Origin of the sequence: Luteimonas rhizosphaericola (genome assembly GCF_029888045.1) — a bacterium.
GTDB classification, from domain to species: Bacteria; Pseudomonadota; Gammaproteobacteria; order Xanthomonadales; family Xanthomonadaceae; genus Luteimonas; species Luteimonas rhizosphaericola.
The window spans coordinates 1-55,732 of sequence record NZ_JARXRN010000021.1; the positions used below are offsets into that span (position 1 = coordinate 1).

The window sequence follows — 55,732 nt, forward strand, 5'->3', positions numbered from 1 at the left end:
GAACGCCTGCCGCGCTGCGGCAGGCCGGACATCCTGGCGATCAGACGAGCTGCAGCTCGAACGCCTTGAGCACCGCACGTGTGCGGTCGCGCACGCCGAGCTTGCTGAGGATATTGGAGACGTGGTTCTTGATCGTGCCCTCGGCCACGCCGAGCGAGTTGGCGATCTCCTTGTTGGAGAAGCCGCCCGCCATCAGCCGCAGGATCTCGGTCTCGCGGTCGGTGAGGGGATCCGGGCGATCGAGGCTGACGAACTCGTTGCGCATGTGTTCCAGCCCCGAGAGCAGGCGCTGGGTCACCGCCGGCTGCACCAGCGAGCCGCCGCCGGCGACGGTGCGGATGGCGCCGACCAGCTGTTCGAGCGACACGTCTTTGAGCAGGTAGCCCTTGGCGCCGGCCTTCATCCCGGCCAGCACCAGCTGGTCGTCGTCGAACGTGGTCAGAATGATGGTAGGCGGCAGTTCGCCGCTGCGAGAGAGCGCCTGCAGCGCCTCCAGCCCGGACATCGCCGGCATGCGCATGTCCATCAGCACCACGTCGGGCTTGACCTGCGGGATCAGTTCCACCGCCTGCTTGCCGTCGCCGGCCTCGGCGATGACCTCGATCCCGCCATCGAGCGCGAGCAGCGAGCGGATGCCCTGCCTCACCAGGGTCTGGTCGTCGACCAGGCAGACACGGATCATGGAACCTCCAGCGGGTGGTGTCGGATCGCGCCGGCCCCGGGCGCGACGGGTGGCGGGGTCGGAGCGGATGCAGCCGGCGCGCCGTCGTCGAGCGCGACCACGGTGCCCTCCATCGGCAGCCGCAGGCGAACGGCGAAGCCGTGGCCCGGCGAAGTCTCCACCTGCAGCACGCCGCCGTGCGCGGCCAGGCGCTCGCGCATGCCGAGCAGGCCGTTGCCGGCGGTGGCGACCTCGGCACCGCGGCCGTCGTCGCGGGCATCGAGCACCACCGCGTCGCCGTCGAACCCGTAGCGCAGGCGCAGGAGGCTGGCCTCGGCATGGCGGACCGCATTGGTGATGATTTCCTGGGTGCAGCGCAGCAGCACGTGCGCGCGCTCGGGATCATCGACCAGGAAGGTCTGCGGCATGTCCATGTCGATGCGCAGGCCGGGCACGTTGTCGGCCAGCGGCAGCAGGGTCGCGCGCATGTCGATCGCGTCGTCGTCGCGCAGCCGGCTCACCGCTTCGCGCACGTCGCTCAGCAGCAGCTTGGCCAGCGTGTGCGCCTGGGTGACGTGCTCCTGCGCCTGGCCGCTCACCAGATGGTTGGCGACTTCCAGGTTGAGGCTCAGCGCGGTGAGGTGGTGGCCCAGCAGGTCGTGCAGTTCGCGCGAGATGCGGGTGCGCTCGTTGACCCGCACGCTCTCGGCCAGCAGTGCGCGGGTGGCGCGCAACTCCGCGTTCAGCCGGCGTTGCTCGTCGCGCGCCAGCACCTGCTGCCGGGCCACGTAGCCGGTGGCGAACACGAAACAGGTGAAACCGGCGTACAGCACCGACTGCATCACCGCCTCGAACCACATGAATCCCAGGGCGCGGGTGTAGACCGGGATCACCACCAGTTCGCTGAGCACCAGCACGCCGATGCTGGCCGGAAGCGGCAGCAGCCACGGCAGCACGCAGGCCGCCACCATCAGCAGCAGCACGCCCAGCCCGCTGTTGCTGTAGTAACTCAGCGCGACCGCGCTGCCGATCATCAGCGCCAGCAGCACGTAGTCGAGCAGGTTCACCCGGCGCGCATCCAGGGCGCGGCTGAGCCAGGCGAAGCTGGCCCCGAACACCGCCCAGGCCACCCAGGCCGGCCAGCCGGCGCCGACGGCCGCGGGATCGGCCTCGTCCACCGGCCTGGAGATCAGCCACAGCGGCATCACGATCACCACCCAGGTGAACAGTCCGGCGTAGCGCAGCAGGCGGGCATGGTCGAGACGCGACAGCATGGGCGCATGGTAGGCGCTTTCCGGCGGCCGGCGAGTCCCTCGGAAGTCATACGGGCCGCGTGCGCGCGTTCGCGGGTGGGCGGGCAGCGTGCGATAATCCGCACCGGCGCCGCGGCGGCCGCCATGCGGCGTTCGCGCCGTTGACCGGTCCGCGGGGCCGGTGAGCGTGCCGGCGCCTGAGGCATGCCACGCATCCGGTCGCCCGGCGGGCGATGCGGCGCGCCGGGTCGGCTCTGCCTCCCCGGCCGACGCGACCGGGCGCGGCCATGCCCCGGCGCGCGGATCGCCCACGCGCCCGAAGTCTTCTGGAGTCAGGAATGTCGATCGTCATCCGCGACGTGCGTGAGCACGAGCTGGATTCCATCCTCGCCCTCAACAACGCCGCTGGCCCGACGATCCTGCCGCTGGACGCGGCCCGCTTCCGCAAGTTCTACGACAGCGCCGAGTATTTCCGCATCGCCGAGCGCGACGGCACCCTGGCCGGGTTCCTGGTCGGCTTCGGCTCCGACGCCGACCACGACAGCAGCAACTTCCACTGGTTCCGCGCCCACTGCGACCGGTTCTTCTACATCGACCGGATCGTGGTCGCCAGCCGCCGCCGCGGCGGCGGCGTCGGTCGCGCGTTCTACGCCGATGCCCAGAGCTATGCCGAACTGCGCTATCCGCTGCTGACCTGCGAGGTGTTCCTCGAGCACGACGCCGACCCGGTGCGCCTGTTCCACGGCAGCTTCGGCTTCCACGAGATCGGACAGCACGTGATGCCGGAGAGCGGCATCCGCGCCTCGATGATGTCCAAGGACATGTGCAGCTACCCGTGGGTGCGCGACACCTACGGCGAGGACCTGCCCGACGAGCCCTGGCTGCAGCGCCCCCGCGCGCCCTCCGCGGTGGCGAACGCATGAGCGCGGCGATGGACTACGAACAGGCCGGGGAACTGAAGATCGGCCAGGTCGGCATCGCCAACCTGCGCGTGCGCACGCTGGATGTCGCGCGCCTGGCCGCGGAAATGCGCGACCGGGTCTCGCGCGCGCCGAAGCTGTTCGCGCGGGCCGCGGTGATCGTCGATTTCGGCGGGCTGGCCGCCACCCCCGACACCGCCACCGCGCGCGCCCTGATCGAGGCCCTGCGCGAGGCCGGGGTGCTGCCGGTGGCGCTGGCCTGGGGCAGCAGCGACAACGAAGCCCTGGCGGTGGCGCTCGGACTGCCGCTGCTGGCCAAGTTCCGGGCCCAGTACGAGCCCGTCGCAGGGCAGCCCGAGACGCCGGCCGCGGTCCCGCCGCCCGCGCCCGCCAGGGTGGTCGACGCCCCCGCCCCGGCCAAGGCCGCGCCGCCTCGCGGCGACGCCGCGCCCGGCCTGGTGCAGGCGCCGCCGGTGCGCTCGGGCCAGCAGGTCTACGCCGAGAACCGCGACCTGACCGTGCTGTCGCAGGTGGGCGCGGGCGCCGAGGTGATCGCCGACGGCTCGATCCACATCTACGGTCCGCTGCGCGGCCGGGCGCTGGCCGGCGCCCAGGGCAACGAGAAGGCGCGCATCTTCTGCCGCGCCTTCCACGCCGAACTGGTCGCCGTGGCCGGCCATTACAAAGTGCTGGAAGATATCCCCAGCGAACTGCACGGCAAGCCGGTGCAGGTCTGGCTCGAAAACGAAGAACTCAAGATCGCCGCACTCGATTGACGGCGACACTCACAGGAGACGTGTTTTGGCAGAAATCATCGTGGTCACCTCGGGCAAGGGCGGCGTCGGCAAGACGACCAGCAGCGCGAGCATCGCCAACGGACTGGCGCGCCGCGGCAAGAAGGTCGCCGTCATCGACTTCGACGTCGGCCTGCGCAACCTCGACCTGATCATGGGCTGCGAGCGCCGGGTGGTGTATGACTTCGTCAACGTCGTCCAGGGCGAAGCCTCGCTGCGCCAGGCGCTGATCAAGGACAAGCGGTTCGAGAACCTCTACGTGCTGGCCGCCTCGCAGACCCGCGACAAGGACGCGCTGACCACCGAAGGCGTGGAGAAGGTGCTGAAGGACCTGTCCGACGACGGCTTCGAGTACATCGTCTGCGACTCGCCCGCGGGCATCGAGAAGGGCGCGTTCCTGGCGATGTACTTCGCCGACCGCGCCATCGTGGTGGTCAACCCCGAGGTGTCCTCAGTGCGCGACTCCGACCGCATCCTCGGCCTGCTGTCGTCCAAGACCCGCAAGGCCGAGGCCGGCGAGCGGGTGCAGGAGCACCTGCTGCTCACCCGCTACAACCCCGATCGCGTCGGCAAGGGCGAGATGCTCTCGATCACCGACGTCGAGGAGGTGCTTGGCATCAAGACGCTCGGCGTGATCCCCGAATCGCCCGACGTGCTGGACGCCTCCAACAAGGGCGAGCCGGTGATCCTGGCCGGCGAGTCCAACGCGGGCCAGGCCTACGACGACGCCGTCGCCCGCCTGCTCGGCGAAGACCGGCCGATGCGCTTCACCCAGGCGGACAAGAAGGGCTTCTTCAGCAAGCTCTTCGGGGGTTGATGATGGGACTGTTCGATTTCCTCAAGCCCAAGCAGAACACCGCCGCGATCGCCAAGGACCGCCTGCGCATCATCGTCGCGCAGGAACGCACCAGCCGCGGCGCGCCCGACTACCTGCCGCTGCTGCAGCGCGAACTGCTGGAAGTGATCCGCAAGTACGTCAGCGTCGATGTCGACGCGGTCAAGGTGGACCTGGTCAAGGACGGCGAACACGACGTGCTCGACATCTCGGTTGCCCTGCCCGACGGGCGGACAGCGACCGCCTGAGCCCCGCGGTGGCGCCGAGCCCGGTGGCCGACGGCGGATGCCGGCGCGGCCGCACGGCACGCCCGGCGGCTGCGGCTGCGGCGCGCATCCGACCGCGCCGGTCCACGGCTCACCGCTCCGCCGCCGTTCCACCATGACCCTGCAAGACGCCGCTCCATCCCCCGCGCTCCTGCTGCTGCGCGAGATCGCGTTCGACGACTGCGCCCACCTGCTGTCGCGCTACGGGCTGCGGCTGTGCCGGGTCGCGGACGGCGCGGCGATTCCCGGCAGCTACTGGGGCGAGCCGGAGGCCGGCATCGTCGGCAGCGACGTGTTCGTGCGCGCCGACACGCCGGTGCATTCGCTGCTGCACGAGGCCTCGCACCTGATCGTGCTGCCGCCGGCGCGGCGCCAGTCGGTGCATACCGATGCGACCGACTCGGTCGAGGAAGAAGACGCGGTCTGCCTGCTGCAGGCGCTCCTCGGCGATGCCCTGCACGGCGTGGGGCGCGCGCGCGTGCTGGCCGACATGGATGCCTGGGGCTATACCTTCCGCCTGGGCAGCGCGCGCGCCTATTTCGAGCGCGACGCCGACGCTGCATGGGCCTGGCTGCAGGCGCGCGGGCTGGTGGATGCGCAACGCCGCCTGGCTGTCGCACCGGACATCGGACATCGCGGGCCGGCCTGAGGCCGCGCGTCCAGCCCCACTTGCGGACGCCCGGGGCGCGCTCTAGCCTGCGCGCATCGCTCCGAGCGCAACTCCGGGAAACGCCGTGATCCTCCGCAACCGCCTGCTCGCCCTGGCCATCGGCGCCAGCCTTGCCCTCTCCGCCTGCCAGCGCGAACCCTCCCCGTCTGGCGAGACCGGCGACGCGCCCGCGTCCTCGCAGGCCGCGCCGCAGGACGAGACCGCTGACCAGTTCATCGCCCGCGTCAACGCCGAACTCAAGGCGATGTACCCCGAGCTGACCGCGGCGCAGTGGCTGTCGAGCACCTACATCACCGACGACAGCCAGCTGCTGGCGGCCAAGGCCAACGAGAAGTTCCTGACCTCGCTCAACGACTGGATCGAGCAGTCGAAGAAGTTCGAGGGCCAGGAGATGTCGCCGCAGACCGCGCGCGCGATCACCCTGCTCAAGCTCGGCACCGCGATGCCGGCGCCGAAGGATCCGGCCAAGCTCGCCGAGCTGACCCGCATCGCCACCCGCATGGAAGGCATGTACGGAAGCGGCAGCTACTGCACGACCGCGGGCGATTCGAAGAGCTGCCGCCAGCTGGGCGAACTCGAGGACGTGCTGCGCAACGACCGCGACTACGACGCCCAGCTGGAAGCGTGGCAGGGCTGGCACACCATCTCCCAGCCCATGCGCGAGGATTACCAGCGCTTCGTTGCGCTGGTGAACGAAGGCGCGAAGGAACTCGGCTATGCCGACGCCGGCGAGATGTGGCGCTCGGGCTACGACATGTCACCCGCCGAGCTCGCCGCCGAGACCGACCGCCTGTGGGGCCAGGTCAAGCCGCTGTACGAGCAGCTGCACTGCTACACCCGCACCCGGCTCGAGGCGCAGTACCCGGGCCGCGGCGCGGTGAACGGGCTGCTGCCCGCGCACCTGCTCGGCAACATGTGGCAGCAGGACTGGGGCAACCTCTGGGACGTGCTCGCGCCCTACAGCGAGCAGGAAGCCGGCGCCGACCTGGACGTGACTGCCGCGCTCGAGCGTCGCTACCAGTCCGACCTCAACGCGCGCCTGGCGAAGGAGAACGCGCTGATCGACACCGACCGCCGGGTGGAAGTGGTGCGCGAGGCACAGCTGGAGGATGCCAGGCGCATGACCCGCCAGGCCGAGGAGTTCTACACCTCGCTCGGCATGCCGAAGCTGCCCGAGAGCTACTGGCAGAAGACCCAGTTCATCAAGCCGCGCGACCGCGACGTGGTCTGCCACGCCAGCGCTTGGGACATGAACATGGGTGGCGAGGACGGCAAGTCGCCGGACGTGCGTACCAAGATGTGCATCAAGCCCAACGAGGAAGACTTCACCACGATCTACCACGAGCTCGGGCACGTCTATTACTACCTGGCCTACAACGACCAGCCGCCGCTGTTCCAGGGCGGCGCGCACGACGGCTTCCACGAGGCGATCGGCGACACCATCGTGCTGGCGATGACGCCGGGCTACCTGCAGTCGATCGGCCTGGTCGGCGCGCAGCAGCCCAGCCGCGAGGCGCTGATCAACTCGCAGATGCGGATGGCGCTGGCCAAGGTGTCGTTCCTGCCGTTCGGGCTGATGATCGACCGCTGGCGCTGGGGCGTGTTCGACGGCTCGATCACGCCGGAGAACTACAACGCCGCGTGGTGGGAACTGAAGGCGAAGTACCAGGGCGTGGCGCCGGTGACGGCGCGCGGCGAGGAATTCTTCGACCCGGGCGCGAAGTACCACGTGCCGGGCAACACGCCGTACACGCGCTACTTCCTCTCGCACGTGCTGCAGTTCCAGTTCTACAAGTCGCTGTGCGAGGCGGCCGGCTTCAAGGGCCCGCTGTACGAATGCACCTTCGCCGGCAACCAGGCCGCGGGCGAGAAGTTCTGGTCGATGCTGTCCAAGGGCAACAGCCAGCCCTGGCAGCAGACCATGACCGAGCTCACCGGCGGCGAGCAGATGGACGCCTCGGCGGTGCTGGAATACTTCGCACCGCTGCAGGAGTGGCTGAAGACCCAGAACGAGGGCAAGACCTGCGGCTGGCAGGCGTCAGTCGCACCTGCCGCACCCGCCGCACCGACGCCCCCGGCGGCACCCGGGCCCGAACGGGACGCGACCGCCACCCGGAGCTGACGTTCGGCTGCGAGCGCGGGATGTTCGCCTCGGCGCCGCCCGCCAGGCGGGCGGCTGCCCTATGATGGCAGGGTCACTCCAGGGGGAAAACTCGATGCCGTCCGTCCGCTGCCGGGGCCTGTCCGGCCTGCTTGCGCTGTCCGCCTTCACCACGGCCCTCGCGGGCCAGCCGCCGCGCATGCATGCGGAACCAAGCCGCACGCCCGCGCAGAAGCAACAGCTCGCATGGCGCGCCGCGGACACCATTGCGGTGCCCGCCACGCGCCTGCACTACGGCGAAATGAGCCCCAGGCGCATCCTTGCGCTTCACCACGCCAATACCGTCCGCACCGGCAAGCCGCTTCAGATCGGCATCGCACGCGAGGCCGCGGGGGAAGCGCGTAGCGCCGATCTGCCGCCGCTGCGCTGGACGACGCGCGCCGACGGCAGCTCGGTGGCCAGGATCGAACTGCTGTCGCCCCTCGCATACGGCATCCGCGCCGGCCTGGACGTGTCGCGACTGGACCCGCGCGCCGAGTTGCGCTTCGCCGGTTCGGCCCGTCCCGACGTGGTGCTGGCCACGCTCACCGGTGCACAGGCGCGCGCCCGTCGCGGCGACGACGGCCTGTACTGGACCCCCGCGACGGATGGCGAGACGCAGCTGATCGAGCTCTGGCTTCCGGCGGATGCCTCCCCTGCCGATGTGCAGCTGCGGGCACCGCGCCTGAGCCACCTGATGACCAACGCGCTGGACGACTTCAAGATCCTCAAAAACGTCGGCGCCTCCGACACGTGCAACATCGACACCGTGTGCCGGGTGGGCCAGCTCGGGCAGACGTTCGTCAACGCGAAGGCGGCCGTGGCGCGAATGATCTTCGTGCTCGACGGCGGCAGCTACTACTGCACAGGTACGCTGCTCAACGATACCGACGCCGCGACCCAGGTGCCCCTGTTCCATACGGCGCACCACTGCATCCCGACCCAGTCGGTCGCGATCACCCTGAACACCTACTGGAATTTCGAGTCCACGGCGTGTGGTGTCGATGCCCCCGCGAGCTACACCATGTTGACCGGTGGCGCGGACTACCTGTATTCCAGCGAATCCACCGACGGTGCCCTGCTGCGCCTGCGCGACAACGCGCCTGCAGGCGCAACCTTCGCGGGCTGGGATGCGAATGTCCTGCCGGCTTCGAGCGCCGTGACCGCGATCCACCACCCAGCGGGCGATCTGAAGAAGGTGTCGTTCGGCCAGCACCTACCCGGCGACAGCACGGGCGTGCGGCACGCGGCCGGCTGGCTGCAGGGCACCACCGAAGGCGGCAGCAGCGGCTCGGGATTGTTCACGGTCGGCAGCGGCGGCTACTACCTGCGCGGGGGGCTCTACGGCGGCAGCGCCTCGTGCAACAACAGCGGCGCGCTCGGCAATGCCGGTAACGTGGACTGGTATTCCCGCTTCGACGTCGACTTTCCGAGCATCCGCCAGTACCTCATGCCCGCGCCCGCGGTTCCGCGGCGTCGCAACGGATCGCAGCCGCTCAGGGCACCGTAGCGTCGCGGCGCATCGGCGCTGGCGTCGCTTGCCAGCGCTGCACACCGGATCGGCGGCGGCCCGCGTTTCTCAGCCGCGTTAGAGCTGCTCCGTCGGCTCCAGCCCCGCCGGCGCCGGCGGGCACGCGGGCGGCGTGCGGCCTCGGCGCTGTTCCCAGCGCCAGAACAGCCAGCCGGCCAGCACGAACGCGGCCGCGGTGAGCGCCAGGTGCAGCGGGTCGTGGCTGACCAGCGGCGAGAGCACGCCCGCCAGCAGCGCGTTGAGCACCAGCCCCGTGAACGCCTGCAGCGACGAGGCCGAGCCGCGCTGGCGCGGGTACATGTCGAGGATCGCCAGGGTCAGGATCGGGAACACCAGCGCGATGCCGAAGGCGTTCAGCGTCATCGGCAGCACCGCCCATGGCACCGCCGGCTGCGCCGCCAGCGCGCTGTAGGCGATGTTGCCGGCCACCGCCACCCCGCTGCAGGCGAAGCCGATGTTGACCAGCCGGGTACCGCTGATCCGGCCCGCCGCGCGCCCGGATACGAAGGCGCCGAGCATCATCCCGCTGATCATGGGGATGAAGAACCAGCCGAACTGGCGTTCGTCCAGGCGCAGCAGGTCGAGCACGAACGCCGGCGCCGAGGCGATGTAGAGGAACAGCGCGGCGAAGTTGAACGCGCCCGCCGCGGCCAGGCGCTGGAAGCGCGGATTGAGCGCGATCCAAGCGTAGTCGCGCGCCAGCTTGCGCGGCGCCACCGGCAGGCGGGACTCCGCCGGCAGGGTCTCGGGCAGCCAGCGCCAGGTGGCGAGCATCAGCAGCGCCGAGAAGGCGACCAGGAACCAGAAGATCAGCGGCCAGCGGCCCCAGCCGAGCAGCCACCCGCCGATGATCGGCGCGATCGCCGGCGCGGCGCCGAAGATCATCGACACCTGGCTCATCAGCCGCTGCGCATCGTCGCCCTGCAGCACGTCGCGAATCACCGCGCGGCCCACGATCAGCCCCACGCCCGCCGACAGCCCCTGCAGCGCGCGGAACGCCAGCAGCGTGGACAGATCCTCGGCGATGGCGCAGCCGACCGAGGCCACGATGAACACCGCAAGACCCGCCAGGATCACCCGCCTACGCCCGAGGATGTCCGACAGCGGCCCGTGCACCAGGCTCATGAGCGCATAGGCGATCAGGTAGACGCTGATCGTCTGCTGCATCGCCAGCTTGTCCGCCCCCAGGTCCGCGCCCATCGCCGGGAAGGCCGGGAAGATGGTGTCGATCGAGAACGGCCCGAACATCGCCAGGCCGGCGAGCAGCAGGGCCAGGCGGCGCAGCGGTACGGCGGGCGACGTCATCGCGGTCCTTCGCCTGACGGCGACGCCGGTGGCGCGGCTCCGGGTGCGGCCGCCACGATGCCGGAGGCGAGTGGCCGGATGCCGGCGATCGATTCGACCGGCAGCACCAGTGCACGCTGCTCCGCCGGATCCCAGAGGAAGACGTAGGCGCTGCTGGTTCCGAGCATGCGCCAGTCGCCGGCGATGCGGCCCCGCCCGTCCTCCACCTGGACCGCATTGCCGCCACCGGCACGGATCGCATCGGCACGCGAATCGCTCTGGTGGAAGAGCATCATCGCCATCACCACCAGCGCGGTCAGCGTCGCCGTCGTTTCAGGATGAAGGCCGAAGTACGCCCACCAGTCGCCCCGCCGCGGGAAGAAGGCGCGGAACCACCAGCGGCGATCCAAGCGCGCGGCGCGCTCGGGATGGCGCATGCGCCAGCGCTGCGGCCAGATCGAGAGCGCCGCCACCAGCAGCGTCCACGCCAGCAACCCGGCGTAGGCCGGCCGGCGCAGGCCGGCGACGAAGTAGTCGCTGCTCTGCAGGAATTCGAGGATCGGAATGTCGAAGCCGCGGTAGAACCAGTACAGGTCCCACAGCCCGACGATCGAGACGAACAGGTAGCTGCAGGTCACCAGCAGCATCGGCTCGCGTCGGAACACGTCCCACAGGCGGCGCACGATCGAGCGGTCGGCGTCCGGATCGGCGTCGGCACCTGGAACCGGGCCGCTCAGTGGCGGCACGGGAATCGGGGCAGGCGCGGGTTCGGGCTTCACGCGTGGGCTCGCGGCGTCGGGCGTTCAGGGTAGCAAGTCGACGACGCGCCCGGCCGCCGTTCCGTGACCACGCGGGCGCGCCCGGCCGCGGGCTATAATCGGCCGGCAATCCGGTGGGAGAAGCGCGGGCCCCGGCCCGCGCTGCCGAAGGCGCAAAACGCCCGTAATCGCTCAGGCCCGATACCACCGGACGCGGCAGACACTCTGGAGAGACCGCCCGGCCCGGCCGGACACGGCGCCGAAGGGGCACGAGGCAGCGGATCCGTCCGCCCCTCCAAACTCTCAGGCAAAAGGACAGAGGGGCGCATCGCCGAAGCCGGCGAGTCCGTGCGTTGTTCCGTCCCTGCGGAACCGCCTGCGGAGGCACCGGCGCGGCACCCGCCCTCTTCCGGATCCCGCCATGTCCAAGCCTGCCGCGCCCTCCCTTCGCGAACTCGAGCACCACGACGCGTTCGTCGAACGCCACATCGGCCCCAACGACGCCGAGATCGCGCACATGCTCGGCGTGGTCGGCCACGACTCGCTGGAATCGATGACCGATGCGATCGTGCCCGGCAGCATCAAGCCCACCGGCGGCCTGGCGCTGGAAGGCTCGCTCACCGAGATCGAGGCGCTGGCGCGGATCCGCGCGATCGCGGCGAAGAACGACGTGTTCCGCAGCTTCATCGGCCAGGGGTATTACGGCACCCACACGCCCAACGTCATCCTGCGCAACATCCTCGAGAACCCGGCCTGGTACACCGCCTACACGCCCTACCAGGCGGAGATCTCGCAGGGGCGGATGGAAGCGCTGGTGAACTTCCAGCAGATGTGCGCCGACCTCACCGGCATGGACATCGCCAACGCCTCGCTGCTGGACGAGGCCACCGCCGCGGCCGAGGCGATGACGCTCGCGCGGCGCTCGGCGAAGTCGAAGTCGAACGTGTTCTTCGTCGCCGACCACGTGCATCCGCAGACGCTGGAAGTGGTGCGCACGCGCGCCGACGGCCTCGGTATCGAGCTGGTGGTCGGCCCCGCCGCCGACGCCGCGACCGTCGACAGCTTCGGCGTGCTGCTGCAGTATCCCGACACCTTCGGCCGCGTCGCCGACCACACCGCCATCGCCGAGGCCGTGCACGCGCGCAACGGCCTGCTGGCGGTGGCCACCGACCTTCTCGCGCTCACCCTGCTCAGGGCGCCCGGCGAATGGGGCGCGGACATCGTGGTCGGCAACTCGCAGCGTTTCGGCGTGCCGTTCGGCTTCGGTGGCCCGCACGCGGCGTTCATGGCCTGCCGCGACGCGTTCAAGCGCTCGATGCCCGGCCGCCTGATCGGCGTGTCGGTCGATGCCGAGGGCAAGCCGGCCTACCGCCTGACCCTGCAGACGCGCGAACAGCACATCCGCCGCGAGAAGGCGACCAGCAACATCTGCACCGCGCAGGTGCTGCTGGCGGTGATGGCGTCGATGTACGCGGTCTACCACGGCCCCGATGGCCTGACCCGCATCGCCCGCCGCGTGCATCGCCAAGCGGCGATCCTGGCCGCGGCGCTGCGCGGCGCCGGGGTGCAGGTGGGCGAGGCGTTCTTCGACACCCTGCACGTGAGCGGCGTCGATGCCGAGCAGGTGCACCTGTACGCCAGCCACCAGCGCATCAACCTGCGCAAGATCGATGCGCACAGCGTCGGTATCAGCCTCGACGAGACGGTCACCCGCGCCGACCTTGCGGCGCTGGCGAAGATCTTCGGCGCCGACCTGGACGGCAGCGCGGTCGACGCGCTCGATGCGGACGCCGGCGACGCCCTGCCCGCGGCGCTGCGGCGCGAGTCGGCGTTCCTGCAGCACCCGGTGTTCAACACCCACCACAGCGAGCACGAACTGCTGCGCTACATGCGCAGCCTCGCCGACAAGGACCTGGCGATGGACCGCACGATGATCCCCCTGGGCTCGTGCACCATGAAGCTCAACGCGACCGCGGAGATGATCCCGGTGACGTGGCCCGAGTTCGCCGACATCCATCCGCTGGCGCCGCCGTCGCAGACCCGCGGCTACCAGGAGCTGGTGGACTCGCTGGAGGCGATGCTGGTGGAGATCACCGGCTACGACGCGGTCAGCTTCCAGCCGAACTCGGGCGCCCAGGGCGAGTACGCCGGGCTGCTGGCGATCCGCGCCTGGCACGCCTCGCGCGGCGAGGGCCATCGCGACATCTGCCTGATCCCCGAGTCCGCGCACGGCACCAATCCCGCCTCGGCGCAGATGGTCGGGATGAAGGTGGTGGTGACGCGCTGCGACGCGGCCGGCAACGTCGACATCGACGACATCCGCGCCCAGGCCGAGAAGCATTCGGCCAACCTCGCCGCGATCATGATGACCTACCCCTCCACCCACGGCGTGTTCGAGGAGGACGTGGTGGAGATCTGCCGCATCGTCCATGAACACGGCGGCCAGGTGTACACGGACGGCGCCAACCTCAACGCGCTGGTGGGCCTGGCCAAGCCGGGCGAGTGGGGATCGGACGTCTCCCACCTGAACCTGCACAAGACCTTCTGCATTCCGCACGGCGGCGGCGGCCCGGGCGTGGGGCCGTGCGCGGTGAAGGCGCACCTGGCGCCGTTCCTGCCGCGCGGCTACGCCCCGCCCGCGATCGGCGCCGCCCCGCGCACTGCCGACGACGCGCAGCGCCACGGCGGCATGGTCAGCGCCGCCACCCACGGCAGCGCCAGCATCCTGCCGATCAGCTGGATGTACATCGCGATGATGGGTCAGGCCGGACTGCGCAAGGCCACCCAGGTCGCGCTGCTCAACGCGAACTACATCGCACGGCGCCTCGCGCCGCACTACCGCACGCTGTACAGCGGCCGCAACGGCCTGGTGGCGCACGAGTGCATCCTCGACCTGCGGCCGCTGGAGAAGTCCGCAGGCGTCACCGCCGAGGACGTCGCCAAGCGCCTGATCGACTTCGGCTTCCACGCGCCCACGCTGAGCTTCCCGGTCGCCGGCACGCTGATGGTGGAACCGACCGAGAGCGAATCGCTGCACGAACTCGACCGCTTCATCGACGCGATGATCCAGATCCGCGACGAGATCCGGGCGATCGAGGACGGCCGCCTGGATCGCGATGACAACCCGCTCAAGCACGCCCCGCACACCGCGACGATGGCGGCCGCCAGCGAATGGACCCACGCGTATCCGCGCGAGCTGGCGGTGTTCCCGCTGCCGGTGCTGCGCCGGCACAAGTACTGGCCGCCGGTGGCGCGCGTGGACAACGTGCACGGCGACAAGAACGTGTTCTGCGCCTGCATCCCGGTGGATGCGTTCCGCGAGGACGCCGTCGCGGGCTGACACCATGCCCGGGCGCGTGCCGGTTCGCCGGCGCGCGCCTGCCCGGACGGACGACGAAAATCCGTCGCGCCCGCAGCGCGCGAATCGCGTGGGCGGCGTGCACGCAGCGGGCTTCGCCTGTCCGTCGCGCCCGCGCAAGCCAGCCCTGCGACACGGCCTGCCGCATCGTTGCCGCGATGCGTCAGTTGCAGCCGTGCAGGGCTGCGCGCAGGCGTAGCGTGCGTGCGCGACTCACCGAGAAACGCGGCTTGCGCGAAGGGCCCGCTGGCACGGCAATTGCTTGATCCGGGCACCCCCTTGTCCGGCCCCGCCATGCTGATCGGTTCCTACCAGCCCGCCCTGGTCGCGACGTCGTACATCGTCGCGGCACTGGCCGCCTACGTCGCACTCGACATGGCCGGCCGCATCGACGCCAGCCGCGGCTGGGCCGCGCGCGGCTGGCTGCTGGGCGGCGCGATCGCGATGGGCGTCGGCATCTGGTCGATGCACTTCATCGGCATGCTGGCCTTCCGGCTGCCGATCCCGCTGGGCTACGACCTGGCGATCACCCTGTACTCGCTGCTGATCGCGATCGCCAGCGCCGGCTACGCGCTGTGGGTGGTCTCCGGCCCCAGCCTGCCGCCACGCCGGCTGATCGTCGCGGCGATCGTGCTCGGCGCGGGGATCGCGGCGATGCATTACGTCGGCATGGCCGCGATGCGGATGCTGCCCGGCATCGACTACCACCCCGGCTGGTTCGCCGCCTCGATCCTGATCGCCATGGCGTCCGCGGGCGCGGCGCTGTGGATCGCATTCCGGTTGCGCAGCGACGGCAAGGGCGTGTTCCGCCGGCGCGTGGGCGCCGCGCTGGTGATGGGCTTCGCGATCGTCGGCATGCACTACACCGGCATGGCCGCGGCGCGCTTTCCGCTCGACAGCATCTGTGGCGCGGCGCTGGCCGACGGCATCCCGCAGCACTGGCTGGCCAGCCTGGTCGGCACCACCACCTTCGCGATCCTGGCGATGGCCCTGCTGGTCGCGATCCTCGATCGCCGCCTGCAGGAGCGCACGTCGCTGCTGACCAGCTCGCTGCAGAAGGCCAACCAGGAGCTGACCTACCTCGCCCTGCACGACAACCTCACCAAACTGCCGAACCGGCTGCTGCTGGAGGACCGGCTGGAGCACGCGGTCCGGCGCGCCGGCCGCGGCGGCGGTCGCTTCGCCCTGCTGTTCGTGGACCTCGACGGCTTCAAGGCGGTCAACGACGCCTACGGCCATCCGATCGGCGACAAACTGCTGCTGCAGGTGGCGACGCGGCTGGCCGACCACCTGCGCGCCGGCGACACGCTCGCGCGGCTGGGTGGCGACGAGTTCGTGGTGCTGGCCGACATCGAGAGCGCTTCCGATGCCGCCGCGCTGGCCGAGAAGCTGCTGCAGCAGGTCGCGCGTCCGGTCGAGGTCGGACCCGGCGAGATCGACATCACCGCCAGCATCGGCGTGGCGCTGTTCGGCACCGACGGCACCACCGCCCGCGAACTGCTCGCGAATGCCGACGCGGCGATGTACTCGGCCAAGGACCAGGGCCGCAACGCCTACTGCCTGTTCGAGCCCTCGATGAACCGCGGCGCGCACGAGGAACTTGCGCTCACCCAGGACCTGCGCCGCGCGCTCGCGAACCAGGAATTCTCGCTGCACTACCAGCCCAAGTTGCGCGCGCCCGCTGGCCCGCTGATGGGGGTCGAGGCGCTGCTGCGCTGGCACCATCCCGAACAGGGCATGGTGATGCCGGACCGCTTCATCCCGCTGGCGGAGAAGACCGGGCTGATCCTGGAGATCGGCCGCTGGGTGATCAACGAAGCCTGCCGCCAGCTGGCGCAGTGGCGCGCACAGGGCATGGAGGTGCCGTCGGTCTCGGTGAACCTGTCGGCCACCCAGTTCCGGTCGCCCGGCCTGTTCGGCAAGATCCGCGATGCGCTCGAGGCCAACGGCGTGCCGGCCTCGTCGCTGGTCCTCGAGATCACCGAGTCGACCGCCATGCACGACCCCGACGCGAGCCTGGCCATCCTGCAGCGCCTCTCGGAACTGGGCGTGGGCATCTCGATCGACGACTTCGGCACCGGCTACTCCAGCCTGCTCTACCTCAAGCGGCTGCCGGCCAGCGAGCTGAAGATCGACCGCGGCTTCGTGCGCGACCTGGTGGCGGGCGGCGAGGATGCGGCGATCGTGTCGGCGATCATCGCCCTGGGCCGCACGCTCAACCTGGCGGTGATCGCCGAAGGGGTCGAGACCGCCGCGCAGCAGGACCTGCTGACCGAACTCGGCTGCACCAGCCTGCAGGGCTTCCATCTCGGCCGGCCCTGCCCCGCCACGGAGTTCGCGGCGCGCCTGGCCTGAGGCGCCGCGGGTGGGTCCGGCGGCATCGGACTAGGCGGCCATCACCATCGATTCGATCACCCGGTCCAGCGGCGCGGGACGGCCGAGGTAGTAGCCCTGGGCCTGGTCGCAGCCGTTGCGGCGGAGCCACTCGAGTTCCTCGGCCGACTCCACGCCCTCGGCCACCGTGCCCAGGCCAAGGCCGTGCGCGAGCGCGATCAGCGCCCGGCAGATCGAGGCATTGCGCTCGTCGGCATGCACGCGATGCACGAAGCCGCGGTCGATCTTGATCGTGTCCAATGGCAGGTTGCGCAGGTAGGCCATGCTCGAGAAGCCGGTGCCGAAGTCGTCGATCGCGATGCCCACGCCCGCGCCCCGCAGTTCCAGCATGCGCATGCGCGCGGCCTGCGGGCGGCGCAGCAGCACGCTCTCGGTCAACTCCACGTGCAGCGCGCCGCGCGGCAGGTCGTGGCGGCGCTGCACCTCGCGGATCACCTCGGGCACGTTGTCGGCCAGCAGCTGCACCGCCGAGACATTGACCGCGATCGCCACGTCGCGATGGCCCTGGGCGGCGACGCGCACGTGCGCCTGCGCCGCCTGTTCCAGGATCCAGTGGCCGATCGGCACGATCAGGCCCGACGCCTCGGCCAGCGGAATGAACACGTCGGGCGGCACGAAACCGCCGTCGCGCTGGCGCCAGCGCAGCAGCGCCTCCAGCGCCACGGTGCGCCCGTCGGAGATGCGCTGGATCGGCTGGAAATGCAGTTCGAACTCCTGCCGGTCGAGCGCCTCGCGGATCCGCCGCGCCAGCATCAGACGCTCGCCCGCCTGCACCGCCATGATCCGGTCGTACGCCATGACCGGCACCTGCTCCTGCCAGGCCTGCAGCGCCGCCAGCGCCGCGTGGCCTGCCACCTGCTCGGCAGTCTCGTCGGGCCCGGGGCCCTCGGCGATGCCGATCGAAGCCTCGACCGGGTGCGCGCCGCCTTCGAGTTCGACCGGCGCATCGATCGCCTGTTCCAGTTCCGACAGCAGTTCCGCGCGCCGCGAGGGGTCCAGCGCCACCACCACGAACGACTGCCCCGGCCAGTGGCAGGCCAGCCCGAACCGTTCGCCGATCAGCTCGATCCGCCCGGCCACCTCGCGCAGCAGGGCGTCGCCGATGCGCTGGCCAAGCGTGGGCGCCAGCCGTTCGAGTTCGCGCAGGCGCACATAGGCCACCACGTAGCGCTCGGCGTGCCCCTGCTTCACCAGCGCATCGAGCTGGGCGGTGAGCGAGGCGAGCGTCGGCAGACCGGTGGTCGGGTCGTGGCTGGCGCGCCAGGCGAGGTCGCGCTCGTAGGCGACCCGGTCGCTGACGTCCTCCGCCAGGACCAGCCGCGCGGGCCGTCCGGAGAACTCGATGCCGCTGCTGAATACGCGTGCCTCCAGCAGGCTGCCATCGCGGCGGCGATGGGTCCACACGCCGTCCACGTCCGCGCCGTGCGAACGTTGCAGCATCGATTCGCGCACCAGGCGCTCGTCGTCCGGCGGCCGGATGTCGAGGATCGTCATCGTCAGGAACTCGTCCACGCTGTAACCGTAGGCCGACACCGCCGCACGGTTGACGGCGAGAAAACGCAGCGACTGTGCGTCGAACACCCAGAACGGAAGCGGATTGCGCTCGAACAGCGCCCGGAACTGCGCCTCGGCGCGTTCGATTCGCGCATGCGCTTCGTGCCGGTCGGTGACGTCGACCACGGTGCCGGCGAACTGCCCGCCGCCGCCCCGGGCGTCCCCGACGACGCCACCGCGGGCGCTGATCCAGCGCAGCCGCCCATCGTCCAGCAGGACGCGGTACTCGGCGACGAAGGGCTGCCTGCTGGCCTGCGCGCGGGCGAACTCCAGCTGTACCCGCTCGCGATCCTCCGGGTGCATGCGGCTGAAGAATCGCGCCACCGGCCAGGCCGCCTCCACCGCCTCGAAGCCGAACATCGCGGCGGTGTGGGCGGACACCTGGGCGTGTTCGCCGTCGGCTTCCATCCGCCATACCCCGGTGTTGGCAGCACGCTGCGCCTGGTCGAGCCAGTCGGCCTGGGCGCTGAGTTCGTCCACCAGCAGCGCATGCGAGCGTTCGGCGACGGTGAGCCGGCGCACCAGGAAGGCCAGGCCGGACCAGTAGAGCAGCGACACGCCCAGCGACACCGCCGCCAGGCGGTACCATGTGGCCAACGCTTCGTGGATGCCCACCCCGACCGACACCACCAGCGGATAGCCGCTGGCGGCGCTGAAGCCGCGGGCGCGGTCGATCCCGTCCAGCGGGCTCGTGCTGCGCCGCGTGACCGCCTCGGCGCCGCCGCGGATCGCCTCCGGCAGGTCGAGGTGCCGGCCGGTGAAGCCCTCGCCGTCGCCGTCCGGCACGCGCGCCAGCAGGGTGCCGTCGCGGTCCAGGATCACCACGTTGCCCACGCGGCCCACATCCAGGTCGCGCATCATGCCCGCCAGCTCGCCGGTGTGCAGCCGCGCCAGCAGCCAGCGTGACTCGTCGTAGGGCAACGCCAGCCGCAGCCACCATCCGCCGGTATCGCCGGCCTGCAGCGGACCGATCGCAAGCCCCCCGCGCGACGCGCTGCGCGCGTGCCATTGCGGGAACTCCGGATCGCCCTGGCCCTCGGACAGCGCATCGCCCTGCGCGTCCACCAGCACGATCGAATGCAGTTCCTGCTGGCGCGCGACCACGCCGCTGATCGACTCGTCGAGCAGCAGGTCGCGCTGGTCGGGCGACAGGGCAGCCCAGGCCGCGGCGTCAGCGGCGATGCCGGACAGGGCGCGCTCGAGATTTCGCAGCCCGTAATGCAGCAGGCGGTCGACGCCCGTCGCCACCGCCAGACTCTGGCGGTGGGCGGCATCGATCCGTGCCTGGCGGTCGTGCCACAGCAGCACCGCCAGCCCCCCCATCAGCAGCAGCCCCAGCCCGATGCCCACGCGTCGCACCGTGGATGCCGAACCGGGCCTCCGCGCCTGCAGTTGTCCTGCCATCGCGGTCCAGTCCATGAGACTACGGCCCCACCATGCCAAGCGGGCCGCCGACACGCAAGCCGCGTCGCAGCGTGCCGCAGGGCGGTCGCCCCCGGCGACGCGCCCCGGCCGTCGGCGTCCGCATCACGCCTGTCGCGTCGCGCGCGGGCGGCGGGCGGCAGGCAGCGGCTCGCCGGCGTCGTCGTAGGCCGGCGGTGCGTACATATTGAGCGTGCGCAGCGGGGTGCGGCCGGTATTGCGGATCTCGTGCCGCTCGCCGCGTTCGATCACCAGCAGGCTGCCCGCGCGCAGGCGCCGCCGCACGCCGTCGACGATCGCCAGGCCCGTGCCCGAGACCACGAACAGCCACTGGTCGGTGCCGCGGTGGGCATTGTCGGGCCCGCCCTCCCGGTCGCCGGGCGCCAGCACCATTTCGGCCGCCTGCACCTTGCGCACCGTGAGCGCAGGCCGGAAGCCCTGTCCGAAGCGTAGATGTTTCGACTGCATCGCGATGCCCCTCCTGCGCCGACTGTCCGAGCCGGCGCGTCAACGCGCCGCGAACACGTACCCGCCGACGCGCCGTTCACGGCGCTGCCGGCATGGTGCGCGGATCGGCCGCGGCGCGCGTCGCCCGCCCACCCGCCGGTCCCATCAGGAAGCTTCCCATGTCCAAGACCATCGCCGTCGTCGTCGGCAGCCTGCGCAAGGATTCGTTCAATGCCCGGCTCGCGGACGCGCTCGCCACGCTCGCCCCCGACGGCGTGCGGTTCAATCGCGTCCGCATCGACGACCTGCCGCTGTACAACCAGGACGACGAGCACTCCCCGCCTGCGCCGGTGAAGCGGCTCAAGCAGGAGATCCGCGAGGCCGACGGACTGCTGTTCGTCACCCCGGAGTACAACCGTTCGATTCCGGGCGTTCTGAAGAACGCGCTCGACCACGCCTCGCGTCCCTACGGCGAGAGCGTGTTCCCAGACAAACCGGCCGGCATCCTCGGCGTGTCGATCGGCACGATCGGCACCGCCTGCGCGCAGCAGCACCTGCGCACCATCCTGGCCTATCTGGACATGCCCACCCTGGGACAGCCCGAAGCCTTCCTCAAGGCCGACGACGTGCTCGACGACGCTGGCGGCATCGCCGACGGCAGCCGCAAGTTCCTGCAGGAGTGGATGGACGCGTACCTGGCCTGGGTGGACCAGCACGCCTAGCGGCCGGGCCCCCGGGCCGCCCGTTCCGCCTCGCCCTGCGCGCGCGACCGGCGCGCGCCCGATGCGCGCACGGCCTGCGACAGCCGCGCGGACAGCGCCTGCAGGTGTTTCTCCAGGGCGACTGGCTCGATCACCACGAACGGGACGCAGAGCATCGCCAGGTGGTAGGCGAGCATCTCCGGGCGCTGCGCGCCGGTGTGAAGTTCGCAGCGCTGCGCATCCAGGCGCGTCAGCCGGCCCGCCGACGCCGGAATCCGCTCGCGCATGAGTGCCAGCGGCGCGTGCAGCTCGATGCGGGCCTTGAGCGCGTAGGGCTCGAACGAGATCGCACGCGACACGAACGCGACCGCGTCGCCCCCGGGCACCTTGCGGGGCAGGAAGCGTTCGCCCTGGCCGCGCGGCATGCCGGCGATGCGGTCGACGCGGAAGGTGCGCCAGTCGTCGCGGGCGACGTCCCAGGCCAGCAGGTACCAGCGCGCCTCGGTGGACACCAGCGCGTGCGGCTCGATGTTGCGCATGCTGGTGCGTCCCTGCTGGTCCTCGTAGGCGAACTGCACGCGTTCGAAAGCGCGGCAGGCATTGGCTAGCGCGACCAGCCGGTCGTGCGGCACGCCGGGGCCGGCCGGCCCCAGCGGCAGCACCGCGGCGTGCAGGTTGCGCACGCGCGTGCGCAGGCGAGCCGGCATCACCTGCTGCAGCTTGGCCAGTGCGCGCAATGCCGATTCCTCCATGCCGACCACCGTGCCGCCCGTCGCCATCCGCAGGCCGAGCGACACCGCGAGCGCTTCATCGTCCTCCAGCAGCAGCGGCGGCAGGTTGCTGCCGGCGGCGAGCTGGTAGCCGCCGGCGGTGCCGGCACTCGAGTCGACCGGATAGCCGAGGCTGCGCAGGCGGTCGATGTCGCGGCGCACGGTGCGTTCGGTGACCTGCATGCGCGCGGCGAGCTCGCGGCCGCGCCAGAACGGGCGCGACTGCAGCAGCGACAGCAGGCGCAGCAGGCGGGCGGAGGTGTCGATCATGCGGCGCAGGATGCCATGGCTCGAGGACCGGAACTGTCCGCAATGGGGGCTAGCCTGTTCCGGACCTGCCGCGGCCCCTCCGCGGCGCCCCGTCCCATCCAACGCAGGAGCAATGCCATGTCCCTGAAACTCTTCGCCGCGCCGATGTCCAGTGCGCTTCCCGTGGTGCAGGCCATCGCCGAACTGGGGCTGGACTGCGAGACGGTGATGTTCGACCTGTCGTCGGGCGAGCAGAAATCGCCCGCCTATCTCGCCATCAACCCCCACGGCGTGGTGCCGACACTGGTGGTGGACGGCACGCCCCTGTTCGAGGCGCTGGCGATCATGCAGTGGCTCGGCGAGCGGCACGGCGTCGAGCGCGGCCTTTGGCCGGCGCCGGGCACTCCGCAGCACCTGGTCGCGCTGTCATGGAGCACCTGGGCCTATGTGAGCTACGGCGCGCTGGTGAGCGTGCTCAACTACGCCCAGGCCCCGCACGGAAAGGACCACCTGCATCATCCCCCGCTCGCCGCCGAAGTGCTGTCGCAACTGCATGCCGCACTCGACCGGCTGGATGCGCGGCTGGCGCAATCGCCCTGGCTGCTGGGCGAAGCGTTCTCGCTCGCCGACCTGATCGTGGCGAGCGTGGTCACCTACAGCGCGTATTGCGGCGTGAACACCGAAGGCCGCGCGCACCTGGAACGCTGGCTGCAGGCCTTCCAGTCGCGGGAGTCGTTCCGGACGGCGTGGGGTGGTGGCGAGGGAAAGTAGCGCACCTGTGCTGCGGCTGTGAGGAGATCCCCGGATGCGGCCTGCGGCCTTGTCCGGGCTACGCGGGAAACAGGTCGAAACCGATCGATCGGCTTCGACCAGTGCCCGGGCTGGCACGAAGGCCCCGGGCCGCAGGCGGGCCAGGCGACATCAAATGGCCCGCACCGCACCATCACCCCGCGGCCGCTCACGCCCCAGGCCGCGCCCGCAGCACCACGCTGATCCTCGGTCCCGCCTCGCGCACTTTGGGGATGCCGTGTTCGTGCGTGGTCTGCATCGCATGGCTCATCACGAACAGGCTGCCTGGCATCAGGTCGATCGCGATGCGGTCGGCATTGTCGGCCACGGCGCGGAGCAGCATGCGCCGCGGGGCGCCCAGCGACACCAGCGCGATGGGATGGCCGTCGCGCAGCGTGTGCAGCTTGTCGCCGTGCATGGCCACGCTGTCGCGGCCGTCGCGGTAGAAGTTCATGCCGATCGACGAGAACGGTGCCGGCACGCGTGCGCGCACCCGCGCCAGCAGGTCCGCGAGCGGCAGGTCGCCGGGCAGCGCGTCGACGGCGTAGTTCGCCAGCAGCCGCGGCACGTCCACCACCCGGTCGTACATCGGGCGGCGCAGGTGACGCCAGTCGGCGCGCGCCCGCAGCAGCTCGAACCAGGTCCGTGCGGTCGCGGGATCGATGAAGTCCGGCCAGTAGCGCGCCCCGCCCTGCGCGTCGTCGACCAGCTGCAGCATGGCCGGGGCGAACAGGTCGTCGCGGGACACGGTGGCGGTGCGCATGGCGCGTGCGTTCAGTGGAAATCGCGCGAGGGCGTGCGCAGCTCGCCCAGCAGGTGGCTGAAATCCTGCAGGTCGCGGGCGATCAGGTGCTGCACGCCGTCGACTTCCTCCCAGCGACCGCGCACCGCCATCAGCCGCGCGCCGAGCAGCGCCTTGCGCCGGCGCAGCGCGATGTGCGACCACACCACCACGTTGACCATGCCGTGCTCGTCCTCGAGGGTGACGAAGATCGTGCCCTTGGCCGTGGCCGGGCGCTGGCGCTGGGTGACGATGCCGGCGACGAACGCGCCGCGGCCGTGCGGCAGCGCCTGCAGCTGGCGGGTGTCGAGCACGCGCTGTGCGCGCAGGCGCTCGCGCAGCAGCGACAGCGGATGCGCGCCGAGGGTCAGCCCGGTGGCGCGATAGTCCGACAGCACGTCCTCGCCCGCGGTGGGCGCGGGCAGCGCCACGGCGTCCTCGTCCGGACTGCCGGGCAGCAGCGGCCGCTGGCGTTCGATCCCGGCCACCGCCCAGCGCGCCGCATGCCGGTGCCCGGCCAGCGCGGCCAGCGCCCCGGATTCGGCCAGCGCCTGGCGCGCCTTTTCGTCCAGGCCCGCACGCAGGCACAGGTCGCGCACGTCGGCGAACGGCCGCTGCGCGCGCGCGACGACGATCGCCTCGGCCGCCGCCTTCGACAGTCCCGCCACCTGGCGCAGCCCGAGCCGTAGCGCCGCCTGGCCGCCGTCGTCCACGCCGCTGCGCGGGTGCCCGCCCTCGAGCGTGCAGTCGTGGTCGCTGCACGTGACATCCACCGGCCGCACCTCGATCGCCCCGCGTCCGCCACGCACGCTGCCGCGGCGCGCGTCCTGCACGATCTGGCTGGGCGAATAGAACCCCATCGGCTGCGCGTTGAGCAGCGCGCAGGCGAAGGCCGCCGGCTCGTGCCGCTTGAGCCAGCAGCTGATGTAGACCAGCTTGGCGAACGAGGCGGCGTGGCTCTGCGGGAATCCGTAGGAGCCGAAGCCCTTGATCTGCTCGAAGATCTGGTCGATGAACTCGGGCGCGTAATTCTTCTCCAGCATCAGCTCGCGGATGCGCAGCCGGTGCGGCTCCATGTCGCCGCCCTGGCGCCAGGCCGCCATCGAACGGCGCAGGTTGTCGGCCTCGCTCGGGCTGTAGCCGGCGTGGATCACCAGCTCCATCACCTGCTCCTGGAACAGCGGGATGCCGAGCGTGGGTTCGAGGATCCTGCGCACGCCTTCGGACGGATAGGTCACCGCTTCCCTGCCCTGCCGGCGGCGCAGGTAGGGATGCACCATGTCGCCCTGGATCGGGCCCGGGCGCACGATCGCCACTTCCACCACCAGATCGTAGTACTTGGCCGGTTTCAGGCGCGGCAGCATGCTCATCTGCGCGCGCGATTCGATCTGGAACACGCCCAGGGTGTCGGCCGCCTGGATCATCGCGAAGGTGGCGGCATCGTCGGTGGGCAGCCGCGCCAGGTCGGGCATGTAGCCGCGGTGGCGCGTCACCAGGTCCACCGCCTTGCGGATGCAGGTCAGCATGCCCAGCGCCAGGCAGTCGACCTTGAGCAGCTTCATGGTCTCCAGGTCGTCCTTGTCCCACTGGATGATGGTGCGCTCGGGCATGGAGGCGTTCTCCACCGGCACCACGGTGGACAGCGGCGCATCGCCGATCACGAAACCGCCGACATGCTGCGACAGATGCCGCGGGTGGTCGCACAGGGCTTCGGTCACCGCCAGCACGCGCCGGATCAGCACGTTGTCCGGGTCGAACCCCGACTCGCGCAGGCGCTGTTCCATCGGCGAGCCGCCGTTGCCCCAGCCGTAGCACTCGGCCAGCAGCGCGATCTGGTCCGGCGGCAGGCCGAAGGCCTTGGCCACGTCGCGAACCGCGCTCTTGCCGCGGTAGCGGATCACGGTGGCGGCCAGGGCCGCGCGGTCGCGGCCGTACTTGGCGTAGACGTACTGCAGCACCTCCTCGCGCCGCTCGTGCTCGAAGTCGACGTCGATGTCGGGCGGCTCGTTACGCTCTTCCGACAGGAAGCGCGCCATCAGCAGCCGGCTCTCGACCGGGTTGACCACGGTGATGCCGAGCGCGAAACACACCGCCGAGTTGGCCGACGATCCGCGTCCCTGGCACAGGATGCCCTGGGAGGTCGCGAAGCGGACGATGTCCTCCACGGTGAGGAAGAACGCCTCGTACCTCAGCTTCGCGATCAGGGCGAGTTCGTCCTCGATCTGGCGCACGACATCCGGCGGGGCGCCCTCGGGCCAGCGGTTGCGCATGCCGCGGCGGGTGAGTTCGCGCAGCCAGGTGGTGGGCGTGTGGCCGTCGGGCACGAGTTCGACCGGATAGGCGTAGCGCAGGTCCTTGCCGAGATCGAAACGGCAGCGGCGCGCCAGCTGCGCGGCGGCCTCGAGCAGCGCCGGGCCGCCTTCGACCACGGCGTAGATGTTGCCCAGCGCGCGCCGCGTGCGCAGGTGGCGCTCGCCGTTGCGGAACAGGTGTCCACCGCATTCCGACAGCGGCGTGTTGTGGCGGATCGCGGTCATGGTGTCCTGCAGCGCGCGGCGGCGGCGCACGTCCATGTGCACGTCGCCGGCGGCCAGCGCGGGCATGTCGAGCCGGGCAGCAAGATCCACCAGCTGCGCCAGACGTGCGCCGTCGTCGCCTTCGCGGTGCAGTTCCACCGCGACGAAGGCGCGCGCGCCGAACACCGTGCGCAGCCAGCGGGCCTGCGCGGGATCCGGTTCGGACGCCGGGATCCACAGCGCGAACAGGCCGCACACCGACGGGTCGACATCCGACAGCAGCCGTTCGACGTCCGCGCGCGCGAGCCGGTAGCCCTTGCCCGCCACCGCACGCCGCGCGGTGGTGATCAACTCGCACAGGCGGGTGTAGCCGGCGGCCGTTTCCACCAGCAGCACGCACTCGAGTCCGCAGTCGAGCGTGAATTCGCTGCCGACGATGAGCTTCACGCCGGTGGCACGCGACGCCTCCAGCCCGCGCACGATGCCGGCCAGCGAACATTCGTCGGTGATCGCCAGCGCCTCGTAACCGCACTCGCGCGCGCGCTCGAACAGCTCCGTCGCGCTGGCCGCGCCGCGCAGGAACGAGAAGTCCGACAGGCAGTGCAGTTCGGCGTACGCGGGCAGCCCGGCCTCGCGCGGCGCATCGTCGTTCGCCGCGGAGGCCAGGCGCAGGCGGCGCGCGGTCTCCCATGCGCGCGGCGGCCGCCCGCCGGGCGTCTCGCGGTCGACCCCGTCGACGGCATCGTCCCAGCTCATGGCGGCAGCCCGGCGTCGCCATGACGCCGGGGGTGTTGCCGTTGTTGTGGCGGCCATGTCCGCGACCGCGGCCCCAGCAGCCCAGGCGCCGTCGCCTGCGGGGCCCTCACGCGAACCACCCCTGCAGCATCCAGCCGTCCTGCTCGGCCGGCGGCGCGAACGCCCAGGCGCGCTGGCCCTGGGAGGTCTCGAGCACGTAGTAGTCGCGGCGCGCGTCGGCACCGTCCCACCAGCCGCTTTCCAGGCGTTCCGGGCCCGAGACGATGCGCAGCTGCGGGTCGCGCAGCGGCACCGGGCGCGGCAGCAGCCAGGCGGGACGCGGCGGCCGCGGCGGTGCCGGCGGGATGGATGCCTCGTCGCCGTCGACCCGGCGCCACGCGCGTTCGGGACGCGGGTCGCCCGCGGGCGCGATCCGGTACACCGCCTCGTCGCCCAGGCGGGCGCGCAGGCGTTCGCGCAGCTGCGGCCACGGCAGTTGCTGCTGGCTGCGGGCATCGAACAGGTCGCGCGAGGCCGGGGCGAAGGGCGGCAGTTCGCGCGCCAGCAGGCGCACGCCGACCACCGGCCGTTCGATCCGCACCCGCTCCAGCCGGCTGCGCGTGACCTCGAACAGCATCGCCGGCTCGCGCTCTGGCGCCAGCAGGCCGACCTCGACATCGGTGTGCCCGCTGTCGTGTTCGAGCCGCAGCACGAACCGCTGCACGCCGCCGTCGCGGATCGACAGGTAGGTGCACAGGTCGCCGACCAGGCGCCGCAGCGGGAACAGCAGCGCCATGTGGCTCTCGACTTCGTAGCCCAGCTCCAGCCGCGCATCGAAGTGATCCGGCGGCGCATAGAAGCCCAGCGGATCGTCGGCCTCGCCGTACAGGCGGTCGAGGTGTTCGAGCAGCGGCAGGCCGAAGCGCCGGCGCAGCGCGTCGCGCGGCAGCGCGCGCAGCGTGCGCAGGTCGCGCAGGCCCATGCGCTGCAGGCGTTGGCCGAGGTCGCCCGGCAGGCGCGCCCGGCGCACCGGCACCCGGTCGAGGGTGTCCGCCATGACCCCGGGATGCATGATCGACAGGCCATCGCGCAGGCCGGCGAAGACGTGCGCGGCGCGCGGCGTCGGCGCCAGGGCGATGCGGTGGCCGAAGCCCAGCGCGGCCAGTTCCTCGCGCAGCCGGGCCTCGATCCGCGGCCACGGCCCGAGCAGGCGGAAGCTCGCGCGCACTTCCAGCACGATGCAGCCGGGCCACTGCGCGCTGACCAGCGAACTGTGCCGGTACGCCCACGCGGCGAGGAACCGCTGCCAGCGCGCTTCGGCCTGCGGGTCGTGCTCGACCATCGCGAACTCGCGCAGCAGCGCGTGCGCGGCGGTGAGCCGCATGCCCGCGCGCAGCCCGGCCTGGGCCGCGGACGCGTTCACCGCATGCAGGCTGCGCAGCTGCGCCGGGCCTTCCACCAGCGCCAGCGGCGCCTCGGGATCAGGCAGGCGCCGGAGGACGGCATCCAGCGCCAGCTGCGGCAGCAGTACGCAGGCCCAGAGCATCGGCGTCAGGCACGCGGACCCGGCACCGGGGCGGGCACGAGGCGCATTTCCTGCTGCGCGGGCGCTGCGGCGGTGCGATGCCGGGACGCGGCGGCTGCAAACGGGGCCTTGCCGGCCTTCGGCAGACAGGAGATCGCAGGCTCCTGCGTCAGGGAAAATCCCTGAGCGACCCCGGCGTCGTGCTTCCCACCGCGTGCCCATCCCCCGTCGGCACCTTCCACCCGTGAAGGGTGCAATGCGCCGCCAGGCGGGGAAAGGAAGACCGGAGACTGCAGAACCAGGCAAGGCTCGGCCGGGATGTGCGGCATGCGCGCAGCCACGGGGTCCTGCGCACGCGGGACAGGCGGAGATGCTTGCAGATCACGGGGCTGCGACCGCGGTACGAACGTCGCCGCCGGCACCGGGCCGCCACGGCACTTGCGCACCCGCCAGGCGATGCCCGCGTCCGTCGGATCGCGCACCGCTTCCAACCGCAGCGCCGCGGGCGAGGGATTGGCCGCGTGCCGGCGGTCGCGCAGGGCGAAGCCGAGGCAGTCGCCGCTGTCGGCCGCCACCTGGAGCCGACGCAGCGCCTGGGCATCGGCGGTCGCCGGCCAGCCCAGCACCGCCTCGCAGGCGCCGCTGCGCAGGCATTGCTCGAACGCCCACAGCGCATCGCGCGGCGACGCCTGCACCAGCTGCAGCTGCGCCAGGTCCACGCCCGCCGCCTGCCATGCCGGCGCGTACGGCAGGTACGGCGGCGAGACCAGCGCCACCAGGCCGCCGCCCTGGGTGATCCGCGCCAGTGTCGGCAGCAGCAGCGACAGTTCGCCCACGCCATCGCCCGGCAGCAGCAGTTCGGTCAGCGCGCGCCGCGGCCAGCCGCCCTGCGGCAGCAGGGCGTCGAGCGCCTCCAGGCCGGTGGATGCGCCGTCGGGCACGATCCGCGCGCTGCGCCCGGCATGCCACAGCGTGCGCGCGGCCAGCATCTGCTCGAGCGACTGCACGGCGGCCACCGGTCAGCCCTTGCGCACCAGGCCGCAGTACACGCCCTCGATCGCGAACTCCTGGCCGGCACGCACCTCGATCGGCGCGTGGTCGGGATTGCGCGGCAGCAGGCGGATGCGCGCCTTCGAGCGTTCCAGTCGCTTGATCGTGATCTCGCTGTCGATGCGCGCCACCACCACCTGGCCATTGCGCGCCTCGCTGGCGCGCTTCACCGCCACCAGGTCGCCGTCGAGGATGCCGTCGTCGCGCATCGAATCGCCCTTCACCTGCAGCAGGTAGTCGGGCCGCTCGGAAAACAGCGCGCGGTCGAGCAGCAGCAGCGCGTCGCTGCCGATGTCGGCGCCGATCGGCTGGCCCGCCGCCACCTGGCCCAGCACCGGCAGCGGCAGCTGGTCCGGGCGGCCGGGCAGGCGCAGCCCGCGCTTGCGGCCGGCGTCGAGCTCCAGCAGGCCGTCGGCCACCAGCGCCTGCACGTGCTTCTGCGCGGCGTTGCGCGAGGCGAAGCCGAAGGCGTGGGCGATCTCGGCCAGGCTCGGCGCGCGCCCGGCCGCCAGTTCCCGGCGCAGGAACTCCAGCACGGCGGCACGTTGCGGGGACAGGGAATCGGTCGGGCTCATGGGTGTACATTTGTACACCTTCCCGGCGCAGGAGGCGAGACCGGATCCAGCCTGCGGACGGGTTGCCGCCCGCGGGCCGGATGCGGCAATATAACGTTCGTTATAACACCGGACCGCTCGCCATGAAGCTCAGGATCACCACCATCGGCAATTCCGCGGGCGTCATCCTGCCCAAGGAACTGCTCGCCCGCCTGCGCGTGGGCAAGGGCGACGAGCTGTACGCGCTGGAGACCCCCGACGGCATCCGCCTGACCGCCTTCGACCCGGAACTGGCGATACAGATGGAGGTGGCGGAAGACGTGATGCGCAAGCGCCGGACCCTGCTCAACAAGCTCGCGCAGTAGGTGGTTCGATGATCGTCTGGATCAGCAAGGCGCTGGCCCTGGCCATCCACGACCGGCAACTGGCCGAGCATGGCGGCGGCGGCGGCGTGCGCGACGACGGCCTGCTCGATTCCGCCCTCGCCCGCCCGCAGCAGTTGCACGCCTACGGCGATCCACCGCCGGATCTCGCCGACCTGGCGGCCAGCCTCGCCTTCGGCCTGGCGCGCAACCACCCGTTCGTGGACGGCAACAAACGCACCGCCGCCGTTGCCTGCGAAGTCTTCATCCGCCTCAACGATGGACTGATCGAGGCGGAAGACCACGAGCTGTATCCGCTGTACATCGGCCTGGCCGAAGGCTCCACCAGCGAACCGGAATTCGCGGAGTGGTTGCGGCCCCGCATCGTCATGCAGGCGCGCAAGGTGCAGGAGCCGGCTGCCGGCTACGGGCGCTGAGGCGGGCGGTCCGGCGCCGGCGCCATCGCCCCGTCCGCCGGCGCGACGGGATCGAGCCAGCCGCGCGCGACCGCTGCTTCCACGTCGGCCGGGCTGTCGATGTCCTGCGCCGCGTCGGCCGCGTCCAGCACCCACAGCGTGCCGGGCGCCAGCGCGCGCAGGCGTGGCCCGAAGCCGCGGTCGGCGCCCGCGTCCGCGTCCGCGTCCGCGAACGCATCGAACCACGACGACGGCACCAGCGCGGGCACGCCCACCGTGCCCCCCACCTGCGTCGCCGCGCAGCCGGAGGCCGCCGTCGCCGCGCCCTGCACCAGCGCGCGCAGGTGCGACGCCTCCAGTCCCGGCAGGTCGCACGGCAGCACCAGCACCGGCCGCCCGCCGGAGGCGCGCACGCGTGGCGCGGCCGCCTGCAGGCTGCTACCCAGTCCGCGCGTCCAGTCGGGATTGGCGACCAGGTCGCAGTCCAGGTCCGCGACCGTGGCCTGCACCCGTTCGTGCTCCGCCCCGACCACCAGCAGCACGCGGGACGCCCCGCTTTCGAGTGCGAGACGCACGGTGCGATGCACCAGCGGCTCGCCGTCGCGGGTGAGCAGTTGTTTGGGCCGGCCGAGCCGGCGACTGCCGCCGGCCGCCAGCACCAGCGCGACGTGGCCGGCGCTCATGCGCGAACGCGGCTCATGCGTCGCCCGCCGCGGCGCGCCACTGCTGCAGCTGCGCGGCGATGCTCAGCGCGATCGCCTCCGGTCCCTGCCCGCCCAGGTCCAGGCCCACGGGCGCGCGCAGGCGCCCGGCGAGCGCATCGCGCCGCGCCGGCGGCAGCAGCACGAGCAGGTCGTCGCGCCGGCGCGGCGGGCCGAGCAGCCCGATGAAGCCGAGCGACGCGCCGGCAAGCGCGTCGAGCGCGTCGCGGTCGCGCTCGAAGTCGTGGTGCATCACCAGCGCGGCGGCAGGCTGTCCCGCCGCATCATTCAGCGGCACCGGAAACGCGGTGAGGTGCGCGTCGGCCATGGCGCCATGCTTGCGCCAGCGCGCGCGATCCTCCACCAGGACCGTGCGCCAGCCCAGCTCGCGCAGCAGCCGCAACAGCGCCGGCGATTCGGGTCCCGCGCCGAGCAGCAGCAGTTCGGGCAGGGGCGGCAGCGGCAGCGACCAGCCAGCGGCCGCGTCGTCCCATCCGGGCGCATCCGTCGGCAGGGTCCACCGCCCGCTGCGGTCGCCCGCGCGCAGCGCCACTTCGCCGGAGGCCGACAGCGTGCGCTCCAGCGTCGCGCTGCCGTCGATCCACGCGCGCAGCACCGCCTCCACGCCGTCCATCGCCGCCAGCGGCAGCAATGCGATGCGCAGCCGGCCACGGCAGCCCAGGGCGGCGCCGGAGAACAGCGCCTCGTCGTCGCGCGTGTCGATCTCGATCCAGCCGATGCGGCCGTCCGCTGCCGCGGCCGCCGCGCGCCGCGCGAGCTCCGGCTCCAGGCAGCCGCCGCTGAGCCATCCGGCCTCGCGCTCGCCTGCGAACAGCGCCATCGCGCCGGCGCGCGCGTAGGTCGAGCCTTCCGTCTCCAGTACCAGCGCCAGCGCCGCGTCGCGCTGCCGCGCGCACGCCAGCGCCGCCTCGAGCACCGGGCGCGGATTGCCGCGGGCGAGGAACCGCCCCGCCCCACCGGCTGGCGTCATGCGGCGCCCGGCAGCTTCCCGATCAGCTTGTCGAGCGTGATCGGATACTCGCGCACGCGCACCCCGGTGGCGTTGTAGATCGCGTTCGCCACCGCCGCGCCGACGCCGCAGATGCCGAGTTCGCCCACGCCCTTGGCCTTCATCGGCGAGGAGATCGGATCGGTCTCGTCCAGGAACACCACCTCCTGGTGCGGAATGTCGGCATGCACCGGCACCTCGTAGCCGGCCAGGTCGTGGTTGACGAAGAACCCCAGGCGCTTGTCGATCGCCAGTTCCTCCATCAGCGCCGCGCCCGTGCCCATCACCATCGCGCCGATCACCTGGCTGCGCGCGGACTTGGGGTTGAGGATGCGACCGGCGGCGCACACCGCGAGCATGCGCCGCACCCGGATCTCCGCCGTGTGCGCGTCCACGCCCACCTCAACGAAGTGCGCGCCGAAGGTGGACTGCTGGAACTTCTTGTCGAGGTCGCCGAACTCGATCGCATCCTCGGCCACCAGTTCGCCGTCCTTCGCCGCGTCGGCCAGGGCGACGCTGCGCCCGCCCGCGGCGACGTTGCCGTCGGCGAAATCGGCGGCGGCGGGGTCGAGCCCGAGTCTGGTCGCCACCGCCTCGCGCAGCTTCATGCAGGCCGCGTACACGCCCGCGGTCGAGCTGTTCGCGCCCCACTGCCCGCCCGAACCGGCGGACGCCGGGAAGTTCGAGTCGCCCAGGCGCACGTCCACGCGCTCCAGCGGCACGCCCATCATCTCCGCCGCGGTCTGGGCGATGATCGTGTAGCTGCCGGTGCCGATGTCGGTCATGTCGGTCTCGACCACCACGCGGCCGTCGGTCCCCAGGCGCACGCGCGCGGCGGACTTCATCACCAGGTTGTTGCGATAGGCGGCGGCCACGCCCATGCCGACCAGCCAGCGGCCCTCGCGCACCTGCGCGGGGGTCGCGTTGCGGCGGGCCCAGCCGAAGCGGTCGGCGCCGGTGCGCAGGCACTGCACCAGCTGCCGCTGCGAGAACGGACGCCCGGGCTTCTCCGGATCCACCTGGGTGTCGTTGAGGATGCGGAATTCGACCGGATCGATGCCGAGCTTCTCCGCCATCTCGTCGACCGCCGCTTCCAGCGCCATCATTCCCGGCGCCTCGCCGGGCGCGCGCATGGCGTTGCCCTCGGGCAGGTCGAGCTCGGCCAGGCGCAGCGCGCAGCGGCGGTTGGCGCCCGCGTACAGCCAGCGGGTCTGCTGGGTGGCGACTTCCGGGCTGCCGCCGGGCAGGTCGCCCGACCAGCTCTCGTGCGCGATCGCGCTGATCTTGCCGTCCTCGCCGCAGCCGATGCGGATGCGCTGGATGGTGGCCGGGCGATGGGTCGTGTTGTTGAACATCAGCGGCCGCTGCAGCGCGACCTTCACCGGACGCCCCGCGGCCTTCGCGCCCAGCGCGGCCAGCAGCACGTCGGCGCGCAGGAACAGCTTGCCGCCGAAGCCGCCGCCGATGTACGGCGAATCGAGCCGCACCTTCTCGGCCGGGATGCCCAGCGTGCGGGCGAGGTCCTTGCGGCCCCAGTCGATCATCTGGTTCGAGGTCCACACCGTCAGCGCGTCGCCATCCCAGGCGGCGATGGTCGCGTGCGGCTCCATCATCGCGTGGGCCTGGTCGGGCGTGGTGTAGGTGACGTCCAGCTGCACCGGCGCCTTCGGGAAGGCGGCGTCGAAATCGCCGGCGCCGGTGTCGGGTTCGTTCTCCGGCATCGTGGCCGAATCGCGTCGCGCGGCGAGGTCGAAACGCCCCTGCTCGCGCGCGTACTCCACCCGGACCAGCTGCGCCGCGGCGCGCGCCTGTTCGAAGGTCTCGGCCACCACCAGCGCGATCGCCTGGTGGTAGTGCTGCACCTGCGGGCCGCCCAGGAGATGGGCGGTGTTGAACCGGCCCTTGGCCAGCTTGCCGGCGTTGCCGGCGGTGACCACGGCCAGCACGCCGGGCGCGCGCTCCGCGGCTTCGGTATCGAGGCTGCGGATGCGGCCCTTGGCGATGGTCGCGCCGACGACGTGGCCGTAGGCCTGGTTGGCGACCACGTCGTGGCGCTCGTAGGCGTACGGCGCGGTGCCGGAGACTTTCAGCGGACCTTCGATGCGGTCGACCGGCTTGCCGACCACCTTCAGCCGGTCGATCGGGTTGGTGGTGGCGGGGGTGTCGAATTTCATGCGCGGGCTCCCGCGTCCACCAGCACCGCGGCGATGGTGCGCTCGGCCAGCGGCAGCTTGAAGGCGTTGTGGTCGGTGGGACGGGCGTCGGCGAACAGCCGGTCGGCGACGGCGCGGCTGCCGCGCGGCAGTTCCGCATCGGCCGCCGCATCGCGCCAGGGTCGCGGCGCGACGCCGCCGAGCGCGACGCGCCCGCTGCCGTCGCGCTGCACGACCGCCGCGACCGACACCAGCGCGAACGCGTACGAGGCGCGGTCGCGCACCTTGCGGTAGACGTGCGTGCCGGCAACCGGTTCGGGCAGGGTCACCGAGGTGATCAGCTCGCCCTTCTCCAGCACCGTCTCGATGTGCGGGGTGGACCCGGGCGGCCGGTAGAACCGGTCCAGCGCGATGCTGCGCGTGGTGCCGTCGGCCTTGACCGTCTCGACGCTGGCGTCGAGCACCCGCATCGCCACGGCCATGTCGCTGGGATGGGTGGCGATGCAGGCCTCGCTGGTGCCGACCACGCCCAGCTGCCGGCTGTAGCCCTCCAGCGCGGCGCAGCCGCTGCCCGGCAGGCGCTTGTTGCAGGGCTGCGCGGTGTCGTAGAAGTACGGGCAGCGGGTGCGCTGCAGCAGGTTGCCCGCGGTGGTCGCCTTGTTGCGCAGCTGGCCCGAGGCGCCCGCCAGCAGCGCGCGCGACAGCACCGCGTAGTCGCGGCGCACGCGCCGGTCGGCGGCCAGGTCGGTGTTGCGCACCAGCGCGCCGATGCGCAGGCCGCCGGCGTCGGTGGGTTCGATGCGGTCGAGCCCGAGCACGTTGACGTCCACCAGGTGCGCGGGTGTCTCGATCTCCAGCTTCATCAGGTCCAGCAGGTTGGTGCCGCCGGCGATGAACCGGGCGCCCGGCGTGCGCGCGGCCGCGGCCGCGGCCTCGGCGGGCGTGCGTGCGCGCTCGTAGGAGAAGGCCTTCATGCGCGGCTCCCGGCGACATCGGCGATCGCATCGAGGATGTTCGAATACGCGCCGCAGCGGCAGAGGTTGCCGCTCATGCGCTCGCGGATCTCCTCGGCGCTCGCGCGCGGGCGCGCCTCCAGGTCCTCGCTCACGTGGCTGGGGATGCCCGCCTCGATCTCGTCGAGCACCGCCACCGCCGAGCAGACCTGGCCCGGCGTGCAGTAGCCGCACTGGTAACCGTCGTGCTCGACGAAGGCGCGCTGCATCGGGTGCAGGTCGCCCGGCGTGCCGAGCCCTTCGATGGTGGTGATCTCGTCCCCGGCATGCATCACCGCCAGGCTCAGGCAGGCGTTGATCCGGCGCCCGCCGGCGATCACCGTGCAGGCGCCGCACTGGCCGTGGTCGCAGCCCTTCTTGCTGCCGGTGAGCCTGAGGTGCTCGCGCAGGGCGTCGAGCAGCGTGGTGCGGGTGTCGACCCGCAGCGTGTGCGTGGTGCCGTTGACCTTGAATTCGAGGTCGGCGAGCACCGGCGGCCGCGGCGGCTCGGGCGCGGCCGCCTGGGCCAGGGCCGAGGTGGCGGGCATCGCGCCGGCCACCACCGTGGTGGCGCCGGTGCGCAGCACGTCGCGCCGGGACATGGTGAGGACGTCTTCCGGAAGTGGCATGCGCAGGTTCCCTTGGCTGGTCGCGGGCGGCGCGAACGCGCCGCGGGACGATGGCTGCCGCCGAGTAGACAACGCCGCGCGTAGCACGGCGTGAAAAACTCCCGCCGGTTGCGGACGCCGCGGCCGTCGATGCCAGGCACACGCTTGCCGCTCGCCCCCGCGCTCGATGCCGCCGCCCGCGTGCCCCCCGCTATCCCCGCGCCGGCAGCACCCGCGGGTTGCGCAGCACCAGCGCGGACACCAGCGACACCAGCACGCCCACCGGGAAGATCTCCACGAACGTCATCGGCATGCGCAGCAGCGGATTGCGGTACATCGCCTCGAATTCGCGCGCCTGCTGCACCGCGGCCGCCAAGGCCTCGCCGCTGAGGCCCTTCTCCTTCGCGCGCTCGACCATCTGCCCTGCGAACATCGCGGCGAAATCGCTGTCGATCAGGACCAGCGTCAACTCCCAGGCCGCCACGTAGATCACGCTGGCCACCAGGCTGATGCCGAGCCCCAGCCCGAATGCCGGCCAGAACCGGATCACGCCCCCGCCGGCGTCGTCGCGGTGGCGCTTGATGCCGACGAACACCGCCGACAGCGCCACCAGCATCGAGGCGAACCCGGCCGCCATGCCCCAGTCGGGCGGCGGCTGGCCCTGGTAGGCCAGGCTGACGCCCAGCAGCGCCGCGCCGACCACGACGCCGGCGACCAGGCCGTACTTGAACACGATGCGCAACACGGGGACCTCCGGGGATCGAGTCGAGGAGCCGCCATTGCGCGGCCATCGGCGCCGCGGGGCAATCGCCCGGAAGGGTGATTCTGCGCCGATCGCCCCTCCGAACGGTGGTTCGAAGCGGCTTCGGCCGCCAGGCGACCTGTAGCCCGGACAAGGCCAAAGGCCGCATCCGGGGGCCGATTGCCACGTCAGGCGGCCGACTCCCACGCCAATGCGCCAGCCCCGGGTGCGCTTCGCTTACCCGGGCTACGCGATCCGGGCGTCGCGCTCACGTGGCGATCCGGCCGCCAGGCGACCCGTAGCCCGGATAAGGCCAAAGGCCGCATCCGGGGACCGATTGCCGTAGGGCGGCCGACTCCCACGCCGATGCGCCATCCCCGGGTGCGCTTCGCTTACCCGGGCGACGCGATCCGGGCGTCGCGCTCACGTGGCGATCCGGCCGCCAGGCGACCCGTAGCCCGGATAAGGCCAGAGGCCGCATCCGGGGGCCGATTGCCGCGTAAGGCGCCGACTCCCATGCCAATGCGCCATCCCGGGTGCGCTTCGCTTACCCGGGCGACGCGATCCGGGCGCCGCGCAAGCGCCTCGCCAGGCGATTGGAACGCCATGGGGCGAGGTCAGGCGTCGAGCCGCTGCGCCTCCACCAGCGCCACCAGCCAGTCGATGAACACCCGCAGCCGCGCGCTGACATGCCGGTTCGGCCGCCAGGCGACCGACATCGGCAGCGGATCGATCCGCCAGTCCGCCAGCACCTGCACCAGCTCGCCGGCCGCCACGTGCGCGCGGGCGATGTAGGTCGGCAGGGTCAGCACGCCCAGCCCGGCCACGCCCGCGGCCACGTAGGCATTGCCGTCGTCGACCGCCAGCACGTGCCGCGCCCGCACCTGCACCCGCTCGCCGCCGCGCTGCATGCCCAGCGGCAGCACCGGCACGCCGCGACGCATTGACTGGAACCCGACCACGCGGTGCGGGCCGCCGGCGGACAGCTGCGCGGGATGCCCGGGCACCCCGGCGCGCGCCAGGTAGGCCGGTGCGGCGAAGGCGCCCATCCCCAGGTCGACCAGCCGGCGCGCCACCAGCGACCCGTCGGCCAGCGCACCGCCACGGACCACGCAGTCGACGTTGTCGTCGACCAGGTCCACCACGCGGTCGCTCACGCCAAGCTCCAGCACCACGTCGGGATAGCGCGCGTGGAAGTCCGGCAGTGCCGGCACCAGCACCAGGCGCGCGAACGGGCTGGGCACGTCCACCCGAAGCCGCCCGCCGGGAGTCGCCGCCGCGCCGGTCACGCTGGCCTCGGCCTCGGCCAGGTCGGCCAGCAGGCGCACGGCATGGTCGAAGAACGCGGCGCCGTCGGAGGTCAGCGCCACCCGGCGCGTGGTGCGGTTGAGCAGGCGCACGCGCAGCCGCTGCTCGAGCTGCTGCACCAGCTGGGTCGCGGAGGTGCGGCTGATGCGCAGCGATTCCGCGGCGCGGGTGAAGCTGCCGGTCTCGACGACGCGGACGAAGGCCTGCAGCGCGTCGAAACGGTCCATGTGGCGGGCCTCGCAGTCGGCTTGATTGTTTGGATTCTACAAACACTGGTGTCCTTAAGGGCCCGTTTATCCGCGAGACGCAAACCAACACAGTCAGGACTCATCCCCGGGCCGCGTCTCGGCCCGCCCCACCAGGAGCCCCCCATGAGCACCCGCGACGTCGTCTTCCCGCCCGTTCCCCACGCGCTCTACCAGCGCCACAGCTATTCGCCCGCCGTACGCGCCAATGGCCTGCTGTTCGTGTCCGGCCAGGTCGGCGCGCGCGAGGACGGCACGCCCGAGCCCGACCTGCTCGACGAAGTGCGTCTTGCCTTCGCCAACCTCGACGCGATCCTCGCCGCCACCGGCTGCAGCTTCGACGACGTGGTCGACACGACCTACTTCATGGTCGACCCCGACCACACCCTCGAGACCATCTGGCCGGTGGTGCAGGAATACCTCGGCCCCGGCCCGCATCCGGCGCTGACCGCGACCGGCGTCACCTGGCTGTCGGGCTTCCGCTTCGAGATCAAGGTGGTGGCGAAGTTGCCGGCCGGCGCCGGCGGCTGATCACGGGCGCGCAGCGCGGCGACCCGCTCAGGGCACCAGTCCGAGTTCGCGCGCGCGCCGCAGCGCATCGGTGCGGCGGCGCGCGCCGAGCTTGGCCAGCAGGCGCGCCACATGGGTCTTCACCGTATTGGGCGAGACGTGCAGGCGCGCCGCGATCTCCTTGTTGGAATGGCCCGCAGCGATCTCGGCCAGCACCGCCAGCTCGCGCTCGCTGATGCCCAGCGCCTGGCGCGCGGCCGGGTTGCCGTCGAACACGGGCGGCGGCGCGCGCCTCGCCAGCAGCCGGGCGCCGAGCCATGCACCGAGCGCGAGGAAACCCGCCGCAAGCAGGCCCTCGGCCAGCAGCGACGCGTGGCTGCGCACCAGCCGCTGGTAGTCCAGCCACTGCAGCGCCAGCGTGCCGAGCGCGAGCAGGCCGCCGTAGAGCAGCGCGGGTTTCCAGGGCAGGCGCGATACGGCGCGGGGCATGCGTGCATCGTAGCCGCGCCACCGGCCGCGCGGTTGCCGCTCCCGCCCGCGCGGCGTTATACAGGCCGGCACCCCCACACACGAGACCACCCCGATGCCCGTCCATGGACAGCTCGACTACGCCGAATATCCCGCGCGCGACCTCGACGCCACGCGCCGCTTCTTCACCGACGCCTTCGGCTGGGCCTTCACCGACTACGGCCCCGACTACATCGCATTCGCGCGCGACGGGGCCGGGCTCGACGGCGGCTTCTACCGCGCCGACCTGGCCGCGCGCGCCGATCGCGGCAGCGCGCTGCTGGTGTTCTACAGCGCGCGGCTGGAAGACACGCAGGCGAAGGTGGAAGCCGCCGGCGGCACGGTGGTCAAGCCGGTGTTCGATTTCCCCGGCGGCCGCCGCTTCCACTTCACCGAACCCAGCGGCAACGAGTTCGCGGTCTGGTCGGAGGCCTGAGCCGGCGCATGGACGAGGACCTGCCCCCGATTCCCGACCACGACACGCCCACCATCGCCGAACGCGAGCTTGTCCTGCGCGAGGGCGAGCGCGAGCAAGCGGTGCGGGTGGCCTTCGGCACGCCGCGGCGCGATGTTCCGGTCGCCGATGGCGGCCACGACTGGCGCTGCCCGCTGCGCATCGTGATCGGCGGGGACGAGATCCGCCGCCAGGGCCTGGGCATCGATTCCTGGCAGGCGCTGCAGGTGGCCTTCGCCATCGCCCGCGAGGAACTGGCCACGCTCGCGGCGCGGCCAGGCGCGGAACTGCGGGTGCTCGGCGTCGTGCTCGATCCGGCGCACCCTGAATTGCCCCACCGTCCCGGCCCGCCTTGGATTCCCTGATCGCCTCCGCCGCGCGCGCGCTCGCGGCCGGCGACACGCTGGCCGCGCTCCAGCGCGTGGCGCTGCGCGACGATGCACCGGCTTTGGCGCTGCGTGGCATCGCCATGGCGCAGCTGGGCGAGCATCCCCGCGCACGCGGACTGCTGCGGCGTGCCGCGCGCGCATTCGGCCCGCGCGAGGCGCTGGCGCGTGCGCGCTGCGCGGTGGCCGATGCCGAGATCGCGCTGGCGATGCGCGAACTCTCCGCGTCCACGCGCGCGCTCGATGCCGCGACCGCGACCCTCGACGCGCGCGGCGACGCGGCCAACGCCGCGCATGCGCGCCTGATCGCGGTGCGCCGCGCCCTGCTGCTGGGCCGGCTCGCCGCCGCGCGCGAGGCGCTGCAGCGTCTCGAAGGCGCGGCCCTGCCGCCTGCGCACGCGGCGATCGCCGGGCTCGCCGCGGCCGAGCTGTCGCTGCGGATGATGCGCAGCGGGCCCGCACGCGCCGCGCTCGCGCAGGCTGCAGGCGCAGCGGCGCGCGCGCGCAATCCGCTGCTGCTGGCGGAAATCGAGGCCGCGCAGGCGCGCCTCGCGCAACCGGCGGCGCGACGCCTGACCGCCAGCGGCAGCCGCCCGCTGCCGCTGGCCGAAGTGGAGGCGCTGTTCGCCACCGATGCGCTGGTGGTGGACGGCTGCCGCCGCGGCCTGCGCATGGCCGGCGCCTGGGTGCCGCTGGCGCGACGACCGGTGCTGTTCACGCTGCTGCACGCGCTCGCCGCGGCGTGGCCCGGCGACATCGCCCGCGACGCGCTGATCGCTGCCGCGTTCCGCATGCGCCATCCGGACGAGACGCACCGCGCGCGGCTGCGGGTGGAACTCGGCCGCCTGCGTGCGCTGGCAAGGCCCTGGGCCGCGATCGAAGCCACGCCGGGCGGGTATCGACTGTTGCCGCACGACGCACGCGAGGTCGCGGTGCTGGTGCCGCCGATCGACGGCCACCAGGCGGCGCTGCTCGCACTGCTGTCCGATGGCGCGGCGTGGTCCACCGCCGCGCTCGCGCTGGCGCTCGACACCAGCCAGCGCAGCGTGCAGCGCGCGCTCGCGGAACTGGAAGCCGACGGGCGCGCGCAGTCGCGCAGCCATGGTCGCACGCGGCGCTGGATCGCCGCGCCGCCGCCCGGATTCGCGACGACATTGTTACTCCCGGCCGTGCCGGCGCCGGCGTAGTGTGCGCTCCACCCCGCCACACCCCAACGGAGACGCACATGAACGCACACCACACCGAGAACACGATCGCCATCGGCGACACCGAAATCGTCCACGACTACGGCCCGTTCGACGCCGGCGCGCCGGTGAACGGCGTCAGCCACGACGGCCGCCACGTCTGGGCCGCACTCGGCGCGCGCCTGGTGGCGATCGACCCGGCCAGCGGCCGCACGGTGCATGCGCTCGAGCGCCCCTGCGACGCCGGTACCGCGTTCGACGGCACCCACCTGTACCAGATCGCCGAGGCGCGGATCGACCGCATCGATCCGGCCACCGGCCACGTGCTGCACTCCATTCCGGCGCCGTCGGAGGGCCGCGATTCCGGCCTGGCCTGGGCGGAAGGCTCGCTGTGGGTCGGCGAATACCGCGAGCGCCGCATCCACCAGGTCGATCCGGACACGGGCGCGGTGCTGCGCACCCTCAACAGCGACCGCTTCGTGACCGGCGTGACCTGGGTCGACGATGCGCTGTGGCACGCCACCTGGGAAGACGACGAGAGCGAGCTGCGCCGGGTCAGTCCCGACGACGGCACCGTGCTCGAACGGCTGCGTCTGCCCGAGGGCATCTTCGTCAGTGGCCTGGAATCCGACGGGCACCGCCTGTTCTGGTGCGGCGGCTGCGACAGCGGCAAGCTGCGGGCCGTGCGCCGCGCCGGCGCCGCCCCGGGCTGACCGCCTGCGCGGCGCGCCCGCGCCGCGCCCTGCCCATCACGATCCGCGCGCGCCATTTCCGGCGCGTCGCGGTTCCGCGGCCGACGCGTTCACGCGCTCCCCAAATGCACGGCGCTCACGCCCAGGGGATCACGATCGGGGGAATATTCCCCCGCAGGAGCACGCGCCATGGCCCGAGCCAAGACCCCCACCGCCACCCCGCCCGGTCGCCAACCGCCGCGCGACGCGAAACCCGCCCAGGACAAGCCCGCCGGTTCGGTCGGGCGCCGCGCGCAGGGCCCCGATCCCGACGCCGACGCGCCGCGCGGCCACGGCGGCGAACTGCAGCAGCAGGCCGGCGGCGAACATCCGCAGCTCACCACCAACCAGGGCGTGGTGATCGCCGACAACCAGAACTCGCTCAAGCAGGGCCCGCGCGGCCCGACCCTGCTGGAAGACTTCATCCTCCGGGAGAAGATCACCCACTTCGATCACGAGCGCATCCCCGAGCGCATCGTGCACGCCCGCGGCAGCGCCGCGCACGGCTACTTCGAGTTGAACACGTCGCTGGCGAAATACACGCGCGCCAAGATCTTCACCGAGGTCGGCAAGCGCACGCCGGTGTTCACCCGGTTCTCCACCGTCGCCGGCGGCGCCGGCTCGGTCGACACCCCGCGCGACGTGCGCGGCTTCGCGGTGAAGTTCTATACCGAAGAGGGCAATTTCGACCTCGTCGGCAACAACATCCCGGTGTTCTTCATCCAGGACGCGATGAAGTTCCCCGACGTGGTGCACTCGGTGAAGATGGAACCCGACCGCGCCTTCCCGCAGGCGGCGAGCGCCCACGACACCTTCTGGGACTTCATCTCGCTCACGCCCGAATCGATGCACATGATCATGTGGGCGATGAGCGACCGCACCATCCCGCGTTCGCTGCGCACGATCGAAGGCTTCGGCATCCACAGCTTCCGCTTCCTCGACGAGCAGGGCAACAGCACCTTCGTCAAGTTCCACTGGCGCCCCAAACTCGGCATCCAGTCGACGGTATGGGACGAGGCGCTGAAGCTGCAGGCGGCCGACAACGACTTCCACCGCCGCGACCTGTTCGAAAACATCCAGGCCGGCAACTTCCCCGAGTGGGAGCTGGGCGTGCAGCTGTTCACCGAGGAAGAGGCCGACCAGTTTCCGTTCGACCACCTCGATCCGACCAAGATCGTGCCCGAGTCGCTGGTGCCGGTGCAGATCATCGGACGCATGGTGCTCGACCGCTGGCCGGACAACTTCTTCGCCGAGACCGAGCAGGTGGCCTATTGCCCCGCCAACATCGTGCCCGGCATCGACTTCAGCAACGATCCGCTGCTGCAGGGCCGGCTGTTCTCCTACCTCGACACCCAGCTTTCGCGCCTGGGCGGGCCGAACTTCCACCAGCTCCCGATCAACCAGCCCAAGTGTCCGTTCGCCAACCACCAGCGCGACGGACACATGCAGATGCAGGTGCACAAGGGGCGGGTGAACTACGAGCCCAGTTCGCTCGACGGCGACAGCCCGCGCGCCGACCAGCGCGCCGGGTTCCGCAGCCATGCCACCGTCGACGACGGGGTGAAGGGCCGCGTGCGCCCGGAGAGCTTCGCCGACCACTACAGCCAGGCGCGCATGTTCTTCCGCAGCCTGGAAGCGCCCGAACAGGCGCACCTGGCCTCGGCGCTGGTGTTCGAACTGTCGAAGGTGGAGACGCCGAAGGTGCGCGAGCGCACGGTTGGCCACCTGGTGCATATCGACCCGTCGCTCGCGCAGCGCGTCGCCGACGGCCTCGGCATGGACAGCGTGCCGCCCGCGCCCGATGCGGCGGTGCCGCCGGCCGACATGCCCGAGGCGCCGGAAGTTCGCATCATCGGCCGCATGCGCGAGACGCTCGAGCACCGCACCGTCGGCATCCTGATCGACGAAGGCAGCGGTGCCGCGGCGCTGAAGGCGCTGCGCAAGGCGGCCGAAGCGGCCGGCGCGACGGTCAAGATCGTCGCCCCCAAGCTCGGTGGCGCGGTGCTGTCGGATGGAAAGAAGCAGCCCGCGGACGGCCAGCTGGCGGGCACCCCGTCGGTGGTGTTCGACGCCGTGGCGGTCCTGCTCAGCGAGGACGCGGGCAGGAAACTGTCGAAGGAATCGGCCGCGGTCGATTTCGTCGCCTTCGCCTGGGCGCACTTGAAGGCGATCGCGCACGATGCAGGCGCCGCGCCGCTGCTCGAGGCCGGCAATGTCGGCAAGGACGCGGGGATCGTCGATGCGGCCGACCCCAAGGCCTTCATTGCCGCAGCGAAGACCCGGCAGTGGGCGCGCGAGCCGAAGCTGCGCACGCTGGCCTGATCAAAACGAGCGGGCGGGTCGTATCGGCCCGCCCGCGTCGGTTGAAACAATCTGGCGAACAGCGTCAGCCGTCCATCGCAGCGGCGATCGGGGTGAGGTCGGCCCGCGACAGCGGACGCACGACGCGCGCCCGTTCCTGCCCGTCGCGCAGCAGCACCAGCGTCGGCCACAGCTTCACGCCGAAGCTGCGTCCCAGCGGCCGGCCGCGACCGTCCTCGATCTTGAGGTGGGTCACGTCATCGCGGCAGGCCAGCAGGGCCTGCAGCGCCGCCTGCGCGGCGCGGCAATGGCCGCACCACGATGCACCGAACTCGACCAGCACCACGCCGGGCATGGCGTCGAGTTCGGCACGCGCGGGCTCCGCTTCCGCGTAATCTGGCCGGTATGTCATCCCGTGAGCTCCCGCTGCCTGCCCGGTGCGCGCGGCGCGCCTAGTGCGGTGCGCGCAGCGCCTGCTCGATCTGTTCCAGCGGTGCGTTGGTCAGGGTCTTGGCCAGTTCGGTCACGGTGCGCGCGACGACTTCCTTGTGCAGCAGCGGGCGCATCCGCCCGAGCGTGGTCGGATCGGCGATCAGCACCAGCGCCTCGTACTGGTGCTTGAGCGCACCCTCGTTGAGCGCCAGCGCCAGTTGCTTGGCGAAGGTCGCCTCGTCGATCTGCTGCCCGGTCGACTCCCCCGGCATGCTGCCCGCGGGGCCGTCGTCATCCATGTTCATCAGCTCGCGCAGCTCCACCTGGTGCAGCGAGAGCGCGCGCTCGTCACCCTTGTTGCGGAACAGGCGCGCGCCGCCGCCGTCGGCGACGACCACCAGGGCTTCGGAGGGAATCATGGTCACGGGCATCTCCACTGGAATCGGAGTACTACCTTCTCCGAGCGCGGATCAAGATGGCGTGACCTGCAGGTCGACGGGCGGCTTCCGCCTGTCGCGCCGCCACGCGCCCAGCCGCTGGATGCCAGCGCGCCCGGCAATGCCGGGCGCGTTGGACTGCACGGGGAGTGCGCCGTACTCAGCGCTTCGACCGGGACTTGCCCTTGGCCGCCGGGGTGGATTTCCCGGGCCTGGATCGCTTGCCCGCCTCCGCGTCCGCGGGGCTGTCCCCGGCGTCGAGCTCGACCTTGGTGGTGCGCGCCATGGTGCCCTCCGCCTTGCCCAGCTCGATGCCCGTCACCGGGTTGGCGTCGGGCGCCGACGTGGATCGATCGGCCATCGCGTCGACGAGCTTCTTCTGCGCCGCCGGCAGGCGCACGCTCGCCGATCCGTCGCCGCCGTCGACCGCGGTGAACCGCGCGGGATCGCTGACGTAGTCGAAGTTCTCGTCGCTGTTCCAGGGTCCGCGCATGTCGCCCTCGCCCTGCGAGGTGTTGACGTACATTTCCTCGAACTCCGGCATGCCGGCCAGCTTGCCCGGCGGGAAGTTCGGCTCGATCGCGTACAGCGCCTTCTCGAACGACTTCTGGTGCGACATCTCGCGCGTCATGAGGAAGGTGAGCGCTTCCTTGACGCCGGGATCGGCGGTGACGTTGATCAGCCGCTCGTAGACGATCTTCGCGCGCGCCTCGGCCGCGATGTTCGAGCGCAGGTCCGCGGTGGGCTCGCCGATGCTGTCGATGTAGCCCGCGGTCCACAGCTGGCCGCCGGAATTGATCAGGGCCGGTCCGCCGCCGTACAGCACCTGGGTCAGGTGCGAATCGTTGCCCGCGCCCTGCAGCGAGCGGAACAGCTCGCCTTCTTCCTCGACCGCCTCGGCCAGCCGGCCCTTGGCGCCCTTGTTGAGCATGCACACCAGCGAGCCGATCACTTCCAGGTGGCTGAGTTCCTCGGTGGAGATGTCGAGCAGCATGTCCTTGCGGCCCGGATCGTCCTCCGCCAGCGCTTGGGTGAAGTAGCGCATCGCCGCGGCAAGCTCGCCCTGCGGACCACCGAACTGCTCGAGCAGCAGGTTCGCCAGCGCGGGGTTGGGTTCGGAGACGCGGACGGTGTACTGGAGTGTCTTGTTGTGGGTGAACATGGTTCGGTTCCCTTGCCGTTCGGCAGGTGGTGGAAGAGGTTGGTTCGATTGCCGGCGCGCGTTGACGCGTCACCCAAGCGCGCGGGTTCGCGCGGGAGGGCCTGGTCGACGCTGGCGCCGCGACAGATGGAGTCTCGGCCGATCAGCGCCGGGTCGCCGGTGGCCGCTTCTCGGGTTCGGGCGGCGCGTGGCGCTGGGTGCCACCCTCGTGGATCGGCATGCGGTCCTTGCCGAAGGGCGACCAGCTGTTGCGGTCGCCGCTTCCGTGGGGATAGGAGCGCTGTTCGCGCTCCAGCTGGTCGGACCCGGGTGCGTCGGGTGGGAGTCCGGAGTCCTTGTCCTTGCTCATGGCGAGCCCCGCCGCTGTGGACGAAACGAGCGTACTTCGCGCACGCGAAGTGGGCGGCACATCGTCAGTGCCCCTGCAGTTCGGGATCACGATCCGGTCCGGAGCCCGGGTCCTGGCGCGGCTGCTGGCCGGGTTGCTGCCCGGGGAACCGCTGCGGATCGGTGCGGGGCTGCCCGGGATCCTGCGCCGGTGGCGCGTGTCCGGGATCATCCCGATCCGGTGTGCCGTGGGCCTGTGGCTGCTGATCGTGCTGCGCAGACATGTGATGGGTCCTTCGTCGCGAGCGGGGTGTCGCCACGGCAAGGTGCGCGCCTTCCAATGCAGAGGGCGTGAGGGGGATTCATCAAACTGACCGCCGCCTTCGGCATGCGCCTATGTGCATCGCGCGCACCTCACGCGCGCCCCGGCGCGGTGTCCGACGCGCGGGCACGCCGATCCTCCTCATGCCTGCGGCCGGGATTCCGCCTTCGGCTCGGCCACTTCCCGCCCGGCCTGCGCGCGGCCGGCCATTTCCGCGCCCGCATCCGAGGCCAGCCTGCGCATCTGCCAGGTCGAGACCACCGACACCAGCCCCACGGTGAGGAAGGCGAACGTGAAATTGATCGGTGCGTCGTCGGCGCGTCCCGACAACGTGCCGGCCAGGCTCAGCGCGAAGCCGCCGATGGTGACGCCCAGCGCGAGCGCGACCTGCTGCGCCATCGCGGCCAGGCTGCTGGCCTGGCTCATGCGCGCCTGGTCGATGTCCGCGTAGGCGATCGCGTTGAGGCTGGTGAACTGCAGCGAGCGCAGGAAGCCGCTGGCCAGCAGCACGCCCACCATCAGCGGGTACGGTGTGTCCGCCCGGAACAGGCCGAAGCCGCACAGCATCAGCGAGGCCGCCAGTCCGTTCCACACCAGTACCGGCCGGAAGCCGAAGCGGTGCAGGATGCGCGGCGCCACCACCTTCATCACCATCGCGCCCGCGGTCGAGGTGAAGGTGACCAGCCCCGACTCCAGCGGGTCGAGCCCGAACGAGAGCTGCAGCATCAGCGGCAGCAGGAACGGCGTGGCGCCGATGCCGATGCGGAACAGCGAACCGCCCACCACCGCCGTGCGGAAGGTGGGGACGCGCAGCAGGTCCAGGCGCAGCAGGGGTTGCGGATGCGTGCGCGCATGGCGGACATACCCCGCCAGCAGGCCCGCGCCGGCCAGCATGCATGCGGCCAGCACCGCGCCCGGCACCAGGCCGCGGCCGATCGCCGAGAGCCCGAACATCGCCAGCGCCAGCCCGCTCGCCGAGAGCAGGAATCCGCGCACGTCCAGCGGCCCCACCGCCTGGCGCAGCTCCGGAATGTGCCGCCACGCAAGCCACATCCCCAGCAGGCCCATGGGAATGTTGATCAGGAAGATGAAGCGCCAGTGCGCGTAGGTGGTGATCGCGCCGCCCAGCACCGGCCCCAGCATCGGGCCCAGCATGGCCGGGATGGTCAGCCAGCTGAGCGCCCGCACCAGTTCGGACTTCTCCACGCTCCGCAGCAGCACCAGCCGCCCCACCGGCACCATCATCGCCCCGCCCATGCCCTGTACGAAGCGCCCGGCCACCAGCTGCCCCAGGCCGTCGCTGGCCGCGCAGCCCAGCGAGCCGAGCAGGAACACCGCGATCGCGGCGATGAACACGCGCCGCGCGCCGAAGCGGTCCGCCACCCAGCCGCTGACCGGGATGAACACGGCCAGCGCCAGCATGTAGGTGGTGATCGCCAGCTTCAGCGCCACGGGCTCGACGCCGAGGTCGGCGGCGATCTGCGGCAGCGAGGTGGAGATCGCCGTGGAGTCCATGTTCTCGATGAACAGCGCGGTGGCGACGATCAGCGGGAGCAGGCGTTGGGGTGGCAATGCGGCGACGGCGACGGGCGGATGCGCATTGTCGGGCGGCAGCCGCGGACGCGGCGTGAGCGCGCCCGCATGCGGAGGTCCATGCAGGCGTGTCTGCATGCGTATCGTCGGGCCGGTGCGGGCGCCGGACCGCGCGTGGACACGTCCGTCCGCGCACCTGCTGGTCGGGCGGCGGCCTGCATGCCCCGTCGCAGGCCGCCTTCACGGTGCACCCACGTCGCGTCGCTAGGCTTCGCACGTTCGCAGTCTCCGGAATACACAAGTCTTGGACGGTCCCACGCCGCGCGGGAACGATGCTGCCGGCAACGCACAGATGCGCCTCTACGAGGCCATCCTCCAGTCGAGCCCGGACCTGATGTACGTGTTCGACCGGCAGCATCGTTTCATCTATGCCAACCAGGCCCTGCTCTCGATGTGGGGCATGGAGGCCGAGCAGGCCATGGGAAAGACCTGCCTTGAACTGGGGTATGCGCCCTGGCATGCGGCGATGCACGACGAGGAGATCGAGCGCGTGGTCGCCACCCGGGCCCCGATCCGCGGCGACGTCCCGTTCCACCACGCGACGCTGGGAACGCGCGTCTACGATTACATCTTCGTCCCCGTGCTGGGCCCGGATGGCGAGGTCGAAGCGATCGCCGGCACCACCCGCGACGTCACCGACCGCAAGCGCCAGGAAGAGGCGCTGCGCCACAGCGAAGAGCGGTTCCGGGCGATGGTGACCGCCAGTTCGGACCTGATCTACCGCATCACGCCGGACTGGCGCGAGGTCGAGGTCGTGGGGGGACGCGCGGTCAGCAAGCTGCCGCGCGGCCAGCCCATCGACTGGTCGACCGAGCACATCCATCCCGAAGACCGTCCGGCCGTGCTCGACGCCATCCAGCGCGCGCGAGCCACCACGGAGTCCTACCAGGCGCAGCACCGGGTCCGGATCGACGGCGAGCAGTGGAACTGGATCAGTTCCCACGCCGTCCCGGTGCAGGATGCGGAGGGCCAGGTGCTGGAGTGGTTCGGCGCCGCCACCGACATCACCGAGCGCGTGCACCACGAACAGCACCTGCACCTGCTGATCAACGAGCTCAACCACCGGGTCAAGAACACGCTGGCGATCGTGCAGTCGATGGTGCTGCAGACGCTGCGCACCTGCCCCGACGCCGGGCGCGCCGCCGAGCTGATCGAAGCGCGCCTGCAGGCCCTGGCCGGCACCCACGACATGCTCACGCGCAGCATGTGGACCGGTGCCACCGTGGACGAGATCGTGCGCATGGCGATGGGGCATTGCCTCGAGGTCGACCCCGACCGCTTCGACGTGCAGGGTCCGCAGGTGACGCTGGAGCCCAAGCGCGCGGTGGCGCTGGCGATGGCGCTGCACGAGCTGTGCACCAACGCACTCAAGTACGGGTCGCTGTCCGTGCCCGGCGGGCGCGTGCGCATGCACTGGATGCGCAAGGACGGCGAGGACGCGCGCCTGGTCATCGACTGGGAGGAAACCGGCGGTCCGCCGGTCGAGGGAGAGCCGGAGCGGCGCGGATTCGGCACGCGGCTGCTGCAGCGTGGGCTCAAGCACGATCTCGGCGGCGACGTCTCGCTCGAATTCGCGCCAGCCGGTGCGCGTTGCCACATCGAAACCCCGCTGCCGGCGCAGGTCGCGTGACGCATCCGCGTTCCGATGCCCGCGGTCCGCGCTTGCATTCCGGCCCCGCTCGCACCGATCCTGTCCGCCGCCACGCCTGTCCATGAGGAACGCCATGCCACGTCGGGTACTCATCGTCGAAGACGAATCGCTCCTGGTCATGGTGCTCGAGGACGTGTTGCCCGCGCTGGGCTGCGAGGTCGCCGCCACCGCGCATTCGGTCGAGTCCGCCCTGGAGGCCCTGGCCGACGACGACCGGGTCGACCTCGCGATCCTCGACGTGAACCTCGCCGGGGACGATTCCTTTCCGATCGCCGATGCGCTGCACGCGCGCGGCATCCCGTTCTTCTTCGCGACCGGCTACGGCGCGTCGGTGCTGCCCGAACGCCATGCCGATGCTCCATTGATCAAGAAGCCCTACGGCCAGCGCGATCTCGAAGCCGCCCTCGCCCGCATGCCGCAGCGCCCGCCGCTGCCCAACTGAGCATCGGCGGCCTGCTCGCGCGCCCGGTCGCCGGCGAGCGGCAGGACGCGCGTTCCGCGCATCGCTGCCCGTTCCGCAGCCCGTGATATGGCCAGTTCCCTGCGGATCGACGCCTCCGCATCCGCGCTGGATCGCGTGCGCGTGAACAGGATTCAGGCATCTGAATCACCCCGCGCGTGTTTTCACGAAGTCGTGGCAAGCCGTCGCCCACATTGGCTCCATCGGGGCTCCCCCACCCCGGCGCCCACGGAGCACTCGCGCATGTCAGTCGTTTCCATGGAAGACCCCTTCACCGCCTCATCCCGTCCTGCCCGCGCCGCTCGCCGCGCTGAGTCGTCCACGCGGCGCAAGCCGGACGTGCTGGAGGAGTGCGTGACGGAATTCACCCGGCGCCTGCGCACCAGCGTGTCGCTGCCCGAGGACGACGAGCACTTCTGGGCGCGCGTCGCCGCGGACATCGATGCGCTGAAAGCGCGCTGCCAGCCGCAGGATGCCTTCGCGTTCGAGCTCAAGGCCGCGCGCGTGCTGGCCGAGTACGGCTTCACCACATGGCCCGAATCGCTGCAGTCGTCCGCGCACCGGGACACCGTGCCCGAGGAAGCCCCGGCGCCCACCCCGTTCGCCGTCGGCCAGGACATGGCAGCGGCCGATCGCGCCCTCAACCGCGCCTCCTGACGCGCCAGTCTGCCTGGAAAGGCGATCGATCCAGGCAACGCGCGATCCGGCCGCTTCGCCCGGTGCAATGCCGCCAGCGATGCCGTCCGCTGCGAGGCGGGCGCGACTCTCCCCCGAGTGATCCCGCCCAGCGAGAGCGCACCCGCTCCGACGCCATACGACAGGCGGCAGCGACGGGCCTCCCAGGTGCAACGATGTCCGCGCCCCGGCCCGCACCGGCCTGCATGTCGCCTTGACACCCGCGGGCCTAGGCTGGACACCGGCAGGTTGGAGGACGGGCGATGCAGATGACCTTTGTCGGTGGTCCCTGGGACGGTGCCTCCTGCCCCTGTCCCGTGACCTTGCCGGATCGCATCGAAGGCCCCGACCAGACCGTATACGTGTCGTGGAACGAGCACCCTGCCGTGGCCGGCATCCTCGCCGAACCCCTGGCCGACGCCTACACCTTCGCCGCCGCCGCGCTCGGTCCGCGTGAACTGCTCGAACGCGTCGAGCACCTGCAGAGCCTGCACGAGCAGCGTCCTGATCCGCATGCCGTGCGCCGGTCGGACCGCGCGGACTGACGCAGACCCGATGACGCCCCTCGACAAGCCCCTGCGCCGCGAAGTCCGGATCGACGGTACGCCCTACACGCTCACCCTCGACCCCGACGGACTGAAACTGGTTCCGAAAGGCCGGCGCAAGGGACTCGAACTGCGCTGGCAGGATCTGGTCAGCGGCGATGCGGCGCTGGCCACCGCGCTGCAGGCATCGCTCGAAGCGCCCTAGTCCGGGCGCACCACGGACCCGGGCGCTGCCGACGGCGTTTTCACGCGCCTGCGTCCATAAGGCCGCATGGCCGAACCCCCCTTTCCTGCTGCAGCCGCACGCACCCTGGTGCTGTTGGCCGTCGCGCTCGCGCTGGCGGCCTGCGGCGACTATCCACGCGACGCCGACGACATGACGGCCCGCGCCGCGGGTCAGGGCATGCGCGTGGGCGCCAGCCACGATCCGCCGTGGGTGCTGGTGGGGCCCGACGGCGACGTCACCGGGCCCGAGCCGGACTTCCTGCAGCGCTATGCCGATGCCCACGGCTACCGGCTGCACTGGATCGCCGGCGGCCACGATGCACTGATGCGCGACCTCGAACGCGCCCACCTGCACGCCGTGGTCGGCGGCCACCACCGCAAGTCGCCGTGGATGCCGAAAGTCGCCTGGTCGCAGCCGCTGCACGTCCGGCCGTCCGACGATGCGCCGATGCCGGAGCGCCGCATCGCGCTGCCGCCGGGGCAGTCGGCGTGGCAGCTCGCCTTCGACACCTACCTTGTCGGGCAGGAGCACGCGCCATGAGCCGTGGGCACCGCCTCGCGGCCCTGAGTGGCGCGCGATCCGTCGCGGGTGCCCGCCTGCGCAGTGCCCGCGCACGACCGTCCCACCCGGGACGTCCCGTCCGGAGCACCGCCCGATGAGCGTCTCCCCCCGCCCGCCGCCGCGCGAACTGCCCGAGGCGCAGCGCCACGCGTTGCACCGCGCGGAGCGGCTGTGCGGGTGGACGCTGCTGTGGATGTCGCTGGTGTCGGTCTTGATGTTCCTGGCCATGGGCGGCTCGCAGGCGATGAAGACCGCGCTGATCGAGGACGTGCTGAGCCTGCTGCCGTCGGTCGCGTTCCTCGTCGCCAGCCGGTTCCGGCGCAAGGGCGTGGATGCCGAATACATCACCGGCCGCGAACGCGCGTTCGACACCAATTTCCTGATCTCCGCGGTCGCGCTCACCGGCGTGGGGCTGGCGCTGGTGTACGAAGGCCTGCATACGCTGTTCACCGCCACGCGCCCGGTGGTGGGCAGCGTGGTGATCGCCGGGCACGTGGTGTGGCAGGGCTGGATCATGATGGCGGCGCTGGCGGTCTCCGCGATTCCGCCCGTCATCCTTGGACGCAAGAAGCTGGCACTGGCCAAGGCGCTCTCGCTCAAGCCGTTGCACACCGATGCGGACGTCGGCAAGGCCGACTGGATGACCGCCGCAGCGGGCATCGTCGGCGTCGCCGGCATCGGCCTGGGCTGGTGGTGGGCGGACGCGGTGGCCGCACTGGTGATCGCCGGCAGCATCCTGCACGACGGCGCCAGCAACCTCCGCGACGCGGTGCGCGACCTGCACGATGCACGTCCGCAGAAGCTCGACCGCAGCGAACCCGACCCGCTGCCGGCACGCCTGTGCCGCGAAATCGCCGCGCTGCCGTGGATGGAGGGTTGTGGCGTTCGCGTGCACGAGGAAGGCTTCCATCTCTCGGGCATCGTGCTGATCGGCAACCGCACCCTGACCGCGGCCCAGGTGGAGGAAGTGCGCGCGATCGCGCACGCGCTGGACTGGCGGTTCGACCAGATCGACGTGTCGCTGTCGGGCGGGGTTCCCGACCGGCCCGTCGCAGAGGCCGCCTCCCGAGCGGACAGCGCCCCCACGGCGTCGCCCGTGGCCACCGCGCAGGGCCCGCGCAGGCGCACTGCGTGACGCGTTGCAGCCTCGCTCCCGGCCGACATCGCGCGGGTTTTCACCACGTCGCGACAAACCCGAACGGTGCCTCCTGGCGCCCTGTTCGGCTAACGATTCCACCACGGCTCCCTTGGCAAGGTGAACAACCTGAACGGGCCAGCGCTTCCCCCGACGATACCCGGACACGTACAAGCTGCCCCAGTCAAAGGGACCCTTGCATGGACCAGAGCCTCGCGGATTTTCTCGAACACAACGCCGAAACCGTCATCTCCGACGCCGTGGAGTTCGCCCGCACCATCGACGTCGGGCGCACCCTGGACGACGTCACCCTGCGCGACCACCTGCCCGAGATCATCTCTACCGTCGTGGCCGATCTGCGCCGGCCCCAGACCCGGCGCGAGGAGATCGAAAAATCCGAAGGCCGGGCCGTCCCGGCCGCAGGTGCACCGATATCCGCGGCCGGCACCCACGCCCTGCACCGTGCCCTGAGCGGCTACAGCATCTCGAACCTGGTGGCCGAGTACCGCGCCCTGCGCGCGTCGGTGCTGCGCAAGTGGATGGAAGTGCCCGAACGCGCCGCGCGCGGGCCGGGCGAGATCACGCGCTTCAACGAGGCCATCGACGAAGCGATCACCGAATCCGTGCGCCACTACGCCGACGAAGTCGAGCGCTGGCGCAACCTGTTCCTCGGTGTGCTGGGCCACGACCTGCGCAGTCCGCTCACCGCCATCCTGCTCACGTCCGAGAGCATCGCCCGCAGCGTGGCCGGGCAGCCGGTGGAGCGCGCAGCCCAGCGCCTGGTGCGCAGCACCGAGCACATGTGCGACCTGCTGGACAAGCTGCTGGTCTACAACCGCGCGCAGATGGGCATCGCCTTCGAGATCCGCCGCGAACCCGTCGACCTGGGCGTCGCCTGTGCCGAGGAGATCGAACACCTGCGCTCGTCGTTCCCGATGGCAAGCATCCGCTTCGACGCCGAGGGCGACCTGCAGGGCCGCTTCGATGCCGCCCGCATCCGCGAGGTGCTCGACAACCTGGTGGTGAACGCCGACAAGTACGGCACGCGCGGGGGGGAGATCCAGGTGCGGCTGCGCGGGGACGGCGGGAAGGTGCACCTGTCGGTGCGCAACGCCGGGCAGCCGATCCCGCGCGAGAAGCTCGAGGTGCTGTTCGAACCGCTGATCCGCGGCGCGGTGGTCGCCTCCAGCGACGAGGAGGAACGCACCAGCCTGGGCCTCGGCCTGTTCATCGTGAGCGAGATCGTCAAGGCGCACGGGGGCCGCATCACCGCCGAATCGGACGACGGATTCACCGCGTTCCACATCGAACTGCCGCGCCACTGACGAGCGCGGGGCCGCGCCGCTCCCGGATCGGCTTGCCGGGCACGACGACATGCGTGCCCTGGCGACCGCATACGGGTTGGCCCATGCGGGGCGTATCACCCCTCACGCCATCATTTCGAACAGCACCATCTCGCCGCGCCGCACCGCGCCGTCGTCGCCTTCCCGGGCGCCGATCGCCTGCGTGCGCCCGAACGCGGTTCCGCCACAGCGGTTCGTGGGATCCCGACCCCAGACTAGGCACCGGTCGTGTCGTCCCCCGCGATCGCACCGGCCAGCTGCGCCTCGATCCGCCGACGTGCATCGCTGTCGGGGGCC

General features: G+C 71.6%; 50 protein-coding genes, 4 pseudogenes and 1 riboswitch (1 of these 55 cut by a window edge). Of the genes and pseudogenes, 28 read left to right on the forward strand and 26 right to left on the reverse strand.

Features of this window, described 5'->3' with window-relative positions; genetic code table 11:
* Positions 1-40 precede the first annotated feature (40 nt).
* On the reverse strand, positions 41-682 hold the full coding sequence (locus tag QFW80_RS06345) for a response regulator (protein WP_280579388.1): 642 nt from the start codon (positions 680-682) through the stop codon (positions 41-43).
* On the reverse strand, positions 679-1,935 hold the full coding sequence (locus QFW80_RS06350) for a sensor histidine kinase (protein WP_280600655.1): 1,257 nt from the start codon (positions 1,933-1,935) through the stop codon (positions 679-681). Before QFW80_RS06350 ends, QFW80_RS06345 begins: the two co-directional genes overlap by 4 nt.
* Before the next feature lie 317 nt (positions 1,936-2,252).
* On the opposite strand from QFW80_RS06350, the gene QFW80_RS06355 reads away from it, so the two are divergent.
* The 7 genes from QFW80_RS06355 to QFW80_RS06385 all read left to right on the forward strand — a co-directional run bounded on the left by QFW80_RS06355 (position 2,253) and on the right by QFW80_RS06385 (position 9,049).
* Positions 2,253-2,837 (forward strand): GNAT family N-acetyltransferase, encoded by a 585-nt coding sequence (locus tag QFW80_RS06355; protein ID WP_280600658.1) that lies wholly within the window; start codon positions 2,253-2,255, stop codon positions 2,835-2,837.
* Complete coding sequence (gene minC, locus QFW80_RS06360; protein WP_280600660.1) at positions 2,834-3,610, forward strand: septum site-determining protein MinC; 777 nt, start codon at positions 2,834-2,836, stop codon at positions 3,608-3,610. Before QFW80_RS06355 ends, minC begins: the two co-directional genes overlap by 4 nt.
* A gap of 25 nt (positions 3,611-3,635) precedes the next feature.
* Positions 3,636-4,445, forward strand: coding sequence for a septum site-determining protein MinD (gene minD / locus QFW80_RS06365; protein WP_280600661.1), 810 nt, complete (start codon positions 3,636-3,638; stop codon positions 4,443-4,445).
* Between the two features lie 2 nt (positions 4,446-4,447).
* Positions 4,448-4,711 carry a cell division topological specificity factor MinE gene (minE, locus tag QFW80_RS06370; protein WP_280579382.1) on the forward strand — a complete coding sequence of 88 codons (264 nt, stop codon included), beginning with the start codon at positions 4,448-4,450 and terminating at the stop codon, positions 4,709-4,711.
* Positions 4,712-4,844: 133 nt separating this feature from the next.
* Positions 4,845-5,378: a hypothetical protein gene (locus tag QFW80_RS06375; protein ID WP_280600663.1), complete on the forward strand. Its 534-nt coding sequence runs from the start codon at positions 4,845-4,847 to the stop codon at positions 5,376-5,378.
* 85 nt (positions 5,379-5,463) lie between these two features.
* Positions 5,464-7,521: a M2 family metallopeptidase gene (locus QFW80_RS06380; RefSeq protein WP_280600664.1), complete on the forward strand. Its 2,058-nt coding sequence runs from the start codon at positions 5,464-5,466 to the stop codon at positions 7,519-7,521.
* A gap of 94 nt (positions 7,522-7,615) precedes the next feature.
* Positions 7,616-9,049, forward strand: a complete 1,434-nt coding sequence (locus QFW80_RS06385; protein ID WP_280600666.1) for a trypsin-like serine peptidase — start codon at positions 7,616-7,618, stop codon at positions 9,047-9,049.
* A 78-nt stretch (positions 9,050-9,127) separates the two neighbouring features.
* On the opposite strand, the gene QFW80_RS06390 is transcribed toward QFW80_RS06385, so the two are convergent.
* Together QFW80_RS06390 and QFW80_RS06395 are read right to left on the reverse strand one after the other, a co-directional pair.
* Positions 9,128-10,375, reverse strand: coding sequence for a multidrug effflux MFS transporter (locus tag QFW80_RS06390; RefSeq protein ID WP_280600667.1), 1,248 nt, complete (start codon positions 10,373-10,375; stop codon positions 9,128-9,130).
* Positions 10,372-11,133: a hypothetical protein gene (locus QFW80_RS06395; protein ID WP_280600668.1), complete on the reverse strand. Its 762-nt coding sequence runs from the start codon at positions 11,131-11,133 to the stop codon at positions 10,372-10,374. Before QFW80_RS06395 ends, QFW80_RS06390 begins: the two co-directional genes overlap by 4 nt.
* 194 nt (positions 11,134-11,327) lie before the next feature.
* A riboswitch (glycine riboswitch) is annotated at positions 11,328-11,441 on the forward strand.
* Between the two features lie 92 nt (positions 11,442-11,533).
* On the opposite strand from QFW80_RS06395, the gene gcvP reads away from it, so the two are divergent.
* Both gcvP and QFW80_RS06405 read left to right on the forward strand, forming a co-directional pair.
* Complete coding sequence (gene gcvP / locus QFW80_RS06400) at positions 11,534-14,452, forward strand: aminomethyl-transferring glycine dehydrogenase (RefSeq protein WP_280600670.1); 2,919 nt, start codon at positions 11,534-11,536, stop codon at positions 14,450-14,452.
* Positions 14,453-14,767: 315 nt separating this feature from the next.
* A complete protein-coding gene (locus QFW80_RS06405; protein WP_425603524.1) occupies positions 14,768-16,825 on the forward strand; it encodes a putative bifunctional diguanylate cyclase/phosphodiesterase in 2,058 nt (685 codons plus the stop codon).
* 30 nt (positions 16,826-16,855) lie between these two features.
* Here QFW80_RS06405 and QFW80_RS06410 read toward each other — a convergent pair whose 3' ends face one another.
* Positions 16,856-19,822, reverse strand: coding sequence for a bifunctional diguanylate cyclase/phosphodiesterase (locus QFW80_RS06410; RefSeq protein ID WP_280600675.1), 2,967 nt, complete (start codon positions 19,820-19,822; stop codon positions 16,856-16,858).
* Between the two features lie 123 nt (positions 19,823-19,945).
* Complete coding sequence (locus QFW80_RS06415) at positions 19,946-20,308, reverse strand: cupin domain-containing protein (protein ID WP_280600676.1); 363 nt, start codon at positions 20,306-20,308, stop codon at positions 19,946-19,948.
* Positions 20,309-20,466: 158 nt separating this feature from the next.
* On the opposite strand from QFW80_RS06415, the gene QFW80_RS06420 reads away from it, so the two are divergent.
* Entirely contained in the window at positions 20,467-21,009 is a 543-nt protein-coding gene (locus QFW80_RS06420; protein ID WP_280600677.1) for an NADPH-dependent FMN reductase, read from the forward strand.
* Here QFW80_RS06420 and QFW80_RS06425 read toward each other — a convergent pair.
* A complete protein-coding gene (locus tag QFW80_RS06425; RefSeq protein ID WP_280600678.1) occupies positions 21,006-22,028 on the reverse strand; it encodes a helix-turn-helix transcriptional regulator in 1,023 nt (340 codons plus the stop codon). The two genes, QFW80_RS06420 and QFW80_RS06425, sit on opposite strands and share 4 nt — an antisense overlap.
* 117 nt (positions 22,029-22,145) lie before the next feature.
* Between QFW80_RS06425 and QFW80_RS06430 the strand changes: the two genes are divergently transcribed.
* Entirely contained in the window at positions 22,146-22,778 is a 633-nt protein-coding gene (locus QFW80_RS06430; protein ID WP_280600679.1) for a glutathione S-transferase family protein, read from the forward strand.
* A gap of 187 nt (positions 22,779-22,965) precedes the next feature.
* Here QFW80_RS06430 and QFW80_RS06435 read toward each other — a convergent pair whose 3' ends face one another.
* From QFW80_RS06435 to lexA, 5 genes and pseudogenes are all read right to left on the reverse strand, one after another.
* The gene (locus tag QFW80_RS06435) at positions 22,966-23,559 is read right to left on the reverse strand and encodes an alpha-ketoglutarate-dependent dioxygenase AlkB (RefSeq protein WP_280600681.1); all 594 of its coding nucleotides are present in this window, start codon (positions 23,557-23,559) and stop codon (positions 22,966-22,968) included.
* An 11-nt stretch (positions 23,560-23,570) separates the two neighbouring features.
* Entirely contained in the window at positions 23,571-26,849 is a 3,279-nt protein-coding gene (locus tag QFW80_RS06440) for an error-prone DNA polymerase (protein WP_280600683.1), read from the reverse strand.
* A gap of 106 nt (positions 26,850-26,955) precedes the next feature.
* Positions 26,956-28,374, reverse strand: a complete 1,419-nt coding sequence (locus tag QFW80_RS06445; RefSeq protein ID WP_280600685.1) for a Y-family DNA polymerase — start codon at positions 28,372-28,374, stop codon at positions 26,956-26,958.
* 392 nt (positions 28,375-28,766) lie between these two features.
* Positions 28,767-29,342: pseudogene (gene imuA / locus QFW80_RS06450) on the reverse strand (translesion DNA synthesis-associated protein ImuA); the annotation flags it as partial.
* Between the two features lie 30 nt (positions 29,343-29,372).
* A complete protein-coding gene (lexA, locus tag QFW80_RS06455; RefSeq protein WP_280600687.1) occupies positions 29,373-29,978 on the reverse strand; it encodes a transcriptional repressor LexA in 606 nt (201 codons plus the stop codon).
* Positions 29,979-30,100: 122 nt separating this feature from the next.
* On the opposite strand from lexA, the gene QFW80_RS06460 reads away from it, so the two are divergent.
* Positions 30,101-30,322: an AbrB/MazE/SpoVT family DNA-binding domain-containing protein gene (locus QFW80_RS06460; RefSeq protein WP_280600688.1), complete on the forward strand. Its 222-nt coding sequence runs from the start codon at positions 30,101-30,103 to the stop codon at positions 30,320-30,322.
* A gap of 8 nt (positions 30,323-30,330) precedes the next feature.
* A complete protein-coding gene (locus QFW80_RS06465; protein ID WP_280600690.1) occupies positions 30,331-30,756 on the forward strand; it encodes a type II toxin-antitoxin system death-on-curing family toxin in 426 nt (141 codons plus the stop codon).
* On the opposite strand, the gene QFW80_RS06470 is transcribed toward QFW80_RS06465, so the two are convergent.
* The 7 genes from QFW80_RS06470 to QFW80_RS06500 form a co-directional block, all read right to left on the reverse strand.
* Positions 30,744-31,418 carry a nucleotidyltransferase family protein gene (locus QFW80_RS06470; protein ID WP_280600692.1) on the reverse strand — a complete coding sequence of 225 codons (675 nt, stop codon included), beginning with the start codon at positions 31,416-31,418 and terminating at the stop codon, positions 30,744-30,746. The genes QFW80_RS06465 and QFW80_RS06470 overlap by 13 nt on opposite strands.
* 13 nt (positions 31,419-31,431) lie before the next feature.
* A complete protein-coding gene (locus QFW80_RS06475; RefSeq protein WP_280600694.1) occupies positions 31,432-32,427 on the reverse strand; it encodes an XdhC family protein in 996 nt (331 codons plus the stop codon).
* The gene (gene paoC / locus QFW80_RS06480; protein ID WP_280600696.1) at positions 32,424-34,619 is read right to left on the reverse strand and encodes an aldehyde oxidoreductase molybdenum-binding subunit PaoC; all 2,196 of its coding nucleotides are present in this window, start codon (positions 34,617-34,619) and stop codon (positions 32,424-32,426) included. The genes QFW80_RS06475 and paoC overlap by 4 nt, the downstream gene beginning before the upstream one ends.
* Positions 34,616-35,572 (reverse strand): FAD binding domain-containing protein, encoded by a 957-nt coding sequence (locus QFW80_RS06485; protein WP_280600697.1) that lies wholly within the window; start codon positions 35,570-35,572, stop codon positions 34,616-34,618. The genes paoC and QFW80_RS06485 overlap by 4 nt, the downstream gene beginning before the upstream one ends.
* Complete coding sequence (gene paoA, locus QFW80_RS06490) at positions 35,569-36,219, reverse strand: aldehyde dehydrogenase iron-sulfur subunit PaoA (protein ID WP_280600698.1); 651 nt, start codon at positions 36,217-36,219, stop codon at positions 35,569-35,571. Before paoA ends, QFW80_RS06485 begins: the two co-directional genes overlap by 4 nt.
* 190 nt (positions 36,220-36,409) lie before the next feature.
* Entirely contained in the window at positions 36,410-36,943 is a 534-nt protein-coding gene (locus QFW80_RS06495) for a DUF4199 domain-containing protein (RefSeq protein ID WP_280600699.1), read from the reverse strand.
* A 614-nt stretch (positions 36,944-37,557) separates the two neighbouring features.
* Positions 37,558-38,475 (reverse strand): LysR substrate-binding domain-containing protein, encoded by a 918-nt coding sequence (locus tag QFW80_RS06500; protein ID WP_280600700.1) that lies wholly within the window; start codon positions 38,473-38,475, stop codon positions 37,558-37,560.
* A gap of 144 nt (positions 38,476-38,619) precedes the next feature.
* Between QFW80_RS06500 and QFW80_RS06505 the strand changes: the two genes are divergently transcribed.
* Positions 38,620-39,024: a RidA family protein gene (locus QFW80_RS06505; protein WP_280600702.1), complete on the forward strand. Its 405-nt coding sequence runs from the start codon at positions 38,620-38,622 to the stop codon at positions 39,022-39,024.
* A 27-nt stretch (positions 39,025-39,051) separates the two neighbouring features.
* Here the strand turns inward: QFW80_RS06505 and QFW80_RS06510 are convergent, their stop codons facing one another.
* Positions 39,052-39,492: a response regulator transcription factor gene (locus QFW80_RS06510; RefSeq protein WP_280600704.1), complete on the reverse strand. Its 441-nt coding sequence runs from the start codon at positions 39,490-39,492 to the stop codon at positions 39,052-39,054.
* Between the two features lie 94 nt (positions 39,493-39,586).
* On the opposite strand from QFW80_RS06510, the gene QFW80_RS06515 reads away from it, so the two are divergent.
* From QFW80_RS06515 to QFW80_RS06535, 5 genes are all read left to right on the forward strand, one after another.
* Entirely contained in the window at positions 39,587-39,946 is a 360-nt protein-coding gene (locus QFW80_RS06515) for a VOC family protein (RefSeq protein ID WP_280600706.1), read from the forward strand.
* Positions 39,947-39,954: 8 nt separating this feature from the next.
* Positions 39,955-40,329 (forward strand): DUF6968 family protein, encoded by a 375-nt coding sequence (locus QFW80_RS06520; RefSeq protein ID WP_280600708.1) that lies wholly within the window; start codon positions 39,955-39,957, stop codon positions 40,327-40,329.
* Positions 40,317-41,537: a helix-turn-helix domain-containing protein gene (locus QFW80_RS06525; protein ID WP_280600710.1), complete on the forward strand. Its 1,221-nt coding sequence runs from the start codon at positions 40,317-40,319 to the stop codon at positions 41,535-41,537. Before QFW80_RS06520 ends, QFW80_RS06525 begins: the two co-directional genes overlap by 13 nt.
* Before the next feature lie 38 nt (positions 41,538-41,575).
* Positions 41,576-42,247, forward strand: coding sequence for a glutaminyl-peptide cyclotransferase (locus QFW80_RS06530; protein WP_280600711.1), 672 nt, complete (start codon positions 41,576-41,578; stop codon positions 42,245-42,247).
* A gap of 168 nt (positions 42,248-42,415) precedes the next feature.
* Positions 42,416-44,587 (forward strand): catalase, encoded by a 2,172-nt coding sequence (locus QFW80_RS06535; RefSeq protein WP_280600712.1) that lies wholly within the window; start codon positions 42,416-42,418, stop codon positions 44,585-44,587.
* A 64-nt stretch (positions 44,588-44,651) separates the two neighbouring features.
* Here QFW80_RS06535 and QFW80_RS06540 read toward each other — a convergent pair whose 3' ends face one another.
* From QFW80_RS06540 to QFW80_RS06560, 5 genes and pseudogenes are all read right to left on the reverse strand, one after another.
* Positions 44,652-44,978: a thioredoxin family protein gene (locus tag QFW80_RS06540; RefSeq protein ID WP_280600713.1), complete on the reverse strand. Its 327-nt coding sequence runs from the start codon at positions 44,976-44,978 to the stop codon at positions 44,652-44,654.
* 40 nt (positions 44,979-45,018) lie between these two features.
* Entirely contained in the window at positions 45,019-45,417 is a 399-nt protein-coding gene (locus tag QFW80_RS06545; RefSeq protein ID WP_280601361.1) for a host attachment family protein, read from the reverse strand.
* A gap of 280 nt (positions 45,418-45,697) precedes the next feature.
* Positions 45,698-46,597, reverse strand: a pseudogene (locus QFW80_RS06550) (manganese catalase family protein); the annotation flags it as partial.
* Between the two features lie 142 nt (positions 46,598-46,739).
* On the reverse strand, positions 46,740-46,946 hold the full coding sequence (locus QFW80_RS06555) for a hypothetical protein (RefSeq protein ID WP_280600715.1): 207 nt from the start codon (positions 46,944-46,946) through the stop codon (positions 46,740-46,742).
* Positions 46,947-47,387: 441 nt separating this feature from the next.
* A complete protein-coding gene (locus QFW80_RS06560; protein WP_280600717.1) occupies positions 47,388-48,917 on the reverse strand; it encodes an MFS transporter in 1,530 nt (509 codons plus the stop codon).
* Between the two features lie 214 nt (positions 48,918-49,131).
* Between QFW80_RS06560 and QFW80_RS06565 the strand changes: the two are divergent.
* The 9 genes and pseudogenes from QFW80_RS06565 to QFW80_RS06605 all read left to right on the forward strand — a co-directional run.
* Positions 49,132-49,506 (forward strand): annotated as a pseudogene (locus tag QFW80_RS06565) (PAS domain-containing protein); the annotation flags it as partial.
* A 45-nt stretch (positions 49,507-49,551) separates the two neighbouring features.
* Positions 49,552-50,469, forward strand: a pseudogene (locus QFW80_RS06570) (sensor histidine kinase); the annotation flags it as partial.
* Positions 50,470-50,563: 94 nt separating this feature from the next.
* Positions 50,564-50,932: a response regulator gene (locus QFW80_RS06575; RefSeq protein ID WP_280600718.1), complete on the forward strand. Its 369-nt coding sequence runs from the start codon at positions 50,564-50,566 to the stop codon at positions 50,930-50,932.
* 261 nt (positions 50,933-51,193) lie between these two features.
* Positions 51,194-51,607, forward strand: a complete 414-nt coding sequence (locus QFW80_RS06580; RefSeq protein WP_280600719.1) for a hypothetical protein — start codon at positions 51,194-51,196, stop codon at positions 51,605-51,607.
* 335 nt (positions 51,608-51,942) lie between these two features.
* On the forward strand, positions 51,943-52,170 hold the full coding sequence (locus QFW80_RS06585; protein WP_280600721.1) for a hypothetical protein: 228 nt from the start codon (positions 51,943-51,945) through the stop codon (positions 52,168-52,170).
* Positions 52,171-52,180: 10 nt separating this feature from the next.
* Positions 52,181-52,375 (forward strand): hypothetical protein, encoded by a 195-nt coding sequence (locus QFW80_RS06590; RefSeq protein WP_280600722.1) that lies wholly within the window; start codon positions 52,181-52,183, stop codon positions 52,373-52,375.
* 66 nt (positions 52,376-52,441) lie between these two features.
* A complete protein-coding gene (locus QFW80_RS06595) occupies positions 52,442-52,936 on the forward strand; it encodes an ABC transporter substrate-binding protein (RefSeq protein WP_280600724.1) in 495 nt (164 codons plus the stop codon).
* Between the two features lie 115 nt (positions 52,937-53,051).
* The gene (locus tag QFW80_RS06600) at positions 53,052-54,092 is read left to right on the forward strand and encodes a cation efflux transmembrane domain-containing protein (RefSeq protein WP_280600725.1); all 1,041 of its coding nucleotides are present in this window, start codon (positions 53,052-53,054) and stop codon (positions 54,090-54,092) included.
* Between the two features lie 200 nt (positions 54,093-54,292).
* Positions 54,293-55,417: an ATP-binding protein gene (locus QFW80_RS06605; protein WP_280600726.1), complete on the forward strand. Its 1,125-nt coding sequence runs from the start codon at positions 54,293-54,295 to the stop codon at positions 55,415-55,417.
* Between the two features lie 233 nt (positions 55,418-55,650).
* Here the strand turns inward: QFW80_RS06605 and QFW80_RS06610 are convergent, their stop codons facing one another.
* Positions 55,651-55,732, reverse strand: the final stretch of a protein-coding gene (locus tag QFW80_RS06610; RefSeq protein ID WP_280600728.1) for a DUF2254 domain-containing protein. The gene runs 1,247 nt beyond the window's last position; 82 of the gene's 1,329 nt are visible here — the last part of the coding sequence; its start codon lies beyond the right edge, outside the window; it ends in the stop codon at positions 55,651-55,653.

What these genes read in the sequence shown, in the direction of transcription:
- QFW80_RS06345 (WP_280579388.1), bottom strand. Translation starts at nt 682, where the DNA reads ATGATCCGTGTCTGCCTGGTCGACGACCAGACCCTGGTGAGGCAGGGC.
- QFW80_RS06350 (WP_280600655.1), bottom strand. Translation starts at nt 1,935, where the DNA reads ATGCTGTCGCGTCTCGACCATGCCCGCCTGCTGCGCTACGCCGGACTG.
- QFW80_RS06355 (WP_280600658.1), top strand. Translation starts at nt 2,253, where the DNA reads ATGTCGATCGTCATCCGCGACGTGCGTGAGCACGAGCTGGATTCCATC.
- minC (WP_280600660.1), top strand. Translation starts at nt 2,834, where the DNA reads ATGAGCGCGGCGATGGACTACGAACAGGCCGGGGAACTGAAGATCGGC.
- minE (WP_280579382.1), top strand. Translation starts at nt 4,448, where the DNA reads ATGGGACTGTTCGATTTCCTCAAGCCCAAGCAGAACACCGCCGCGATC.
- QFW80_RS06375 (WP_280600663.1), top strand. Translation starts at nt 4,845, where the DNA reads ATGACCCTGCAAGACGCCGCTCCATCCCCCGCGCTCCTGCTGCTGCGC.
- QFW80_RS06385 (WP_280600666.1), top strand. Translation starts at nt 7,616, where the DNA reads ATGCCGTCCGTCCGCTGCCGGGGCCTGTCCGGCCTGCTTGCGCTGTCC.
- QFW80_RS06390 (WP_280600667.1), bottom strand. Translation starts at nt 10,375, where the DNA reads ATGACGTCGCCCGCCGTACCGCTGCGCCGCCTGGCCCTGCTGCTCGCC.
- gcvP (WP_280600670.1), top strand. Translation starts at nt 11,534, where the DNA reads ATGTCCAAGCCTGCCGCGCCCTCCCTTCGCGAACTCGAGCACCACGAC.
- QFW80_RS06410 (WP_280600675.1), bottom strand. Translation starts at nt 19,822, where the DNA reads ATGGCAGGACAACTGCAGGCGCGGAGGCCCGGTTCGGCATCCACGGTG.
- QFW80_RS06415 (WP_280600676.1), bottom strand. Translation starts at nt 20,308, where the DNA reads ATGCAGTCGAAACATCTACGCTTCGGACAGGGCTTCCGGCCTGCGCTC.
- QFW80_RS06420 (WP_280600677.1), top strand. Translation starts at nt 20,467, where the DNA reads ATGTCCAAGACCATCGCCGTCGTCGTCGGCAGCCTGCGCAAGGATTCG.
- QFW80_RS06425 (WP_280600678.1), bottom strand. Translation starts at nt 22,028, where the DNA reads ATGATCGACACCTCCGCCCGCCTGCTGCGCCTGCTGTCGCTGCTGCAG.
- QFW80_RS06430 (WP_280600679.1), top strand. Translation starts at nt 22,146, where the DNA reads ATGTCCCTGAAACTCTTCGCCGCGCCGATGTCCAGTGCGCTTCCCGTG.
- QFW80_RS06435 (WP_280600681.1), bottom strand. Translation starts at nt 23,559, where the DNA reads ATGCGCACCGCCACCGTGTCCCGCGACGACCTGTTCGCCCCGGCCATG.
- QFW80_RS06440 (WP_280600683.1), bottom strand. Translation starts at nt 26,849, where the DNA reads ATGAGCTGGGACGATGCCGTCGACGGGGTCGACCGCGAGACGCCCGGC.
- QFW80_RS06445 (WP_280600685.1), bottom strand. Translation starts at nt 28,374, where the DNA reads ATGCTCTGGGCCTGCGTACTGCTGCCGCAGCTGGCGCTGGATGCCGTC.
- lexA (WP_280600687.1), bottom strand. Translation starts at nt 29,978, where the DNA reads ATGAGCCCGACCGATTCCCTGTCCCCGCAACGTGCCGCCGTGCTGGAG.
- QFW80_RS06460 (WP_280600688.1), top strand. Translation starts at nt 30,101, where the DNA reads ATGAAGCTCAGGATCACCACCATCGGCAATTCCGCGGGCGTCATCCTG.
- QFW80_RS06465 (WP_280600690.1), top strand. Translation starts at nt 30,331, where the DNA reads ATGATCGTCTGGATCAGCAAGGCGCTGGCCCTGGCCATCCACGACCGG.
- QFW80_RS06470 (WP_280600692.1), bottom strand. Translation starts at nt 31,418, where the DNA reads ATGAGCGCCGGCCACGTCGCGCTGGTGCTGGCGGCCGGCGGCAGTCGC.
- QFW80_RS06475 (WP_280600694.1), bottom strand. Translation starts at nt 32,427, where the DNA reads ATGACGCCAGCCGGTGGGGCGGGGCGGTTCCTCGCCCGCGGCAATCCG.
- paoC (WP_280600696.1), bottom strand. Translation starts at nt 34,619, where the DNA reads ATGAAATTCGACACCCCCGCCACCACCAACCCGATCGACCGGCTGAAG.
- QFW80_RS06485 (WP_280600697.1), bottom strand. Translation starts at nt 35,572, where the DNA reads ATGAAGGCCTTCTCCTACGAGCGCGCACGCACGCCCGCCGAGGCCGCG.
- paoA (WP_280600698.1), bottom strand. Translation starts at nt 36,219, where the DNA reads ATGCCACTTCCGGAAGACGTCCTCACCATGTCCCGGCGCGACGTGCTG.
- QFW80_RS06500 (WP_280600700.1), bottom strand. Translation starts at nt 38,475, where the DNA reads ATGGACCGTTTCGACGCGCTGCAGGCCTTCGTCCGCGTCGTCGAGACC.
- QFW80_RS06505 (WP_280600702.1), top strand. Translation starts at nt 38,620, where the DNA reads ATGAGCACCCGCGACGTCGTCTTCCCGCCCGTTCCCCACGCGCTCTAC.
- QFW80_RS06510 (WP_280600704.1), bottom strand. Translation starts at nt 39,492, where the DNA reads ATGCCCCGCGCCGTATCGCGCCTGCCCTGGAAACCCGCGCTGCTCTAC.
- QFW80_RS06515 (WP_280600706.1), top strand. Translation starts at nt 39,587, where the DNA reads ATGCCCGTCCATGGACAGCTCGACTACGCCGAATATCCCGCGCGCGAC.
- QFW80_RS06520 (WP_280600708.1), top strand. Translation starts at nt 39,955, where the DNA reads ATGGACGAGGACCTGCCCCCGATTCCCGACCACGACACGCCCACCATC.
- QFW80_RS06530 (WP_280600711.1), top strand. Translation starts at nt 41,576, where the DNA reads ATGAACGCACACCACACCGAGAACACGATCGCCATCGGCGACACCGAA.
- QFW80_RS06535 (WP_280600712.1), top strand. Translation starts at nt 42,416, where the DNA reads ATGGCCCGAGCCAAGACCCCCACCGCCACCCCGCCCGGTCGCCAACCG.
- QFW80_RS06540 (WP_280600713.1), bottom strand. Translation starts at nt 44,978, where the DNA reads ATGACATACCGGCCAGATTACGCGGAAGCGGAGCCCGCGCGTGCCGAA.
- QFW80_RS06545 (WP_280601361.1), bottom strand. Translation starts at nt 45,417, where the DNA reads ATGATTCCCTCCGAAGCCCTGGTGGTCGTCGCCGACGGCGGCGGCGCG.
- QFW80_RS06555 (WP_280600715.1), bottom strand. Translation starts at nt 46,946, where the DNA reads ATGAGCAAGGACAAGGACTCCGGACTCCCACCCGACGCACCCGGGTCC.
- QFW80_RS06560 (WP_280600717.1), bottom strand. Translation starts at nt 48,917, where the DNA reads ATGCAGACACGCCTGCATGGACCTCCGCATGCGGGCGCGCTCACGCCG.
- QFW80_RS06575 (WP_280600718.1), top strand. Translation starts at nt 50,564, where the DNA reads ATGCCACGTCGGGTACTCATCGTCGAAGACGAATCGCTCCTGGTCATG.
- QFW80_RS06580 (WP_280600719.1), top strand. Translation starts at nt 51,194, where the DNA reads ATGTCAGTCGTTTCCATGGAAGACCCCTTCACCGCCTCATCCCGTCCT.
- QFW80_RS06590 (WP_280600722.1), top strand. Translation starts at nt 52,181, where the DNA reads ATGACGCCCCTCGACAAGCCCCTGCGCCGCGAAGTCCGGATCGACGGT.
- QFW80_RS06595 (WP_280600724.1), top strand. Translation starts at nt 52,442, where the DNA reads ATGGCCGAACCCCCCTTTCCTGCTGCAGCCGCACGCACCCTGGTGCTG.
- QFW80_RS06600 (WP_280600725.1), top strand. Translation starts at nt 53,052, where the DNA reads ATGAGCGTCTCCCCCCGCCCGCCGCCGCGCGAACTGCCCGAGGCGCAG.
- QFW80_RS06605 (WP_280600726.1), top strand. Translation starts at nt 54,293, where the DNA reads ATGGACCAGAGCCTCGCGGATTTTCTCGAACACAACGCCGAAACCGTC.